We start from the raw sequence: 49390 nt of genomic DNA, 5'->3' as shown, positions 1-49390 counted from the left end.
TGGTTCGCCCAAGTGGCTGGAGGCGCAAAGCCTCCAAGGAACGTTGCTTTATGGCAGGTCTATGCCATTGCATTCTCTGTAAAAATACAGACCAGTTTAGTGCGGCTTGTCTGCTTGCCGATGACGGACTGCATAATGAACTCCCGAAAGGCTCTGCTCTCAATGCTGTCAATACGGAAGGCTACCGCAATGACGAGTTCAAGGCTATACACATCATAGCTGATACGGTCGTTCTTCCTGACATGACGGCGTACACCCTGCTCTTTCAGGATGCCGTCCTTGAATACAGCCTTGACTGCCTTGCGCACATAGCAGCCGAATACATTATACATGTCGGCAATCTCCTGCATGGTCATCCATACAGTATCGGTCGGCATGGATACCGTTCCGCTCTCGCTGATAGTTATAACTCCTCTGTTCATTTTCCAATAGTTTTTTCGTTCGATAATCTGTTCCTTTCTCGCTTGGCAATAAGCTTATCCATGTCATTTGAAATCTTCTGCTCCGTCACCTGCGCATAGACCTGTGTGCTTGTAATGTCTGCGTGTCCCATCATCTTGGCTATGCTGCCGATGGGAATGTCCTCGTTGAGCATCAAGACTCCGAATGTATGGCGGCTGGCGTGGAATCCCAACTTATTACTTATGCCAAGCACCATTCCAAGGGTATGCACATCAAGATAGATGTCTTTCTTCTCACCCAGTGGAAAAACAGGCTTGCTGTCGTCCGTGGTATTGTAGAGCGAAAGAATCTTCTCGGCTATCGGATGGAGTGGCACGAAGAACTCCACGCCTGTCTTCTCTCTTTCCTTGCGGATGAACTTCCTACCCTCGGAGTTCTCACTGATATGGTGAGGGTACAGTTTCTTTACATCTATATAGGATAAGGAGGTGAGCGAGGCAAAAATGAAACATCTGCGTGCAAGCTCCGTTCGCTCGTCAGCCATCGGGGTAGAGAGCATCTTGATGAAGTCTGCCTTGCTGATATGGGTCATCTTCGGGGCTGCCTTCTTCTCATACCCTATCTTGGCTATGGGATTGAAGCGGATAATGCTCCTGTCCACTGCCTTGTACATCAACATGTTCAGCCAGAGAAGGCAATGGTTCACGTAGCTGTCGATACGTCCCTGGTCTCGTTTCAGGAATAGCTTGTATTCCTCCCCGAAATTCTCGTCTATGTCCTCAAAGGCGATGTCGTCCTTATCCAACGAATGGACAAAGGCTCTCAGGTTCTTCTGCCATGTTCGCTTGTGCAGAAAGGTTTGTCTGGCTTTTGAGGTTCGATACCATTCCACGATGGTATCACCAAAGTTCAGCAAGAACCTTCCTGTCGTGTCCTTGTCCTTCAACACTGCCTTCAGCATTTCCACGGTGATGATGCCGTTGGTGGAAAGAAGTGAGTTGTATTTATCCTTGACCTCAGCAAGGAAACTTGCCAATCGTCCGTTGTCCCTTGCGTTCCGTACCTCTCCCTTCTTGGCGTTCCACTCCTGTGGGGTACAGGATATGCCTGTGGAAATGGCTGCACTTTTGCCGTCAACGGTGATGCGGCAAAGTATGTTGGCTGTTCCGTCTGCCTTCACCTTCTGTCTGTTGATGTAAGGCAAAATTGAAAATGTACTTCTGCTCATAGTTGTTGTCCTTATAATATAATAATGTAGTTGAACTGTGAAAAGAAAAGTTGAAAGCCTTGTTCATAATGCGAGAATAAAGTCCTTCTCGGTTGCAGCGATGAACTTGTCCATGTCCTCAAACAGCTTCTTTTGGGTTACTCTCGCATATCGCTGCGTCATCTTCACATCCTTGTGACCGAGCATCTTGCAGATGGTCTCCATCGGCACACCAGCCTCCAGCGTAATGAGGCTGGCGAACGAGTGTCGTCCCGAATGGTAGGAATAGGTCTTGCTCGTTTCCGCCAACTTGCAGATGGTGATGAGATCGATACGAACACGATTCGTGCTCAGCAATGGGAAAAGGGTATCTCTTGCCTCGTCCTCGTATTTCGCCATCAGCTCCAACGCCTCGGGCAGGAGTTTCACCCTGGCAAGTGTTCCTGTCTTCTTGCGGTTATAGATGAGCCATTTGTCGCCATCCTCCAACACCTTGACATTGGCTTTCGTAATGGAAACGGTGTCTATGAAGGCTGTTCCTGCATAGCAGGCGAAAAGAAACATGTCACGGCTAACGGATAGTCTCGGCTTGTCTTCGGGCAGTTCCACATCACGGATTTTTATGAAATCAGACATGCTGAGAGCCTTGGGTGTCGTAACCTTTGGAGTGCCAACCCGATAATGGGCAAACAGCAGGTTCTTGCACAAGCCTCGCTCAAAGGCAATGCGGCACATCTTCTTGAAGAGCGACACATAGATGGTGATGGTTCCTGATGAAAAGCCTTTCTCGTCAAGCAAGTAATGGTGAAAGTCACTGATGAAAGGCTCGGTGAGCTGTCCGAAAGCCAAATCAGTCAACCTATACTTCTCCCCGATGAACTCAGCGAGATTCTTGCGAATCTTTCTGTAAGTCCAGACACTGCTCTTCGACATATCTATGCCCTCATGGGTGCTGAGTTCACTGATATGCTCGTCCACGAAGGAGAGAAGGGTGGTCTGTGTCTTGACGCTGCCCTGCAAGGCCTCCTTGACATCCTTAGCCTCGAAGTCCGTTCTCTTTTCCACAAGCACATCGAAAGCCTTTTGGATGGAAAGCAACAACTGCTCGATGTCCTTGTTGGTCTCCACGGCTTCCTTGCTCTTGCCTTCCAATCGGCTGGCACGAGGATTCCAAAGCGATGGAGTGCAAGACAACTTGCAGGAGAACTGCGCCATAGTCCTGTTCACCGTGATGCGTCCCATGATGGGAGCTTTTCCATTCTTGTCCATTCCGCTCTTTTTTAGGTAGAGCAACACCTTGAATTTTTCGATTTTCATAACGCTTACATTTTGAGTGTGCAAATATAATCATTTTGTAAGCGTTCCTTGATACGCAAAACATTGAGAATCAGCGCAATAAAATCCGTTGATGCACAAAGTCGCCTTTCCGTATTGTTACCTGTTTTGCATAGGTAACTGTGGCTCACGATTTAGTAACTGAACTACTTCAATATTCCTCACTCGCTTGCTTTATGCCGATTTGGCAACTTTGTGCAAATCTGCTCATTCCCAACTGTTTACGTTCCAACCTCTCTTATTCTCCTTTGGCTGCTTTAGAACCTTATGTTAAACATTATAACTCAACGCTATCCAGGCGGAATTTGAGCAAGCCGGCTGGTACCTTAACCATTACCTCGTCACCTGCCTTCTTACCCAGAAGGGCCTTGGCGATAGGCGACTTGATAGAGATTTTTCCACTATGCAAATCAGCCTCATGCGGATTTACGATAACATAACTCATGCTGCACTTGTTGGCGAGATTGGTAATCTTAATCTTGCTCAACAAGCCAACGGTATCGCTCTTCAATCGAGACTTGTCGATGACACGGGCATTCTCCAAAACCTTCTGTTTGAAGCTGATGCGGCTCAACAGTTTGCCCTGCTCACGTTTGGCAGCATGATACTCGAAATTCTCGCTGAGGTCACCCTTGTCGCGAGCCTCAGCAATCGCATCACGAACGGCAGGCAACTCTACGTTTACCATGTGTTGAAGTTCGGCCACGAGCTCATCGTAGCCTTCTTGAGACATATATTCCATTTTTCCTTGTTTTCTAGTTTCTTATTGTTCTTAATGAATGATGATTTTTTATTCGGGGTGCAAAGTTACTAGTAAATCACGAAATCACCAAACTTTTTTAGTGAAAAAGTGAAGAAACTAAAGATTAGAAAAAACAGAGGCATCCTAAATCATTATTTTTGGGTATTGCAGATGTTGATAGATATTCTTACCTTTGCAACCCATTTAGAAGAAAACAACAATATTTAGTAGAAAACAACAATGAGAGAAAAAAAGAAGAAACGTTTTACATGGAAGAAATACCATCGTTGGTTCGGACTTGTACTGTCTGTCTTTATGTTGGTATTCTGCGTATCAGGTATCATTTTAAATCATCGCCAGCTATTCGCCGGTTGTGAAGTAAGCAGAAGTCTGATGCCATCGGCTTATCATATCAAGAATTTCAACAACGGCATCATCAAGGGTTCTATCAAGATCAATCACCGCATCAGCAAAACTCCAAGTGATTCCATCCTGGCGTATGGTTATGGTGGCATCTGGCTTACGGATGCAGAGATGAAAAGCTGGAAAGACTTTAACAAGGGATTACCCAAGAACGTGGATGGCAGGAATATCCGCAACATGGTACAGACGAAAAACGGAGAAATCTGGTGCGCAGCCATGATGGATGTATATCGCTTCGATGGAAAGGAATGGAAGATGTTTCCGCTCGCAGATAATGAAGAGCGTATCGCTGACATTACATTGACCAAAGACAGCACAAGCATCATCGCCATGACCCGTTCTGCCGTTTATGAAATATCCGGAAAGAAGACGGATGCAGCCAACGAAAAGAGGGATGCGATCAGCGAAAAGACGAATGTTACCCGCAAAATCATCGGTCAACCGGAAGGTTTTATTCCGGAAGTTACCCTTTTCAAGACCGTTTGGAACCTGCATAGCGGTGCTTTCTTCGGATTAGCCGGAAGATTGGTGGTGGATGCCATCGCCATCGTACTTATCATCCTTTCGATAACGGGCATCATCCTTTTCATTCTTCCTTACCGTATCCGCCGACAGAAGAGATTACAGGCAAGAGAAAGTATGCTGAAGCTTGGCAAGCAGATGGCTTTCAATGCCAAATGGCATAACAAACTGGGATATGCCACCATCATCCTTACGCTCTGGCTAGCGATAACAGGAATGTGTCTCCGACCACCTTTGATGATACCTCTGGCGATGAACAAAACTACAGAAAAGGTGAAGAATGGAAATGTCTGGCACGATAAACTTCGCGCCATCCGATGGGATGCTGCAGAGGGCAACTGGCTTATTTCTACCTCAGAAGGTTTTCTTCGAGTAGATGAGCATTTCTGCCAGAAGTCGGTTTTATTGGATAAGAAGCAATCACCAAAGATAAGTCCGATGGGCGTGAATGTTTTCGAGAGTGATGGCAAGGGTGGTTGGCTGATAGGATCATTCAGCGGCATGTTCCGTTGGAATCCGGAAAAGAATCTGATTGTGGATTATTTCACAGGGAAAGTCAACCAAGGAAAATCGATGATTCCGATTTCCAGTTCTTTGGTCAGCGGTTATTCCAAGGACTTCTTTGGAGGAAAAGAAGTGATTTTCGATTATAGCAAAGGGGCGAGCTTCGGGAAAACAACCTCTACCCCCGAGTTGCTTTCAGCCACCCCAATGTCACTTTGGAATGTGGCTTTAGAACTCCATGTGGGTAGATGCTATTCTCCATTCTTAGGGCCTCTTTCCGACCTTTTCGTCTTCATCTCCGGCTTGTTGATTACGCTGGTTTTGCTTTCCGGCTACATCATTCTGCATCGGAGAAAGAAGAAGAGCCCCAAACTTCCTCGGAAATCTCTCTAACCAAATCTATCTTTGCCCATTGCTCAGCATCGGTCAGTTTATTGCCGATTTCACAAGAGGCGAAACCGCATTGAGGACTGAGGCTCAGACGATTGAGAGGGATATATTTGGCAGCTTCGTGGATTCTGGCGATGACCGTAGCCTTATCCTCCAACACAGGAGATTTAGAGGTTACCAAACCCAGAACCACCTTCTTGCCATCTGCCACATATTTCAATGGTTCGAAACCGCCCGAACGCTCGTCGTCATACTCCAGATAGAAGGTATCTACATCTTCATGAGCGAAAAGATAAGGAGCCACGGCATCATAGGCACCCTTGGTGGCATAGCAGGAATGATAATTGCCACGGCATACGTGGGTGTTGATAGTCAATCCTTCTGGTTTGCCTTCGATGGCAAGGTTGTTCACCTTCAGATATTGCAGGGCTTCCTGTTCAAGGGTGAAGCCGTTGCCCACCTTTGCTTTCCAGTAATCACTATCCACAATCATTCCCCAGGTGCAATCATCCAGCTGGATGGTGCGGCAACCGGCTGCATAAATCTCTTGGAAGAAGGTGCGATAAGCCTGGGCAATATCCTCTATCAGCTGGGTGGTATTAGGATAGAACTTGCGGGTGTTCTCGGCATTCTTGCCACGAAACAACTCTGCAAGGAACTGAGCCGGAGCAGGAACCGTCTGCTTTGCCTCGAAGATATACTCATCCTTGGCATCCAACTCCTCAAACTGCTTCACAAACAGGAAATCCTTGATAAAAGGATGATCCTCGCCGGTAATCTTGCCGGTCAGTTGGATAGAACCCTTGGTTGTCTCCTCGCCATGAAACTGATAGCCATGCTCCAGTTCGATATGCTCCACGCCATTGAATCCCCACATAAAGTCGAGATGCCAATAGCTGCGGCGGAACTCGCCATCGGTGATATAAGGCAGATGATGCGCCTTCTGCTGCTTGATGACCTCAGTAATCAGACGGTCTTCGATGCTGCGAAGGTCGGTGGCTGAAATCTTGCCATCAGCAAACTTGGCTCTTGCTTCTTTCAACTCTGCAGGACGCAAATAGCTGCCCACTGCCTCAAAATGTATATTTCTTACGTTGCTCATTATTTTATCTCCTATATTTTTTAATGATGAATGACTCTTACTTTGCCATTATCTGATGATGAACGGCTCTTTGCATCCGGAATTGCGAGTGCAAAGGTAAGAAGAAGAATTTTATCTGCCAAATATTCTTCGTAATTCAGAAAAATATGCTATCTTTGCAGCGAATTTGGCAAATTCGTAGAATATTATTCTGTAAGAAACGCTAAAAGGAGAAACAAAGAAACTATAAAACAGAAAGAAAAGGAACAATGGCTACAGAAGAAAATCTCGATGAAATCGATATCAAGATACTCAAGTTGTTGCAGCAGAACTCACGACTCACCGTGAAGGAACTTGCCGCAAGAGTACACCTCTCCCCTTCTCCCACCTTCGAGCGACAGAAGCGACTGGAGCGTGAGGGATACATCCAGCGATATGGAGCGATAGTGGATCATCACAAGATGGGACACAACGTGATTGTGCTCTGTAATATCCGATTGAAGCAGCACACCCACGATTTGATTCAGCAATTCATGGACACCGTGCAAACCATCGACCAGATAACGGAATGCTACAACACCACCGGTGATTACGATTTCCAGATCAAGGTGTATGCCCGGGACATGAAGGATTATCAGGACTTCATGCTCAATACCCTGGGAAATATCGACTGCATCGGAAGTCTCCACAGCATCATCGTGATTGGCGAAATCAAGGATTCGCATTATATCCCTGTGAATCAAAATAAGGAGAAGAGAAATTAAATCAAGAAAGAATGAAAGAGAATAAATATTAAGGAGAAAGAATTATGTTTTGGAAAAAGATCATCATCCTATACTTTGCTCTCCCCATGCTTTGCTGCCTTCCATCCAAGGCGCAGAAGCCGGGAGAAATCGTCAGCGAGCAAACCATCAGAAAACTTGGAGAGAAGCATTTCTTCTCCACATCCCCCATTCCTGATGATATTTTCCACCTGATGCAGGGGAAAACGTATAAGAAAAACTGCACCGTGGCAAGAAGTGAATTGCGATACCTGCGATGCCTGCATGTGGATAAAAAAGGCAGAAACATCGTAGGTGAAATGGTGGTGAACAAGGCGATAGCCGCTGATGTACTCGATATCTTCAGAAAGCTATATAAGGCAAAATATCCGATAGAGCGAATGAGACTTATCGACTACTGGGATGCCGACGACGAGAGGGCGATGAGGGACAACAACTCCTCCAGCTTCAATTTCCGATTCATCTCACATACCAAGACCGTTTCGAAGCATGGCAAGGGACTTGCCGTTGACATCAATACCCTATACAATCCCTATCATAAGCATTTGAAGAATGGCAAGGAAGTGGTAGAGCCAGCTACGGCACGACCTTATCTCGACCGTAGCAAGCACCATGCTTACATGATCAGAAAGGGCGATTTATGCTACCGGCTCTTCAAGGAGAAAGGGTTCCGATGGGGTGGCGACTGGAAACATAGCAAGGATTACCAGCACTTCGAGAAATAAGGACACAAGAAGGCTATGCTGTTGTTGCTTGAGATTCTGCAACAAATAGCATAGCCCTTTATTGTCTAACTGCACTCAATTACCTAACTGTACCAAACAGAATTATAATCTCTGCGGTCATCTTCCTCATTATAGAGGTTCTCATACTCAAGGTTCATTGCCTCGAATTTTTCCTGTGTCTGTTTCATGATAGCCCCTCCTATTACTTTAAGTTAATAAATTCGTTTCTATCTTTTGTATATGCAAAAATAGCAAAAAAATGAATCGATGCTGTCAACTATTCAGAAAACTTTTGTATTTTTGCATCAGAAAGCCATATTTGGCGACATTAAGAACAATTAGAATGAAGAAATAATGAATATGAAGATACTGCATACATTTCGACTCAATCGGGTAAAGTGGCGCCACTGGTTATTGCTGGTACTGCTCCTCCTCGTTACTCTTGCCAAAATGATTCCTCTATGGGGATTCATCTACACCACCCGTATCTATCCGATTATCGGCACACTCCTTTCTCCCATCTCAGGATTTTTTTCTTTTGCCGTAGGCGATATCTTCATCGCTCTCAGCATTGCCTGGGTTATCTTCTATCCCATCTATGAAATAGGATTGAGAAAGAAGCTTGCCAGGCGATACTTCTTCCTGGCAGCAAAGAAAGGCAGCTATCCCAAGAAGAAGATTGTTTTCGGAAGAGTGGCAGAATACCTGCTTTGGGTATATGCCTGGTTCTACATCGCCTGGGGATTGAACTACTCCCAGCCGAATATCTATGATAGAACAGGAATGAAGCCGGTGGAAGTAAGCGAAGCTAAATTCAAGGCATTCGCCTATCAATATGCCGACAGTCTCAACGCTTTAAGCATTTCTTCTGATATTGCTGGGAGTAGCATTTTCTCTGATAGCATCGTAGATGACGGTTTGAAAAATCGGGTGCGGGATGCGGTTCTGAAGGAATATAATAAAATAGGTTATAAGGAGGGTATCAATGCACCTTTCAACCAGCATCCTCATGCCAAGACGATGGTATTCACACCCCTCAGTTCGATGTCGGGCGTTACCGGAAGCATGGGGCCTTTCTTCTGTGAGTTCACGCTTAATGGAGATATTCTTCCCCACGATTATCCTGCCACCTACGCCCACGAGTTTGCTCACTTTCTGGGTGTAGCCAACGAGGGTGAGGCGAATTTCTACAGTTACATCGTGTGCACGGCATCGGCAGATAAGCAGGTGAGATTCAGCGGATATTACCACATTTTCTTCCACGTACTGAACAATGTATTCGATATTCTCGGCGAAAAGGAGGGTGAAAGATTCCTGAAACACATCCGTCCCAAGATTATCCAACTGGCAAAGAGCGACCGCCGCTACTGGCTCAGCAAGCGATGCAAGGCATTGGATGCCGCCCAGGATATCATCTTCGATTTCTACCTCAAGGGCAACCATGTGGCGGAAGGCAGAAAGAGCTATTCGGGCGTTGTCGGCTTGATACTGGCTTGGGAAGAAAAGAAGAAATAATACTTGAATGGTACGATCATATAACCATCCAAAACGGGAAAAGTAAAAAAGCGGGATGCTTTTTTTTTCGATACCAGCTTAATTTTTGCATCATTTTCTTCTTTTAATAGAATGTAGAAGAGAAAAAATGGGCAAAACCTGCCATTTCTTTTGCAAAAAGTATATATTTGCAATCGAATTGCGGATATCAAAAAGATATATCGATATGAAGAAAGAAAAGAATTTTTCAGAAAAGATAGAACCATCGGATAAGAAGGCATTGGAAAGCTTATCGGATGATGAGATTCTGCAGGGCTTCAAGGATGCCAATGCCAGAATAGTGAGGGAGTATTACTACGGCTACTGCCGGGTGGCTTATTGCATCTACGACAAGCGATATGACCTGCAGCACAAGCCAGGCATGGATTTCTTCTCGCTGGCTCACGAGTACTATCTCTATCTCTGCAAACACGACTTCAAGCCTTTGGAAGATAGAAAGCCAAGCATGTCGCTCAAAACATGGATGGTAAACGGCTTCCGGTTCCTGCTGCTGGATAAATTGAAGGAGGTGGTGAAGGAGCATCGTTTCGAGAGTTTCGAAGCACGGCAGGAAAGCCGCAAGATGCAGTTTGACGTGACCGACAACCAGTTTGAGCACGATCTTTACCAGACGATAGAAGATATCGGCAATTTCTATTATGGCAGAGACAGCAAGAACAGCATCATCCTGAAGATGCTCTATATAGAGGGATTCAGGGGCAAGGACGTAGCCGCCCAGTTGGGCATATCCCATTCAGCCGTCACCCAGCGTTGCCAAAAGATGATGCACGATGTGGTGATTCCTTATTTCAAGAGATACTTTGATGCATCGGAATACGGAAGCTATCTGTCGTTCGCAGAGGAAGACACATGTATCGAAAGTGCTCCGAAGATGTCGATGCCGAGAATGAGTTCTATGCCGAGAATGATGGCAGAATGCATGTGCTGCGAGGAAGCGGCAGATAATGGCAATAACATATTTAATAATAAGAATAATATGGAAGATATGAAGAAGGGAAGAATCACTCCTAGCTGGATTGATTCATTAAAAGAGAACGAGATTTTTGTGTTTGGCAGCAATCTGGCTGGCATGCATGGTGGTGGTGCTGCCCGCATTGCCCGCCTGCATTTCGGTGCCGTCATGGGCAAGGGTGTAGGCTTGCAGGGCCAAAGTTATGCCATCCCTACAATGCAGGGCGGCGTGGAAACCATTCGTCCATACGTGGAGGAATTCATTATCTTTGCCCATCAGCATCCCGAGCTACATTTCCTGGTGACCCCAATAGGTTGCGGCATCGCCGGTTTCGAAGCCGAAGACATCGCCCCATTGTTCAAGAGCGCAAAGAAGATGAAGAACATCAGCTTGCCGGAGAGTTTCTGGGAGGTGATAGAGTAATTTTCTGAAGAAAGAGTGAAATATAGGTTTTGAAAGAAAAAGGAAAAGATCATGCAGAACTTGAAAGAAACTTTAGAATCATTTTCCTTGAGTGAGGATACACGGAGAAAAATTCTGAACGAAGACCACCCATTCGGAAATCAGGGCACCCCATTCATCCCTTCTGAATTCAAGGAAATCGCTCAGATAGCTTTAGCCGGTCACTTCCTGGTAAGTACTGGTATCCAACAGGTAACAGTACAACCCACGTGTGTGGAGTTCTACTATCACGAAGAGGCCGAGGGTGGCATCAAAGACCCCATCGTATATCATCGCAACCCCAAGAATGGTTCTCCCAAGAGCATCTTCAAGTTGGGCATCCTGCACAACCATGTTTCAGGAATCGACATCACGTTCGAGAAGGGCACCCATCCCGAAGATGCCATCAGGGCATCCCTGCTGATACGTGAGTTTTCGGTAGATGGAAATCCACCCGACAGTCGTTCCACCTTATTATATGATATGCTTTATTCGCAAGCCTCCATCTTCGATGGCTTCTCCATCAAATGGGTTGATGGAGAAGAAAAGGCAGAGGTAGAAGCTGATGTGCGCAAGAACGTGGCGAAATATGATGAAAACGGACAGAAGATGCAAGCAAAAGAGCATCAGGAACTTCTCGACAAAGGGTTCACCCTGATAAAAGACATGAAGCATATCCAAGACCCACGGCCATGGCAATTTAAAAAGATACAGGTATGATAGCAGATAGAGATACGAATCAGGTATTCGTTTCAGAATGGCTTCCAAAGGTTCATCCCGCATTCTTCAGCCGTTTTTCGGAGTTACTGAAGAATGTCCACATCAATATGGCTCTGTTATCAAACACAGCCGATATCTGGTGTCGTGACTACATGCCGATTCAACTAGCCGAAGAGGATTTCCTGCAATATCGGTATTATCCCGATTATCTCACAAAGAAAGAATCAGACAAGCAATATATCACGGATACAAAGAGCGTGTGCAATGCTTTGAAACTACCCAATATCCAAGCCACCGATTTGATAATAGATGGCGGGAATGTGGTAAAAGCCCATGATTGTATCATCATGACAGAGAAAGTTTTTCATGAAAACGCTCAATATCCGCAAGCAGAAGTATTGAATGAGTTGGAGCATCTATTTCATTGTGAACTCATCATGCTTCCATGGGATAAATATGAGAAATATGGGCATGCTGATGGAATAGTGAAACCAATAGACGAGTCACATCTTCTAATGACCAACTATGCTGATTACGACCAGGAACTTGCAGAAGAATTCGAGCGACGGTTTGCCACCCGTTTTCGGATAGAGAAGCTACATTATCATGTGCAGCGAGCAGATAAGCGAAATTGGGCATACATCAACTTCCTGCAAGTTGGCAACAACATCGTTCTGCCAGCTATCAACATAGAAGAGGATGAGCAAGCTATGGAGCAAATAAAAACATACTATCCATCATGTAATATCTACCAGTTGGATAGTGAAGAGATCATTAAACAAGGCGGAGCCTTGAATTGTATAACTTGGAATATCAAAAAATAATTATCATGGCATTTATACATCACACAGAAGAAGAGCAAAAGCGATTCTGGGAACTCATGAATCGTTTTGAAAACGAGGAAGAGGCTATCAAGAATGGATTCTTTAAAGGATTCACAAGAGAAGAAGTGATATTTATGGGAGAAATGGATGTCGTCGAGTTTGGAAATAAGTATTATCAGCTCTGCTATTACTACATGACTGAATTAGATTTAGATTATTAGCAGCTTATGTTAGGAGATATGATAGGAGATATTGCTGGCTCAAAATATGAGTTCAACAATACGTTTGATTATGATTTCGGGATGTTCGGCGAGGGATGCGACTTCACCGATGATACCATCTGTACGGTAACGGTAGCCGATGCGATACTGAACGGACGAAGCTATCAGGAAAGCCTGCTGGATTGGTGCCGCAGCTATTACGAGGATTTCGATACCCGAGATTATCCGAAAGGCAAGTTCGATGAAACCTGCATGGATGCCGTGCCATTATCTTTCTATCTCCTCTCGCAAGCCTCATTCTTCGAGGATGCCATCCGCCTAGCCATATCACATGGCGGCGATAGCGATACCATCGGTGCCATCGTCGGCTCCATCGCCGAAGCCCGATTCGGTATTCCGCAAGATATGAAAGACAAGGCTATGAACTATCTCCCTAAGAACATGACAAGAATATATCAACAATTTAAAGCCAACAATGAAATAAAGAAAATAGATAAAAAATACAAGAAATAGTTGTTCGCAAGCGAAACTTTCTTACCGACTTTCATCGCCAAAACACATTAAATGCTCTTAAGGAGGTTAAGGAAATGCTAAACCATTCATATACCAGAGAACAAAAATTGGAGCAGATTGAAAAGATTCATGCTCAGAGCCAACGCAATAAATAAAGCCCTCAACATTATAAATAAAAACATAGGTATAAGTGCTCAATGTACTTGTACCTATGCTTTCATTTTCAAAAATCTCTTATTAAGAAATTCAGCTAATCACTCATATTAGCAAATGGCCGTTTTCCCTCATGGCTCAATTTAAACGCTTGAATCATTCGCCACTCAACCATCCTTGAATTTTCCAAAGTCTCTGCCCAGCAAATCACAAAATCATCAACATCTGTCATTTGCCAAATCGCCCTTCCTCCTCCATGCGAAGCTCGCTTTCCTTGACCAAACCTCATGTATGAACGCAAACGACTTCTCATATTCGTTGATTTTCCTATATACAAAATACAGGTTCCGTTAACATATTGTTCTTGTAAATAAGATAGTGAATAACAAGGAGAATCATTTGGAACTTTCACATAACCTCCTAAACTAGAAATACTAAATACCGGTTGTTGGTTATTCCTCCTCAACACTAGGTACACACCATTAGAAGAAGGGACTTCTGAACAACTCTCTTTTAATTCACGAATGGTTTTAAACCCTTTGAATTGCAACGTACAATCCAATTCTTTTGATATTTCAGCAACCATATCTACATTATTTTTATTATAGTGATAACTTTTGCTTGCACTATTTTCTTTTACTGTGTTATTGTTCAAAAAGACATCATCTATAAAAGCACCAAAAGCACCCAAGAGCATTATACTATGTACCCCAAGTAAAAGCAACAATTCAGCCTTTGTTATATCATCATATCTTATACCATAAAATATTACAGATAAAGGCAATATTACAGAATAAGTCCATAATATTTTGTTATACCATTTTCTAGAAAATGCATATTTTCCACCTTCATTTGGATGGAAAATCAAATATAATCCCACAAAAGGGAATAGCATTAATCTTAATAGGCAACCACCCATTACAACAGTTTGAATAAACTTGTTTGAAATATTCCAAGAGTATCCATTAATATTTCCCTTTGAATCTTGGTAAACCTTCATATCTCTACCTCCATTTTTTCTGCAAAAATACAAAAAGTTTTAAAATAATCCTATTTTTCTGCTTATTTTTCTCATTTTGTATAGAAGAAAAGAGAAATAATTTGTTTTTTCGAAAAATAGTCTTAACTTTGCCCCACATTAATAAAGAAAATTATGCAAATGCAAGAATATCAATTGGATTTCGTAACCTATTGCGTTGGCAACTTAGCCGACCGACTGAACATAAGTGCCAGTAAGGTATATAAGATGTTACGGTCAACAGATATCTTAAATGGCTATATGATACCCTGCTATGATGTGCTCCATACTTTCGGCAAGGAGTACATCATGGACGATTTGATAAACTTGTTAAAGAAACGAGGAGCATTGAAATAATCCCAACCTCCTTGTCACGGATATTCCTTTCAAAATTCAAGGCTTCGCAGGAATAGGCAGAGGGCATAATTTCGCATTTCTACTTCACACTACACAGATTCTGTGTAATTAAATGATTTACTGCAACTTTATCCTCTATCCGTGTAGTGTGAAATACAAATGGCTTGCTGTGCTTCTGAGATTTCCGATGAATCATCTTTCTGAATCCAGGCACAAAACGTCAGGACGCCTTTTTGAGAAAGGTTAAATTTATAAAAGCCGATAGATTCACATGTACAAAAAGATGTAACATGCAAAATAATGCCACAAAAATTTGGTGTTATCGAAGAAAAACCGTATTTTTGTGGCAATTAAAACAAGTAATTATGACGAATCATGATTTTTGGATGTCCATCAGCGACATAATCAATGAAGGATTTACATCTGAAGGTCTAGCAAAATTAGATGATTATGCAGAACAATTCAGTACTGGAAAGATCTTATATAAACGATTTTCACCGTCAGAGCAGCTTGGCTGCGTTAAAGGGGGAACAATACATGTTATTGCATCCTTACTCGCGGGAGCAGAAGTTGGCGCAAATCAACTCACTGCGCCAGAACACAGTTTCAAAAGAGAACAGCAACTTGGAAAGATCCAAGAAAAACGCATAGAAAGCTGGGCGAAAAAGGAAGGATGCTGGGTAGATGACACTAGCGTCTACAACCAAACCTTGGGCGAAAAATTAGCGCAAGGTGGTGAAGCTATTGTATATGATAACGGTAATTCTGTACTAAAAGTAATCGGCCTTGACTATTTCATACAGCCAATTTTTGCTTTGGACAGAATTTCGTTACACAATGCTTACTTTGAACAAACCAAGATGTTTGTATTGGGATTCGGTAGAAACTCTATGGGCGACTTTATGATTATTGTTACCCAAACTTTCTTTCAAGGTAACCAAATGCCCGAAGAAGATATTGAAGAATATACGGAACGTATTGGATTTAAACTGGTGAATCCAAGAAATTGGACATACTCCACACCAGGTATATACCTAAGTGATATGCACAACGAGAATGTTTTTCGTGGCATTGATGGAGTGGTTTATGTCATAGATTGCGACATCCGAATAAACACACCAGAACTAAAGGCTGGTGGCACACGAACTTTAACAACAGAAGTTGAAATTATAAAATAATAAAAATATGGCAACAAGAGCTATATTGGCAATGATTGAAGAATTCAAGAAAAGAGGATTGATATAAAAAAATAGCAAAAGCAGCACGATTTATCATGCAGCTTTTGCTATTCCCATTTTATTTAGTTTACTCGCTTGCAGGTAATTCTCTGCTTATACTGAGGTCCATTCTTTATTTCTCCTCAAAGTAACTCCCAGCTTCCATCTTGCAATCCATCGCACGGCACTTGTTGTAGCGCTCTCGGGCTCTGTTTTCTCTTGCAAACATCGCCTTGGTGCCAGCCTCATCTTCCGAGAACTGGAGGTGATTGTCAATGCCCATATTCTGAGCAATACTCTCTACATCAAGATCATCGGTGCCGATGAAGGTAAAGGTCCAGTTCTGTTTCTTCAGCTTCTCAATGAGGTTCTTGATCATCTTCAAATCATACTCCTCGCTGCAGTTCTCCTCACCATCCGTAATGATGGTTACCAATACGCTGTCGTCCTCGGTGGTCAGGGCGTTGATCTTGGCAATACCCATGCCTATGGCATCATAAAGAGGGGTACCGCCACATGGGTTGTAATCCCTTGATTTCAAAGGGTTGGCATGGCGGGCAGACACATTATCATAGAACAGATTCTTGTGGGTGCTGTCGAAGGTGATGAGCGTTACACGCTGCTCCATGTTCTTATGCGTCTTCTGCATTTTCTGAATCGTGGTCAGGGTCTCGTTGATGCCCACCAGTGCCTGGCGCTCGATAATACTCATGCTGCCACTCTCATCCACTACCAAAAGATTGAATACCCGTTTCATAACTTGTTTCTCCTATTAATTTTAATTGTTCAACATAATCTTATCTGTAAGAAGAGGAATCTTCCCTGCTTCTATTTATCCCTTTAAAGAAAGAATAGAGGGAAAAATTAAGAAAAGGTACATAAAAAATTTGCTTGTATCGTTATTTTTTGTAATTTTGCAGAAAATAAGAAACAAGAGTATGGGCAATATGAAATATCCGATAGGCATACAGAGCTTTGAGAAAATCATCACAGAAGGATATCTTTATATAGATAAGACTCAGATGATTTATGATATGGTAGAAAATGGCAAGATTTACTTTCTGAGTCGTCCCAGACGATTTGGAAAGTCACTTCTCGTATCTACACTGGAATGCTATTTTCAAGGCAGAAAAGATTTGTTCAAGGGCTTAGCCATTGATAATCTGGAAACCGACTGGAAGCAATATGCGGTATTCCACCTTGACTTCAACGGCAAGGATTTCACACAAGCAGGTCAGCTGGAGAAGACGCTGATTGATTTCGTTGAATCGCAGGAAGCCATCTACGGCAAGGCCCCCTTTGCTTCCACCCTCGGCGACAGATTCATTGGCGTACTGAGAAATGCCCACGAAAAAACAGGACTTCGCGCCGTTGTCCTTATTGATGAATACGACAAGCCTCTGCTAGACGTATTGGATTCTACACTGAAAACAACCGATGCAGATGGCAACGAGCGGCTGTTGGAAGATAGGCATCGGGAAATTCTGAAAGGTTTCTACAGTGTATTCAAGGCTGCCGATAAAGACCTGCAATTCGTTCTGCTTACGGGAGTTACCAAATTTTCGCAAGTAAGCGTATTCAGCGGTTTCAACCAACCCGAAGATATCAGCCTTTCTGCCCACTTCGATACGCTTCTCGGCATCACTGAAGACGAGTTGCAATCAACCTTTGCGCAGCAAATCACAGAAATGGCCGAGGAATATGATGTTTCAAAGGAAGAAATACAGATAAAACTGAAACGCCAGTTTGATGGTTACCATTTCAGCCGCAGGATGCGAGGCGTATATAATCCTTTCAGTATCTTGCGCGCCTTCAAGGAAATGCTCATCGATGACTATTGGTTCAAAACGGGTTCGCCCACCTATCTGGTTCGCCTGCTAGCTCATAGCGATGAAAACATCAACGAACTGGTGGGGAAATATTATCCCACCAAGGATTTCGACGATTACAAGGCCACCGTAGAGCGTCCTTTGCCAATGATATATCAAAGCGGATATCTGACTATCAAGGGATGGTCAAGGAATACCAATTCCTATCTGTTGGATTTTCCGAACGATGAAGTTAGAAGGGGATTCATCAGTTTGCTGGCAGCAGATTATCTGAAGCCAAAGGTTTCACCAGATTCCTGGGTTCTACAGGTAATCGAAGCATTGGGAAAGGGAGAATGCAAAAAGCTGCATCAGCTGATGGTTTCTTTCTTTGCCAGCATCCCTTATTCCCAACGAAGAAAAGATGATGAACGTGAGAAGGAGCGTTATTTCCAATATACATTCTATCTGGTATTGAGGATGATCAGCTCCTATACCATCTTCATTGAAAAAGAACAGAGCGAAGGAAGAGTAGATTGCATCATAGAAACTCCTCTATACATTTATATATTTGAGTTTAAGAGGGATGGAAGCGCAAGAGAAGCACTCCAGCAAATCGAAGATATGGGATATGCTCGGGAATATTTATCAGATAAGAGAAAGATATTCAAGATAGGATGCAGTTTCTCATCAAAAACAGGAACAATAGATGATTGGGGAGAGAACTGAATCTCTCTCCGATTGCATTTTATAAATCACATATTTATTATATAAGGAGATAAGGAGATGAAAGAAATATTGATAGTAAGCATCGGCAGCTTCTTCGGGGGCGGCATGAGATATTGGATTTCAAAGATGGTGCAATCCTGCACGGTGATTGCCTTTCCTTTCGGAACAATGGCGGTGAATGTGGCAGGATGCCTCATCATCGGGTTTCTCTCGGGATTGAACTGGAGGGAAGGGGGATGGATGTCGCCATCTGCCAAACTGCTGCTCACCACGGGGTTCTGCGGAGGATTCACCACCTTCTCTACCTTCATGAACGAGGGGGCGGGATTGATGAAGGAGGAAAATTACCTCTATATGATGCTCTATCTCTTCGGAAGCCTGGCACTGGGACTCGTCGCCGTGCTCGCCGGGCACTATCTGGCGAAGATTATCGCATAAAACACTTCAGAAAACAGAAAGAAGAAGAACCCGGATTGCCGAGAAAGAAGACCGGAGAACAGAAAGAAGAAGAACCCGGATTATCGCATAAAATACAGAAGATAGGATTCCATCAGATGAAGAAATGATGAAAATTCTATCTTTTTTATTATTTTATATTTTCAAAATGCCTTAATTACGAAATTTATTCGTAAATTTGCAGAAAATAATCTGCACTCGACAATTTGAAAGCAGCTTTCATTGTACTCGTTTGCTTAATTTTTGCACCAATGAATACATTAGATACAAACAATATAAAATGGAGCGAGAATGTGATCATCGCTGATGCCGATTATATCGACAAAGTGGCTTTCGACCTGACTGTCAACTTCGAGCGAATGATCAACCGACGCATCCAGCCAGCTGACATGGCACAATGGGCAGTGTGCATTGCCCTCGACGGAGGTCTCAGAGAGGGTGAGCACGAAACGCAAGTGGTACTTATCCATGATAAGAAATCCATAGCAATGAAGAATTTCCGCCCTTCCAACTATGAGAAGGATCTCAACGCCCAGGCTTTCAAGGATGATAAGCTGGGAGAATTCATATTTGCCTCTTATCCTACCGAGGAGAAGATGGTGGGAAAGGATGAATTCCTCGTAGAAGTGGCACGCACCGTATGCAACACCAAGGAGGTGAAAAGGGTGATGGTGATTCCGAACTCGGAAGATGGAGATGCCTACGACCAGCTGAGAGATATGCTTCGCAAGGTGGAGGATGACGACAAGCGCATCACCCTCTTCGCCATGCAACCCATGCCGGGAGGAAACTTCCGACAGGAGATTCTGGGTTACTCGCTGATGAACGCCCTCGGAATCTCGGCAAAGGAGATAAAATAAACATTAAAATAATAAACATAATAATAAAAAACAAGATTATAAATGAGTAGAGTACTTATGATTGGCGCTGGTGGCGTGGCTACCGTGGCTGCCTTCAAGATTGTCCAGAACCAGGACGTTTTCACCGAGTTTATGATTGCTAGCCGTCGCAAGGAAAAATGCGATAAGCTGGTTAAGGATATCCACGCCAAGGGCTACAAGATGGATATTCAGACGGCTGAGGTGGATGCCGACGACGTTGAGCAGTTGAAGGCTCTCTTTAATAGCTATAAGCCTGAGCTTGTCATCAACCTCGCTTTGCCTTACCAGGACCTCACCATCATGGATGCCTGTCTGGCTTGCGGTTGCAACTATATGGATACCGCCAACTATGAGCCAAAGGACGAGGCTCACTTCGAGTACTCTTGGCAGTGGGCTTACAAGGATAAGTTCGAGCAGGCAGGTCTCTGCGCTATCCTCGGCTGCGGTTTCGACCCAGGTGTATCCGGCATCTTCACCGCTTATGCTGCCAAGCATCACTTCGATGAGATTGAGGTGCTCGATATCGTGGATTGCAACGCCGGAAACCATCACAAGGCTTTCGCAACCAACTTCAACCCAGAAATCAATATCCGCGAGATTACCCAGAAGGGACTCTGGTACAAGGATGGCGAATGGATTGAAACCGACCCTCTGTCTATCCACAAGCCACTCACCTACCCTAACATCGGCCCTCGCGAGAGCTATCTGATGCACCACGAGGAGTTGGAGAGCCTGGTGAAGAACTACCCTACCATCAAGGAGGCACGCTTCTGGATGACCTTCGGTCAGCAGTATCTCACTTACCTTGATTGCATCCAGAACCTCGGCATGAGCCGCATCGACGAAATCGAATACGAGGCTCCATTGGCAGATGGCTCAGGCAAGACAGCCAAGGTGAAGATTGTTCCATTGCAGTTCCTCAAGGCAGTATTGCCTAACCCACAGGATCTCGGCGAGAACTATGATGGCGAGACATCCATCGGTTGCCGCATCCGTGGTAAGAAGGATGGCAAGGAACGTACCTACTACGTATATAACAACTGCAAGCACCAGGAGGCTTACAACGAGACAGGCATGCAGGGCGTAAGCTACACCACTGGTGTGCCAGCCATGATTGGTGCGATGATGTTCCTGAAGGGTATCTGGAAGAAGCCAGGCGTATGGAACGTAGAGGAGTTCGACCCAGATCCATTCATGGAGCAGTTGAACAAGCAGGGATTGCCATGGCACGAGGTGTTTGATGGCGATTTGGAGATTGATTAAACTTTAAACATGAAAAGAATATGGCAAAAGAGATAGAAGAGGGCAAACTGACCCCCAACGAGGGAAAACTGAAAGCCCTCCAGGCAGCCATGGCGAAGATTGAGAAAGACTTCGGCAAGGGCTCTATCATGAAGCTCGGCGATGAGCACGTCGAGAATATCGAGGTAATTCCTACGGGCAGTATCGCTCTCGACAATGCATTGGGCGTAGGCGGTTATCCAAGGGGACGTATCATCGAAATCTATGGTCCTGAATCTTCTGGTAAGACAACATTGGCCATCCATGCCATCGCAGAGGCTCAGAAGGCTGGCGGTATTGCTGCCTTCATCGATGCCGAGCATGCTTTCGACCGCTTCTATGCTGCCAAGCTGGGCGTGGATGTGGATAACCTGTGGATTTCACAGCCTGACAATGGTGAGCAGGCATTGCAGATTGCCGATCAGCTGATCAGCTCTGCTGCCGTAGATATCGTGGTAGTTGACTCTGTAGCTGCCCTGACTCCTAAGAAGGAAATCGAGGGCGACATGGGCGATAACGTGGTAGGTCTTCAGGCACGATTGATGAGCCAGGCACTCCGCAAGCTCACTTCTACCATCAGCAAGACCAACACTACCTGCATCTTCATCAACCAGTTGCGCGAGAAGATCGGTGTGATGTTCGGCAACCCTGAGACAACTACCGGTGGTAACGCCTTGAAGTTCTATGCATCAGTTCGCCTGGACATCCGCAAGGCAACAGCCATCAAGGACGGCGAGGATGTGGTAGGTAATCTGGTTCGCGTGAAGGTAGTGAAGAACAAGGTGGCTCCTCCTTTCCGCAAGGCGGAATTCGACATTATGTTCGGCGAAGGTATCAGCCGTGCCGGCGAGGTATTCGGTTTGGCAGTAGCCAACGGCATCATCGACAAGAGCGGCAGCTGGTACAGCTACGGCGGTTCAAAGCTCGGACAGGGTGCAGATGCCTGCAAGGCATTGCTCAAGGATAATCCTGAGCTTCTCGACGAGCTGGAGGCAAAGGTTCGTGAAGCACTCGCTGCCAAGGATCAGAAGTAAAACTCAGATAAGGTAAGTTACACCTTATTATATATAGGGACATTATCTGGAAGAAAGAGTTCCCTAAAAACGAAATAGGAATCAAGATATGAGGAATGCGACATTTTATCGCTTCTTTTATCTTGATTCCTTTTATTTTGTCAGTACCTGACTGACAGCTTGTCAGCCGAAATCAGGAAAACACAGAAAACAAACAGCCAAATCCAGAAAAAAATCCATTGGCACACGCTTTGTTAGTTAGAAAGCGTGAACGCTGAGTTCAGGAGGTTCCCGATAGATGCATATCTTCGGCAGACTTCCCCGAAGGCAGCGATTCATGAGATAAATAACATATTAATAACGAAAAAATAAAAAAAAGATATAATCATGGGAAAAGTAATTGGAATTGACTTGGGTACCACAAACAGTTGTGTTGCCGTTTTCGAAGGTAGCGAACCAGTTGTAATCGCTAACAGTGAAGGTAAGCGTACTACTCCATCAGTAGTAGGTTTCGTTAAGGATGGTGACCGCAAGGTAGGTGATCCTGCTAAGCGTCAGGCCATCACAAACCCTAAGAACACTGTATATTCTATCAAGCGTTTCATGGGTGAGACATACGCTCAGAGCCAGAAGGAAGCTGAGGCAATGCCTTACACAGTGGTAAACGAGGGTGGTTATCCACGTGTTGAAATCGAGGGTCGCAAATATACTCCACAGGAGATTTCTGCAATGGTTCTCCAGAAGATGAAGAAGACTGCAGAGGATTATCTCGGACAGGAGGTTACAGATGCTGTCATCACAGTTCCTGCTTACTTCTCTGACTCTCAGCGTCAGGCAACTAAGGAGGCTGGTCAGATTGCAGGTTTGAACGTTCAGCGTATCGTAAATGAGCCTACAGCCGCAGCTTTGGCTTACGGTGTTGACAAGGCTAACAAGGATATGAAGATTGCCGTATTCGACTTGGGTGGTGGTACATTCGATATCTCTATCCTGGAGTTCGGTGGCGGCGTATTCGAGGTACTTTCTACCAATGGTGATACTCACCTGGGTGGTGATGACTTCGACCAGGTAATCATCAACTGGTTGGCTGATGGTTTCAAGGCAGAGGAAGGCGTAGATCTCCGCAAGGATCCTATGGCTATGCAGCGCTTGAAGGAGGCAGCTGAGAAGGCTAAGATTGAGTTGTCTAGCTCTACATCTACCGAAATCAACTTGCCATACATCACAGCAGTTGACGGTATGCCAAAGCACTTGGTTAAGACTTTGACCCGTGCACAGTTCGAGCAGTTGGCTCACAACCTGATTCAGGCTTGTCTCGTACCTTGCCAGAATGCCGTTCGTGACGCTAAGCTCTCTACATCAGATATCGACGAGGTTATCCTGGTTGGTGGTTCAAGCCGTATCCCAGCCGTTCAGACACTCGTTAAGAACTACTTCGGCAAGGAGCCTTCTAAGGGCGTAAACCCAGATGAGGTAGTAGCAGTAGGTGCAGCTATCCAGGGTGCCATCCTGAACAAGGAAGAGGGTGTTGGCGACATCGTATTGCTCGACGTTACTCCATTGACTCTCGGTATCGAGACCATGGGTGGTGTAATGACCAAGCTCATCGATGCTAACTCTACCATCCCTTGCAAGAAGAGCGAGGTATTCTCTACAGCAGCTGATAACCAGACAGAGGTTACCATCCACGTATTGCAGGGTGAGCGCCCAATGGCAGCTCAGAACAAGAGCATCGGTCAGTTCAACCTGACAGGTATCGCTCCAGCTCGCCGTGGTGTTCCTCAGATTGAGGTTACCTTCGATATCGATGCCAACGGTATCTTGAACGTATCAGCTAAGGATAAGGCTACCGGTAAGGAGCAGAGCATCCGCATCGAAGCTTCATCTGGCTTGAGCGAGGACGAGATCAACCGCATGAAGGCTGAAGCAGAGCAGAACGCTGCTGCTGATAAGGCTGAGCGCGAGAAGATCGACAAGATGAACCAGGCAGACAGCATGATCTTCACCACCGAGAACTTCCTGAAGGATAACGGTGATAAGATTCCTGCAGACAAGAAGCCAGGCATCGAGCAGGCATTGCAGCAGTTGAAGGATGCTCACAAGGCAGGTGATGTTGCAGCCATCGATTCAGCTATCAACAACTTGAACACCGTAATGCAGGCAGCTTCTCAGCAGATGTACCAGGGCGGCCAGCAGGCAGGTCCTCAGGGTGCACAGGGCGGCCAGCAGGCACAGCAGGGTGCTAACGATGGCGCTCAGGATGTACAAGACGCAGATTTCGAGGAGGTTAAGTAATCTCTCTCATCATAGAGAAGTTATTAGATTAGCATAAAGATCAAAGGCGTGTAAGGCTCTGAAAATGAGTTTTACACGCCTTTTTTCGTGTCTTTATGTTTTTTTATATATCTGCTTATGGATTAATCGCAGAAAAATATGTATATTTGCAGGTTATGAAGGGGCGGAAGTTCCAGCAAGAGAAGAAAAAGACAAGTTCTAGTAAAAGAAGGAAAGGAAACGGGATATGGCAAAGAAAAGACCGCAGGTAGCACTGGTTTATGATTTTGACGGGACATTATCTCCCGGCAATATGCAGGAGTTTGGATTCATCCAGGCAACCGGAAAGACGAAGGAGGAATTCTGGGATAAAAACCGGAAGCTTGCCGTGGGCAAGGATGCCAACGGCATTCTTACCTATATGTATATGATGCTGGATGAAGCGAAGAAGAATCATATCTCACTCACCCGCGAATCCTTCCAGAGCTTCGGCAGGAATGTGGAACTCTTCCGTGGCGTAAGGCAATGGTTCTCGTTCATCAACGAATATGGTGCAAGCATCGGCCTCGATATCAAGCACTATATCAACTCCTCGGGATTGAAGGAGATGATAGAGGGCACACCCATCGCTCAGGAATTCGAGAACATCTATGCCTGCTCGTTTCTCTATAATGAGGATGGCATCGCCTACTGGCCAGCCGTAGCCGTGGATTATACCACGAAGACGCAGTTTCTCTTCAAGATCAACAAGGGCATCCGTCAGGTGAGCGACAACAGCAGGGTGAACCAGTATATTCCTGATAACAAGCGCCCTATCCCTTTTCCGCGAATGATTTATTTCGGGGATGGAGAAACCGATGTGCCCTGCATGAAGATGGTGAAGGAGCACGGCGGCCATGCCATCGCCGTATATAACACGCCCGAGAAGGAGGCGATGGCGTGCCAGCTGGTAAGGGAAGGCCGTGCCAACTTTATGTGTACGGCTAATTACAGCAGGGGCGGCGTGATGAACATCATCGTGAAGCGAATTTTGGATAAGATCAAGGCGGATTTCGAATTCGACAGATTGATAGAGGTGAACCAGAAGAAGGCGTGGAAGTAGAGGCGGAAATATAGCTGAAACGCCGAAACGCAGGAAAGAAAAAGAAAGAAATATAATATTAATAAATAATTAATGGGAAGAAACAAATACTCAGCAGGAGAAATCAAGGAAATCGGAAAGTTGCTGCACCTGAAGAATGCCGGCAACCGTTTGCAACAGAAATTGATACGCCACGACCTTCGCGTGGATTATGAATTCAACATCTCTGACTTCAATGAGCCGGGCAAGGCTTTCGGCGAGGAGGAACTGCAGGATGCCATCAAGCGTGGCGCCATCCAGATTCTCGACGATGCCACCATCGAAGCCATGAAGGCGAAACGTGCAAGAGACAAGGCACGTGATGAGGCTGAGAAGCAGAAGGATGCCATCGCCAGCGGTGAGCAAACCGACTGGCAGGAGGCAATGAAGCAGTGGAACGAATGGGAAAGTTCTAAAGAAAAATAAATGTTAGAATCGAATTCCGAAGGAGATTCCGAGGATTTATTGAATTATAAATAAGATAGAAACAAAAAAAGAAATATGGCTAAAGTATTGATCAAGACTTCAGAGGGCGACATCAAGGTGCGCCTCTACGACGAGACTCCTCAGCATCGTGACAACTTCCTGAAGTTGGCAAAGGAGGGATATTTCGATGGCACTCTCTTCCACCGTGTCATCAAGGATTTCATGATCCAGGGCGGCGACCCTGACAGCAAGGGCGCTCCAAAGGGCAAGATGCTGGGCACGGGCGGACCTGATTACACCATCCCAGCCGAGTTTGTTTATCCACAGCTCTTCCACAAGCGCGGTGCCTTGAGCGCTGCCCGTCTGGGCGACGAGGTGAACCCTGAGCGTGAGAGCAGCGGCAGCCAATTCTATATCGTCTGGGGAAAGACCTACAAGCAGAACGAGCTGAAGCAGATGGAGAAGCAGATGGGCATGCAGATGGAACAGAACATCTTCAACCAGCTTGCCAAGGAGCACCATGATGAAATCATGAACTTCCGCCGCAACCGCGACCGTGAGGGTTTGATGAAGCTCCAGGATGAGCTGGTGGATGAAACCAAGAAGCGCTGCAAGGAGCAGGGTTACCCTAAGTTTACCGAGGAGCAGCAGAAGGCTTACACCGAGGTGGGCGGCACCCCATTCCTCGACAACCAGTACACCGTTTTCGGTGAGGTAGAGGAAGGTCTTGACGTAGTAGAGAAGATTCAGAACTGCGAAACCATGCGTGGTGACCGCCCTAAGGAGGATATCAGCATGGAGATTTCCATTATAGAGGAGTAAAGGCTTTAAGTAGCTTCAACAAGATGACCGTATGGTATAATGGCAGATTCGCATCAAGGATTACCTGGATGCATTGAAGACTCCTCTCCAGGTTGAGGTGAAATAGAAACTTCGAATACAACATTTTTATCTCACTAGGAAATATTAGATTCTTCACTGTGTCAATGTTTGTAATCCACAGAGAAAGTTATGTTCCGCAGTGTTGAACTTAAGTTCAACACTGCGGAATACAAGTTCAGCACTTCTGAACATAGGTTCAAAAGTGCTGAATATAGTTTTAAATTAAGAGTACAAGAAATACTCGTTCTTCTAAAACCTTAAATCTTTTATTGCAATCAATCTTACTTCGTCATCTCGAAGCCAATGCGCACGCCATCGTAGTTATCCACAATGCTGCTCACGGCACTCATCGTAGTGCTACCGGTAAGATTCAGCTTGCTCAGGGTCTTGACCAGGGTGAGCAGCTTCTTCTGCTCGAAGAGCAGGCTGATGCCATTGGCAGTGCGGGTGGCAAAACCCGAAGCACTCAACAGCAAACCCTTCAGCTGGATGGCATGCGTCTTCTCATCGAAGGTATAGATGCCGTTCCATGACTTGCCGTCGATCTTGGCAGCAAAGGTGCCATCGGTCTTGAAGGTAAAGTAGGTATTGCTCTTGCTGAAGCCGAACTTACTGTAGTACTTGCTCAGATCCTCCTCTATCTTGCTGGCAGCAATCTCGCCGCCAGCCTTTGCCAGCAGGTTCTCTGAGGTGAAGGCGCAACCCGGCTTGCTGTACTTCCAGGTATGGGCGCAGAGATCTGCCTGCGAGAAGGTGGCTGAACCTATCACATTGTTCAGAATGCCATTGATGATGCTGCTGCCGGTAGAGCTGCTGCCGGTAGTAGTGCCGCCTCCCAGCAAACCGCCTAATACGCCTGCCACTACGCTTCCTGCAGAATAACCGCTATTGGTGGTAGCCGAAGTAGAAGTAGATGTGGTAGGAGTAGATGCCGCAGCTGAAGATGTTGCAGTAGATGAAGAAGTGGTCTTCTTGGCTGTTGTTTTCTTGGTAGTTGTTTTCTTCTTCGATGTCTTTTTAGTTGTTTTCTTCACAGGCATCAATTCAGAAAGTGAAGCCTCCTGAACAGCTTCATTCATTGCGCATACATTGCTGCCGGAAGTGCTGGCAAGCACCAGGGCAGCCATTAAAAATACCTTTCTCATTTTTTACTTTCTATTTATTATAATTGTAACTTTCGTTTTAAAAATGCATCCTGCATATATGATGCAGCATTTTCCTTTTTCGCTGCAAAGTTCGCACTTTTTCCGCAAATAACAAAGAAAAAACTCACTTTTCATCATTATTTGCTATTTTCTTAGACGAAAGAGATGGCGAAAGGTTCAAATATCGTTCAGAAAAAGGTATAAATGTTTCATTTTTTTGACGTACATCAAAAAAGAACGATTATTAGCATAAATTTATCAAAAAGTGTACCCGAATATGATAAGAAAGCCCTATCTTTGCACCGTTAACAAATCACAATAGGTTATGAATGATTTAATTAAGGTCAACACAATGAGCGAGAATATGGCATTGAACAAGTGCCAGGAGATTCTCAACGATCGCCGTGAGGCTCTTGCTTCTAAGGCGAAGAAGAATGATTAAGGGTAACTTTCGCAAGAGAGTGCTCTTGAGGAAAATTACGTAAGAGAGAAAGGAAATTACGTAAAAAGATTATTTTCAGAATGACTCTTTGATACCACAAAGAGAAAAAAAGGCAAAAAGTCCCGTTGGCGAGTAAAATCGTTCAACGGGACTTTTTGGATTTCTATGCTGATCGGAATGATATCCCAGCGGGGGGATATTATTCCTGGCTCTTCTCAGCCTTCATGATTACCTCGACATGGTTGCCGCTCTTCATGAGTACATTCTTGAGGAAGTCGGAAACCTGCTCGCCACGGAGGTTCTTCACAAACTCCTTGTAGCCGGTATGGTTATCGAAACCGAGACCTGTATAGTTGGCAAGAACGCCGAGCCAGTAGGCATTGTTCTTCTCATCTACACCTGCCTGCTTCAGGAGAATCTCCTTCACCTTCTGCAAGTCGGCAGCATCTACCTGCTTCTCTACCTCTTCTACACCCTTGAAGAAATAGGTGATGGCGGTATCAGCCTTCTCCGGATTCAAGCCGGCATTGGCGGTGATACTGATGGCTGCCTTGTCGTCGAAATCGCGGAGCATGCCGAAGGTGGCTCCTGCATGGTAAGCTGCACTCAACTGCTCACGGATGGTGCGCAGATACTGCATCTCCAGCAAGCGTGAGGTTACATCTGCCAGTACCATATTCTGCATAGAGAATGGCAACTTGGTGCTCCATATCTCTGATGCCTGGGTTTGAGGATTAGACATCGCCTTGGTAAAGTTGTTCTTCACCTCGCCCTTGGCGTATGGAATCTCCTTGTTCTTCAGCTTGAAGCCATTGTTTGGCAAGCTGGCGATATACTGCTCAATGAGTGGAAGGAGGGTCTTCTCATCGTAGTTGCCCACGAAGTAGAAGGTGAAGTCCTTGGCATTGCCGTAATACTCCTTGGCAAGTGCCATCAGGCGATCGTAGCTAATGGCCTTGATCTCATCAGAAGTAGGAATGCGGCCAATCTTGCTGCCCAGGTAAAGGGTGCTCTGCAATGAATCCTGATATACCATGTTAGGATTGTTGCTCTGGTTGGCCAATATGGTAGCATAGGTATTCTGAAGATTCTTGAACGACTTCTCATCCTTGCTCAATGCGGTCATCTTGAGATAGATGAGCTGCATCAGGGTCTCCACGTCCTTAGGAGTAGAATTACCGGAAAGGCCATGGCTGTAAGGATTGATGGAGAAACCTACACCTGCCTGCTTGCCTGCGAGCGCCTTTTCAAGCTCGGTGCTTGAGAAATCTCCCAAACCGCTGGTACCCCAAGCCTCGGTCATCAGCATGATGCTAGGGTAATCGCTCTTCTCGAGAGCAGAATAACCCACCTTGGCATTGGCAGAGAAGAGAATCTCATTATCCTTGAAATCGGTCTTCTTCAATACCACCTTGGCACCGTTGGAAAGGGTAAGCTGCTTGTAACCCAGCTGCTTGTTCTCTACGGTCTTCTTAATCTTGCCTGGCTTAGGCAACTGAGCCATCAGCGGCTCCTGCTTCACGTTGTCCACGTATGCCTCCAGCTTCTCAGAGCGCACCTGCTTCACGATATCGGCAAGCTCCTTCTCGGTAGGATAAACGGCACCCTCTGCCTCGCGCATCAGCACCATCGATACCAGGTTGGTATCGCTCTGGCAAACCAGCTGCTTGGCATAGGCATTGATGGCCTCCAATGGCAGCTGAGGTACTACCATCTTGTAGATCTGACTCTCGTCCTCTACCGATGGGATTGGCTCGTTGGAGATGAAGTTATCCACATACTGGGTGGTAAACTGCTCGTTCTTCATCTTATCCTTGTTGGCAAGTGTCTTATCTACCTGGCTCAGGAACTCCTCCTTGGCACGCTGATACTCAGTGGCGGTGAATCCGAAGTCGTGCATGCGCTTTGCCTCGCGCAATACGGCTGCATAAGCCTCCTTTACCTTACCTGGCTTTGCCACACCGATAAGACTGAAGGCACCCTTGGTAGAAGAGAGCAGGAAGTCGCCGTCGTCGGCACCTGCCTGAAGGAATGGGCAGTCAGCTTCCTGGGCAATCTCGGCATAGCGTGCACCCAGCATAGAGGTAACCACATTGTCCATGTATCCCTTCATGAGATAGCTCATGTCGCCCTTCATCGCATTAGGGATGGCTGGATGCTTCATGAAGATATTGAAGATATCATACTGCTGCTCCTTGTCCTTGTCGATTACGTAGATGGCAGTATCATTATCGGCTACTTCCACCGGCTCTATCTTAGCGGCATTGGCAGGCACCTTGATGCCCGAGAAGAGCTCCTTGATCTTGCTCTCGATATGGTTGACATCTACATCACCCACGATGATGATTGCCTGATTGTCAGGGCGATACCACTTGCGGTAGTAAGCACGCAGGGTTTCCGGCTTGCAACCGTCGATGACGCTCATCAATCCGATAGGGAAACGGTAGCCATACTTGTTGTTCTGATAGAGTTTTGGCAATGAGCGCTCTATCATGCGCTGCTGACCCACGATGCGCATACGGTACTCATTGTGTACCACGTCGCGCTCGTCATTGATGGCTTCCTCGGTAAGAGAGATGCCGTTGCTCCAATCCTTGAGGATGAGCATACATGAATCTACGGCTGTAGGGCGGGTGGTAGGTACATCGGTGAAGTAATATACGGTTTTCTCTACGCTAGTATAGGCATTGAGATTTCTACCATACTCCACACCGATGCTCTGCAGGTAATCCTGGAGGGAATTACCCTTGAAGTGATCGGTACCGTTGAAGGCGAGGTGCTCAAGGAGGTGAGCCAAACCGCGCTGATCATCGTTCTCATTGATAGAACCCACTTTCTGGGCAATGTAGAAGCTGGCTACATGCTCAGGATAACTGTTGTGACGAATGTAGTAAGTCAATCCATTGTCGAGATGACCAATCTTCACATTCTTGTCCACAGGAATGGCTGGCATCTGTGCCATCGCACTTCCCACAGATAAACACAGCAGAAACGCTGCAAAAATCTTTCTTAGTTTCATCTGCTATTGATTTATAAAATTTCTTGTTTCAAATATTCCGCTTGCAAAATTACACAAAATAAAAAAGATTTGCAAGCATTTGGGAGATTATCTTCCCCAATACCTGCAAATCTTAACGTAAAACTAACATTGGAAGCTCTTCATCCACGAACCGCGGTAAAGGCGGATGAGGAAAAGCGTGCCTCTGAGGGTAAGCTCCGTAGCCATCGCAATCCAGACACCCTCCAAGCCATAGCTCTTGGAAAGGGCGTAAGCCAGGGTGAGGCGCACCAGCCACATGGTACCCAGATTGATGGCGGCTGGCTTCCGGGTATCGCCCGCTCCCACGCAGACACAATAGGTTACGATGCTCGCTGCAAAGAAAGGCTCGGCAAAGGCCTCAATGCGAAGGCAGGTAGTACCCAGCTCGCGGATGCTCTCTACCGGCGAGAGCACACCTATCATCTCGGGGGCAAAGACATACATCACCACTCCCATCAATGCCATCACGCACATGCCCAATCCCACCGTCATATAGGCAAAATTGCGGCAAAGATCGGTACGCCCGGCACCATGCGTCTGACCCACCAGGGTGGTGGCAGCATCACCGATACCATAACCCGGCATATAGCAGAGGCTCTCGGCGGTGATGGCAAACGAGTGGGCAGCAATGGCGATATTGCCCAATGGTGCCACAATCATGGTACTCACGATCTGCGCACCGCTCATCAGGACATTCTGTATGGCTATCGGGATGCTGATCTTGCAGGCATGGTGCAGGTATTCCTTCACCCATCGGAAAGGTTCCTTGTCCTGACGCAGATTGAGTATCCGGTTACGGCATGCCGTGAGGTAGAGATTGGGCAGCGAGATGCAGATATAGGCAAGCGCCGTGCCGCAGGCAGCTCCCACTACGCCCATCTTCATGACGTAGATGAAGAGGTAATTGAACACCACATCGCAGATGCATATCAGCACCGCCATCACACTCGGGGTATGCATGTTGCCTGCCGACTTGAGCATCATCTCGGAGACATGATACAGGAATACGAAGGGCAACGCCAAACCGTATATCAGAAAATACCGTGAGGAATTGCCCGCAATATCAGCACCGCCACCCAGCCAATAAGGCAGATGGGAATGCACTCCTACACATGCCAGGGTAACACAAAGGCTGAACGCCAAACCGCATATCAGGGCATGGCGGAATACCTGACGAGCCTTCACGAAATCGTTGGCTCCGATGAAATGAGCCACCTGCACCGAGAAACCGGTAGCTGCCGCACTGAGCAAACTACCAATAAGCCAGTTGGTTGACTCGATAAGTCCGATGCTAGCCGAAGCCTCAGCACCCAGATGTCCCACCATGGATGCATCGATGAAGAACATCATCACGGTGGAAATCTGTGCCAGCATGGAGGGAATACTCAACCCCACGATGAGATTGAGTTTCTCGCTGCGAGCCATCGCCCTACCCTCGCGTATCGACTCCATCAGATAATCTGTCTTATTCTTGAATAACATATTTTTTCTCTTATTAATTGCGTTAACGAAAAAAATGGCGACTCCGAGAAGGAATCGCCACCTTTTATTTAATCTTATAAATTTCGTACCTTTGTTTTTCCCAAAACTTAACTTCCGCAGAGCGGAACAGTACTGTTTTTTGTCGTCACTGAATAAACAATCTTATTCTTACCTTAACTAACACCTGTCGTCCTTGAATAAACAATCTTTTCTAACTACCTTAACTAAAACCAATAAACCAATGAACAACAATCTTAACTTTACCTAACAACTAAACCTAATAAAATCTATTACCTAACTAAAAACCTAAAACTTATTTTTTCTGATGCAAAGGTACAACTATTTTCTGGAACTGCAATACTTTTACCCGAAAAAATGCAGAAAACTAACATTTTTTTAATATCGACAACATTTTGTGCGCGAACACGAACACTTGTTAACACATCAAAAAGGTATGTTAACACAAAGCGTTCCTAAGAATGCCATCAGACGGCAATCCTAGGAACGCTCCTATTCTATCACCTATTATAATAAGGTGTAAATCCTACCTGTAAAAGGAATGAATCTCCCTATATATAATAAGGTGTAAATCCAGAAAAATTCTACTCTGTAATCCATTCTCCCTTGAGTGACTGGACAGCAGCTCTTGAACCCGGTATTACCTGACCCGGACGATAGTAGCTGTCGAGCACTATCTCGAAGCGAAGCATGGAATAGGCAGGGATTACGCTACTCGAACTCTGGGTAGAACCATAAGCCAGCTGATATGGGATATACACCAGCCAATGATCGCCGATGTGCATCTTGAGCACGGCTGTGGTAAAACCATCTATCCAGCCACTCGCCAAATTAGTTGTAACCTGAGCAGTGGCCTTGTCGTAGGTACCCTCGAAGGTCTTATCGAATACATAACCTGCAGGATAAGTATCAGTGCCCAGCAATCTGCCCAAATAGCTCACCTTCACAGAATCGGTGTACATAGGGCATCCGCTGCCCTTGCCTTCCTTCAACACGCGAACCACGATGTGATCAGCATCCTTGTAGGAAAGCGGAACATCCATACCATTCACATCCTTGTTAGGTGTCTGGTTCTGGAGCGACCATTTGCGAATCACCTTCCATTCGGTGCTGCCGTTGGCTATCTGCTGACGGGCATAAGCCAAAGTATCTTCAAAAGCCTGCTCGTTGCGCTCCTGCCAGTTGGCATACTCATCTACGGTGTTATCATCCTCGCTGCATGATGACAGGGCGAACACTGCCATCACGAGCAAGAAGAGATATTTAGAAATTCTTAATTTCATTACCAAGTTTCTTTAATACGCTAGTAATACTTACGCGATCCTCGATGATGCCACGAAGGTCAGAGATAGCTACGCGCTCCTGCTCCATGGTATCACGATAACGCAAAGTTACCTTGTGATCCTTAGGTGTCTCGTGGTCAACGGTGATACAGAATGGAGTACCGATGGCATCCTGGCGACGGTAACGCTTACCGATGGAATCCTTAGGATCGCCATAGTGGGTATTGAAGTGGAACTTCAACTCATCCACAATCTCGTGAGCCAACTCTGGCAGGCCATCCTTCTTATCCAATGGGAATACGGCACACTTCACTGGAGCCAATGCCTCTGGCAGGCGCAATACTACACGTGTCTCACCATTCTCCAACTTCTCCTCGCAGTAAGAGTGGCACATCACGCTGAGGAACATACGGTCAACACCGATAGAGGTCTCCACATCGTAAGGTACATAGCTCTCGTTCTTCTCTGGATCGAAGTATTTGATAGAACGGCCGCTGTACTTCTCGTGCTGAGAAAGGTCGAAGTTGGTACGGCTGTGGATACCCTCCACCTCCTTGAAGCCGAATGGCATCTTGAACTCGATGTCAGTAGCAGCGTTAGCATAGTGAGCCAACTTCTCGTGGTCGTGGTAACGATAGTTCTCGTTGCCCATGCCCAGTGCCTCGTGCCATGCCAAGCGAACCTTCTTCCAATATTCAAACCACTTCATCTCAGTGCCTGGCTGGCAGAAGAACTGCATCTCCATCTGCTCGAACTCACGCATACGGAATACGAACTGACGGGCAACCACCTCGTTGCGGAATGCCTTACCAATCTGGCAGATACCGAATGGCAACTTCATACGACCGGTCTTCTGTACACTCAGGTAATCTACGAAGATACCCTGAGCTGTCTCAGGACGCAGATATACCTTGCTTGTAGCATCGCTGGCAGCACCCATCTGGGTAGAGAACATCAGGTTGAACTGGCGAACGTCTGTCCAGTTCTTGGTACCGCTGATAGGGCAGACGATACCCTCATCCTCGATAATCTGCTTCAGCATCTCGAGGTTAGGTCCCTGCATTGCCTCGGTATAGCGGGCATGGAGATCATCAAACTTCTTCTGGTTCTCCAGTACACGAGGGTTGGTAGCGCGGAACTGAGCCTCATCGAAGCTGTCGCCGAAGCGCTTCTGAGCCTTGGCAATCTCCTTGGCAATCTTCTCCTCATACTTAGCCATGTGATCCTCGATGAGCACATCGGCACGATAACGCTTCTTGGAATCACGGTTATCGATCAATGGGTCGTTGAAGGCATCCACATGTCCTGAAGCCTTCCATACGGTAGGGTGCATGAAGATAGCAGCATCGAGACCTACAATGTTCTCGTGCAACAATACCATACTCTGCCACCAGTACTGCTTGATATTATTCTTGAGCTCAACACCATTCTGACCATAGTCGTAAACGGCAGCCAAGCCATCATAAATTTCACTACTAGGGAACACAAAGCCATATTCCTTGCAATGGCTTACAATTTTCTTAAAAACATCTTCCTGTGCCATGATTAAATCTTATTTTTTTCAAATTTTCGGCAAAGATACTCTTTTTTCTCGAAAAATTGTTGTATTTTTGCCATAAATTAATAAAATAAGTATTAAAAGCTATATATGAGCGACGAAATTAAAGATAAAAACGAAATAAATGAAGAAAATACGCCTCAGGAACACTCCGACTACAAGCCGGTGAACCGTTTTGATGCTTCTGCCGTACATCACCTCAGCGGAATGTATCAGAACTGGTTCCTCGACTACGCATCGTATGTGATCCTGGAGCGAGCCGTGCCCCATATCGAAGACGGATTGAAACCCGTACAGCGACGCATCCTCCACTCCATGAAACGCATGGATGACGGAAGATACAACAAGGTGGCTAACATCGTGGGACATACGATGCAATTCCACCCTCACGGAGACGCATCCATCGGAGATGCACTCGTGCAGATGGGACAGAAAGACCTGCTCATCGACACACAGGGTAACTGGGGTAACATACTCACCGGCGACCGTGCAGCCGCTCCCCGATACATCGAGGCACGACTCTCGAAATTTGCCATGGATGTGGTATTCAACCCTAAAACCACCGACTGGCAACTCTCCTACGATGGCAGAAACAAGGAACCTATCACCCTGCCAGCCAAATTCCCGCTGCTCCTGGCACAAGGTGCCGAGGGTATCGCCGTGGGTTTGAGCAGCAAGGTACTGCCGCATAACTTCAACGACCTCTGCGATGCTGCCATCCACTACCTCAAGGGAGAACCCTTCCAGCTCTATCCGGATTTCCCTACAGGAGGCGCCATCGACGTAAGCAAATACAACGACGGACAGCGAGGAGGCGTACTGAAGGTAAGAGCCAAGATAGACAAGCTCGACAACAAGACACTCGTAATCAGCGAGATACCATTCAGCAAAACCACCGGAAGCCTCATCGACTCCATCACCAAGGCAGTGGAAAAGGGAAAGATCAAGGCAAGAAAGGTGGATGATGTCACATCAGCCAACGTGGAAATCCTCGTGCATCTGGCACCAGGCACTTCTTCGGACAAGACGATGGATGCCCTCTATGCCTTCAGCGACTGCGAAATCAACATATCGCCTAACTGCTGCGTCATCGAGGACAACAAGCCGAAGTTCCTCACCGTGAGCGATGTGCTCAGACATAGCGTTGACCGCACCATGGGATTGCTCCGACGCGAACTGATGATCCGAAAGGGTGAGCTGGAAGAGCAGCTCTTCTTCTCCTCGCTCGAACGCATCTTCATAGAGGAGCGCATCTACAAGGAGCGCAAGTTCGAGCAGAGCAAGAGTCAGGACGAGGTAGTGGCATTCATCTACTCCAAGCTGGAGCCGTTCAAGGATCAGATCTTCACCGCCAATATAGACGGCAAGGGAAACGTGGAATACTCCTTCCACCGAGACATCACACGCGACGACATCCTCAAGCTCCTGGAAATCAAGATGCAGCGAATCCTGAAATATAATAAGGATAAGGCAGATGACCTCCTGCTGAAGATCAAGGCAGAACTGGCAGAAATAGAAAACGACCTCGCTCACATGACCGATGTCACCATCAACTGGTTTGAGTATCTCAAGGGCAAGTACGGAAAGATGCATCCTAGAAAAACCGAAATCAGAAACTTCGATACCATCGAGGTGACCAAGGTGGTGGAAGCCAACCAGAAGCTCTACATCAACCGACAGGAAGGTTTCGTAGGTACTGGTTTGAAGAAGGATGAATTCGTATGCAACTGCTCTGACCTCGACGACATCATCATCTTCTACAAGGATGGAAAATTCAAGGTAACCAAGGTTGCCGACAAGATATTCGTGGGTAAGAACATCCTCCACGTACAGGTGTTCAAAAAGAACGACAAGCGAACCATCTACAACTGCGTATATCGTGACGGCAAGCAGGGTGACTACTTCATCAAGCGATTCAACGTAACCGCCATGACACGCGACAAGCTCTACGATATCACCCAGGGCACCCCGGGAAGCCGCATCATCTACTTCACCGCCAACCCTAACGGCGAGGCAGAAATCATCAAGGTGACGATGGAACCTGATCTGAGCAAGAAACGCCAGAGCATCTTCCTGGAGAAAGATTTCTCTGAAATCCTCATCAAGGGACGTGCTGCCAAGGGCAACCTGCTCACCAAGCGAACCATCCGCCGCATCGGATTGAAGAGCCACGGACACAGTACCCTGGGAGGAAGAAAGGTTTGGTTCGACCCGGATGTAAACCGCATCAACTATGATGAAAACGGCAGATTCCTGGGAGAATTCAATGATGATGACTCTATCCTGGTAGTACTCGACAACGGCGAATTCTACATCACCAACTTCGATGTGAACAACCATTACGAGGACAACATCCTGAGATTGGAGAAATGGGACGAGCACAAGATATGGACAGCCATTCTCTATGATGCCGACAACGAGGGATATCCATACATCAAGCGATTTACGATGGATGCCACCAAGCGCCACCAGAATTGTCTGGGAGAGAATCCAAACAGCAAGCTCATCCTGCTCACCGATACCCCATTCCCTCGCCTCAAGGTTACCTATGGTGGTGTGGATGCCATCCGACCTGCCGAAGAAATCGATGCCGAGCAATTCATCGCTCAGAAGAGTTTCAAGGCAAAGGGTAAGCGCCTGACGACATGGAAACTGGAAAGCATTGAGGAATTAGAGCCGACAAGATTCCCGGAGCCTCCAGCAGAAGATGATCCTGATGCAGAAGATGCAACCGGCGATTCTGAAGGCGCAGGTAAGAATGCGGAAGCTGTAGAGAATCTCGATCCTGATGCAGGAAAAAGCGAGCAGCAGGTAATAGATGAACTGACCGGTCAAACCAATCTCTTCTCTGAAAAAGATTTCGAAGAAGATCAGAAAGACAAAGATTGGTTATCGAAGCAATAAAAGAATTCGAAAAGTTTTCGATATATATTTTTTAGGAGGGTGTACCTGTGACACACCCTCCTTTTTTTCTATAGATGATTATATGCGTCGCATTGCTGTATATTTTTACTTTTTATATCCCTTCAGTTTCTCCAGGCAATAAGCCTTGAAATCATTCCAATGGTAATAAGGCTCCACATCGCTCTTGATAGGAAGCGTAGCCTCATCCTCGCAGAGCAATACCTTCACCAGCACATCATTCGCCTTGTTGCGATAGAATACAAACTGAAGGTTGGTAGCCATCGGAGTAATCTTATAATCAAACCATTGAGAAGAAATTCTCTCAGGATCTCTGATCTCCTCGCCATATCCATTCAGATCCAGGAGGCAAGTAAGCGGAGTAACCATCGTATCATGACCATATCTCAAGGTAGCACCCGGATGCGGAAGAGCTATGCAGCTATCAGCCTTCTCGATGATATCCATCAGAAGATTACGCTGGGAATATGGCTGAACATTGCCCGTATAAGGAGAATTGCCATACGCCATCTGCCACCAGATATTGGTACTTACCCAATTCTGATACAACTCCTCCTCAGTAAAGAGATCATAAAGCGAAACCTTGCCTCTCAACTCAGTACCCTGGACAGAGCTAGCCATCTCATAAAGCTTTCTGTTCAAGTCGCTCTGGTTGATATTCTGCTTCACCCAAGCCGGATCATTGAAAAGTTCCTGCATCACTCGGCTATAGCAGGCATGCTTCTTGGAAAACTCCTCTTGCACCACCTTTCTGCCCACAGAATTCTTCAAGCTATCCAGGTATCTATCTCCCTGATTCATATAGTACATATCATGCTCACTGGCATCGTGGAAGATATGAAGCTTAGGATTCATGCGAAGCATCTGCTGCAAGCCATTCTCCATTGAGAGAATGCAGCGGATCACCACCGTGCTTCGTGCCTCAATATTCGTATTACCGGCAAAGATCTCAGGAAATCTTTCCATCATTCGCTTGGTAATACCCTGATGCTGGAGAGCTCCCAATGGAGTCAACTCGCCATCACGTCCCTTTGCCTCTTCACGAATCAGCTTCACCTTAGCCAGTGTTTCCTCACCCTTGGCAGTCAACTTACCTTCCTGCTTCGCCTTCAACAGGGAGAAATAAGGCACATCATACGCCTGCTTGCCAATCATATAGCGGGAGCCATGACGGCCATAGTGGCTCAGATAGAAAGGCTTATATCCCTTAGGCGCCGGAGTCAATTGTTTCTGTGGCCCGCGATAAGCCACATAGTTACTACCCGAGAGTGTAATGTCTCGCTTGAAATCCTCCAGAGGACTCTGAGCAGACAATGGCATCGCAAAAACAAGAGATGCCAACAATAATAGATTCTTTGTATTCATTGTTACTATAATTTTATTGTATAATTCATTTTTTCATCATGATTATTTTCAGTTTGCCTGCAAAAGTACCATTATTTCTCGTAAAAAACAAACAAACCCGCTTTTTTCTGCTCATTTCTTCTTTTTATTCGAATATTTATTGTATCTTTGCACTCACAAATGCGCTTGTGGCGAAATTGGTAGACGCGCTAGACTTAGGATCTAGTGGTTTAGGCCGTGTAGGTTCGAGTCCTATCAGGCGCACCGAAGAAAATCCTAACTGCTTGATAATAAGCGGTTAGGATTTTTTCTTTCTAAAAATCAGGAAGTTATCATCAACCTACTTACTCATAGATATTGGAAGAAACAGTCGTCACATAACCACGTTTTTTTGATTTAAATCAACAAATTCCCATATTTTACAAGAAAACTAGATAAACTATTCTTGTTTTTCGCATATTTCCTATACCTTTGCCCACGGAATTCCAATAAAAGAAATAAAGTATTAATTTCGGTTTAAAAGATTGATTATGAAGAAGATTATGTTGAGCCTCGCTATGGCTCTCGTTTCTGTTTGCGCAAGCGCACAGGTTTACATCGGTGGTACAGCTGGTATCTCTAGCAACAAGATCGGTGATGGTGACAGCAAGACAGCTTACAAGCTCATCCCAGAAATCGGTTATCAGTTCAACAACAAGTGGGATGCCGGTATCGAGGTAGGTATCCAGAAGGGCGAAGTTTGCAAGATTTCTCCTGTTGGCGATGCAACTACCTTCACTATTGCTCCTTACGTACGCTATGCAGCAGTAGAGAGCAAGGTAGTTGATCTCTTCTTCGAGGGTACTATCGGTTATGGCAGTGTAAGCAAGGCGGTGGCGACTTCTACGAGGTAGGCATCAAGCCAGGTTTGGCTGTTAAGCTTACAAAGCATGTTGAATTCATCTCTAAGATTGGCTTCCTCGGATACAGAGGCTATTCTCCAGAAGAGGGCAAGAGCTCATCAACATTCGGAGTTGACGTAGATGCTAGCAACATTTCTTTTGGTGCTATCTACAAGTTCTAATCTTAGAAAAGCTCATTTACTCATCGTAAATATATCAAGGGCGCAAGCTTTTTCCGCAACAGGAATAGCTTGCGCCCTGTTTTTATGTGAAATCTCAATTTACATGAAACCTCAATAAAGGGCAACTTATATGAAAACCTCAATATAGAGCAACCTTGATAACCCCATCTTTTCTATTCTCAAACACATCGTAAGCTTCCTCTATTCTAGATAACGGAAAACGATGGGTAATGAGAGGAGTGGTATCTATCTTGCCCTGTGCTATCAAGCTCAGGATTTCCTCACAATCACAGCCATCTACTCCACCCGTCTTGAAAATGAGATTCTTGCCATACATATCAGGAAGCGGAAGCATCTGGGGCTTATCATACATAGCAACAATAGTAACGATGGCATTAGGACGGGCACACTTCCATGCCAACTGGAAGGTATCTGAACCACCAGCTACTTCCATCACCACATCGGCTCCACCATGCAAACCCTGCTCCTTGACGAAGGTTTCGCAATCTTCCGGTTCTACCACAAGAACCTGCGGATAATGTTCCTGGATAAATGCTCTCCTGGCTTCTGATTTCTCGCAAACGATGATTTTTCCAGGATTCTTCAGTAAGGTGCAGAGCAAACAGCAAACTCCCGTAGGACCTGCTCCGATAATGAGAACCGTATCTTCTTCCTTAATTTCCGAGATTCGGGTTGCCCAGAATCCTGTGGCAAGAATATCGCCAACAAAGAGTGCCTGCTCATCGCTCACCGTATCAGGAATCTTATTCAATCCGGTAGTGGCATACGGAACTCTGACGTATTCCGTCTGGGCACCATCTATCCTGCACCCCAACGCCCAGCCACCGTGAGGAGAAGTACAGTTGTTTACGTATCCATGCTGGCAGTAGAAGCATTCGCCACAATAAGTCTCCACATTCACCGTTACTCTATCGCCCGGCTTCACATGGGTAACCTGCCCGCCTACTTCTTCTACAACACCCACCATCTCATGCCCCACGGTAATACCAGGTACGGCACGAGGCACAGAACCATGCTTGATATGCAGGTCGCTGGTACAGATACTGCTCATTGTTACTCTCACTATAGCATCCTTGGCATCCTTGATGGTAGGTTTCGCTTTCTCTACAAAAGCAAATTCTCCTTTTTTAATATATGTAAATGCTTTCATCGTCTCTAGTTTATTAATGTTTTATCGAAAATGCAAATATACAAAAAAATATTCATAGCATCATACGTTATACCAACTTTTTATGCTTTGTTAAAATTAGAGTTTTTTTAACGAGAAAATACTGAAAATTCACAGAATATATATATCTTTGCAGTATTATTATAACATCATATCACAAAAAACCATTCTATATGAATAATTACAAGAATATCAAGGCAAAGGTTCTGCGCATTGATGAAGAAGAACATAAGTTCGTCATCGAAGTAGAAAACAGAATTTACAAGGTAGGACAGATTGACTTCCAAAGGAGGCAACCCGCCCCTAAGACACTTGACTGTCTGATGATTACAACCCATCTAGGCAAGGTTTTCATTTCCCAGAACATAGAACACCTCATGAGAAAACATTATAAGGAAAATGATGAGGTGGATTTCAAGATCAAGATGACATTAGGTGATTTCTATCACCTGGAAGATGAATACGGCTTCACGGCCATGCTGAAAAGGGATACCATCATCAATGCAGCGCTCACTCCTAGAGTAAGATGCAGAGTGATGAAGTTCCGCCAAAAATACATGGAGGTACAACTCGTAGAAGTATTGGGCGCCGATAAGTCGGAGTTTTCACTTTCAGATAAAGATTTTCGTGAAATCATAGGTGATGAAAACTGGAATACCCCTGAGTTCAGAAATCTGATGCTCGGAGATACGCCTTCTGACATCTTCGACCTGGAGTGCCACCGATGGATAGCTGGCATCTCCAATCATCTCAGCCAAGATGAATTACAGACATTACTCCTGCAGATTCATTCCCAATGCATCGAAACGCTACAGGGAGAGTATCTCCTGCCCCGATGCAAGGAAGCCGAACGCATGCTGCTCGAACAGCGATTTACCGATATCATCGAACTGATATCTTACTACATTCAAGCCATCAGAATATTAAGAGAGGGAAAGGCCGAGCATACCATCAGCCAGATTCTTTCCACTCTATCCACTTGTGCCTATATCTACCATCCACGCAAGCAGTTCTGCATCATGCAATGCATCTTCATGCTCGACTTTTCGATCATGGAAAAACTCATCACGTCTATCCTGACCACCCTTCGCAGCCAGCAGGTATATCTTTGGAACAGAAAACCCTTTCAGATGCAATGGCTCAAACTGTTACAAAGCTATGTAGAGAATATCTATCACCAGACAGACAGACTCTCCAGCGATGCAACAACCAAGGAAACCATGATTCAGGTTTTGACCATCGAGCTGATACTGGGACGTCATGCATCGCATAAGATTTACGATAACTCATTGAATCAGGCATTGCTCTATCGCTTGGTTTCGCTGATGAATGTAAGCGACCCAAACAAGACTCTCCAGAAAGCATTCCTTTCTCTCTTCACCCCGACAGAATTCAATGCAGCCCTTCCTTTCAACAGCGATGACGCATTCGTCCTCGCCAATATGCTCTGCTCCCAACAGGACAATGAAACCGTGGAGAGTTTTGAACCTGCCAAATATGAGAATGAAACAACTCTTCTCACCGTCAACGAGCAAGCTATCACCATACAGCCAAAGGATTTGGATAAAGAGAATGTATATATGCCTCTCTCTTCACGTATGGGATTATGGCATGGACTTTCCATCCGCCTGGACGAAAAACCACCGGTAAAACTACGTGGAAAAATAGGTACTACCATCGAACACTATAAGGAGCTGTGGGAATACATCACCCATTCTCTATTCTCCCAAAAGCGTAAATCCTCAAAAAAGCAAAACAGAAAACTCTATATAGATGATGAAACGACCATCATCGTAACCAAACAATTGGCAGGACAGCTCTTATTTGAATGCAAAGTAGTAGAAGAAGGTTGTGAGGGAGTGGGAACGTTAGATGTTTTAAACGATGTTGTTCCTTTCTTCCCTGGCGACATCAACACCCAGTCGTTTGAATATCAAGGGATGCCGCTCTTGTTGCATGCTTACGTAAAAGAAGTCAACAATGATGGAAGTTATGTCTTTGCCATGCGTGATATGATCAGCGAATACGCAGACGACGTACGAGTAAACGATCTGTTTTATAACTCTCGCCTCACCTGTCTGCTCTTCACTCAGGTACCCGACGTACCTCGGGTTCCTGCCGTAAGCAGCGAAGGCTTTTCTGTTTCCGTATGTCCTGCCCCTGGCATGACTCTCGATGATTTGAAAAAAGGCATGGTGATAGAAGTTGATAACATCACGGAAGGAACCAATGGTTATCTCAACGGCACCTTCCTGCGGGAATCACCGGAAAGCCGATTCAGTCTTGCCGATGCTTTCCATCAGCTGATGCTGGGGTATGCAGCACATGAGGTTTACAATCCAAAGAATGAAAAGGATGAATTGGCTAATGCGATGCCTATAGAGAAAGTATATGTATCGGAAATGATGAGCATCATAGATGCCAAAGCCACCCTAGAAGAAGACAAGATCAAGGCATACAACTATCTCAATTTCTGCCGACTTCTTGCCATCATGCTCGACAGCAAGGAGAGAACCAGTTATTACGATAGTCGACTTACGCTCCTGGAGGTACTCAACGATTTTGCAACATTAGATAAGGTAGATATCAACAAGATTGAACACATCGCCGAAAAGGAACCGGAATTGTTTGAACGCAATGCCATCCTTCGCCACGACTTTATGCAATTGCGTATCATCGGTTGTCTGGATAGCGAGGAACACTACGAAGACCTGTATCGTTGGAGCTGTCTTACAGAAGATCCTCACCTGCAGCAACTGGCATCGCTCGTGCTCTCTCATAACTTCGTGAAGAAATCGGGACTTCTCACCCAAGCCGGTGATATCCTCGACAAGATTCGCGCTCTTCTGAAACTCCACAAATCATCTTCCAACAAGAAGAACTATGGCAAGGAAGATTTCCATACCGAGTTCAAGACATCCATCATCTATCCGGAAAACTCTATGCGAGTGGATGTGCAGGCACAAACCGTCAAGATTATGCAGGAAATATGTGCCTTCCTCAATGCCGAGGGCGGCCATCTCTATCTGGGCGTATCGGATATTGGCTATGAAATGGGATTGGAAGAGGACTTGAAGAACCCACTCTTCAAGGGATCTAGAGATAAGTATGAGGTATATGTCAACAATCAGATTATCTATTATCTCGGTCAGGAAGGAGCACATTATATACATACTCACTTCGATACGGATATCAGCAATGCGGTACTCATCATCGACATCGAGCCATGCCCTACACCTAAAGCCGTAGGCAATGTATATTATGAACGCATGGGTACATCTGCGCGCAAGGTAAACGAAACCTATAAGGACAAGTTCCTTGCCATCAGAAAACAATGGGCAGAAGAGCACATTCCGCATGCTGTGGTTACACAGGAAGAAATGCCGACTGCGTTAGAAAACACTCTAGCCACCAAGGAGTCAAAAAACTCCACTAAGCATGTAGAATCTGCTCCTATCACCGACCACATCCAAACCTCACGTCTGCGCAACAATGCATTGCACGATTACGAGGAAGGCTACCGCCCTATCACGGCAGTCATCTGTCTGATGGACACGGACGAATACAAGATACTGGATGAAGACGACTGGCAGGATTATCGCCTGAAACTGGCTGTTCATGAAGACGAAGAAGAAGGGTGGCTCATTCTTGTCTATGAAAGCGGAAAGGTATGCAAGGTTTCGATGGCAGAGCTCTTGCAGAGAGAACGTGGCAGAGCATTCAAGCGTTACGCTGGCGAAAAACTCATATTTGCGTCCGTTGCCTCAGACAAGGACTCTGTATGTGTTGGATTCATTGACGGCAAGACCAACCATTACGTCAGATTTGATGATGTTGACAGATTCGAACACGGCAAGATGCAGGCAGAAGGTACCCTTCCTATGGATGTACCGAATGCCGGCGTTCATTATGTAGAAATAATTGCGCAGGATCAAGTCCCTGTCAATAGAAACATCGGTAGAAAGACCATCGGATGCATCCTGAAAACCGTAGAAGGAAGAAGATGCATGGCAGTTCTTCCCGACTGTAATTTGAAATAAACAGGTTACACCATCATTTTTTCCAGTTGCTCCTGTGCCTTTCTCATATCCTGCTCAAAACTTACATGGTCGAGAAGAAAACCATCTCTTCCATCAGCAAGCAGCTGATAAAGCTGTGGATTCATGCCATCCACATACTGGCTGATAGCATATTCGATATCATCACGCTGCGTGAGACTGGTAGAAAACTCATAGACACGAAGCTTCTGATGAATAAAGCAATAAGCCGACTCTATACAGTCTTGAGAAATACTGGATAGAGAGCAACTGTCTTGATTGGTACTGTCTCCAAAATGGGTGAAACCCTCTTTACCGAGGGTTTCACCTTTTTTTATATTTTCACCTTTGTTTATATATTGATTCATATCCATTATTTCACTCCCTTCATTGACAAGGCAATGCGCTTGCGCTTCAAATCTACTTCTGTCACTCTCACCATCACATGCTCATGGAGCTTCACCACTTCACTAGGGTCACTGATGTAGCGGTTTGACATCTGTGAAACGTGAACCAATCCATCATTGTGAACACCTATATCTACAAAGGCACCAAATTTGGTGATATTAGTTACGATGCCAGGCACTACCATACCCTCCTGAAGATCCTCAATGGTCTTGATGCTCGCATCAAACTCAAATTTTTCAACCTCTCCACGAGGATCCAAACCAGGTTTGTCAAGCTCAGCCATAATATCCATCAAAGTAGGCATACCCACCTCGGCAGTGACATATTTCTTAATATCTATTTTCTTCTGCAAATCCTTATCTTCCACCAGCTGCTTCACGGTGACTCCCTGATCTTTCGCCATCTGCTCTACCAGGGCATAACGCTCTGGGTGAACAGCACTGTTATCCAAAGGATTTCTGGCGCCAGGAATGCGGAGGAAACCGGCACACTGCTCGAAGGCAGAAGGCCCCAGACGTGGCACTTTCTTCAACTGCGCACGCGAAGCGAAGGCTCCATTCTCCTTACGGTATTCCACAATATTCTTGGCAAGAGTAGGACCGAGACCACTCACGTAGGTAAGAAGATGCTGCGATGCGGTATTCAGGTTGACACCCACCGAGTTCACGCAACTCATCACCACGGTATCCAAGCTCTTCTTAAGCTGTGTTTGATCCACATCATGCTGATACTGTCCTACACCGATGCTCTTAGGATCAATCTTTACCAGTTCGGCAAGCGGATCCATCAGTCGGCGACCAATACTTACAGCACCACGCACGGTTACATCCTCATCCGGGAATTCATCTCTGGCAATCTTGGAAGCAGAATAGATAGAAGCACCATCCTCACTTACTACATAGATATCCACAGGGTGTGGATAACTTATTTCGTGCAGCCAGTCACTCGTCTCGCGACTTGCCGTACCATTACCCACAGCCATCGCCTCTACCTGATACATCTTCACCATACGCAGGATAGCAGAAGTAGCCTCATTTTTCTTATTACGAGGAGGATGAGGATAAACGATTTCATGATGAATCAGATTACCTTGTGCATCCAGGCAACAAGTCTTGCAACCGTTGGCAAAACCAGGATCCACCGCCATCACACGCTTCTGACCTAAAGGAGCAGCGAGCAAGAGCTGGCGCAGGTTCTCAGCAAAAACAACAATAGCCTCTTCATCCGCCTTCTGCTTACTGAGAGCAGCAAATTCGGTTTCAATACTAGGTTTCAAAAGACGCTTAAAGGCATCATCCACCGCCTCACCCACCAGTGTCTGGCACTCACCATAACCATGCACATAGTGGCGTTTCAGCTTATCCTGGCACTGCTCGTCATCGGCAGAGATACTGATACGGAGGAATCCGGCAGCCTCACCACGGCGCATAGCCAACAGTCGATGAGAAGAACACCTTTTCAATGGTTCTGAGAAATCGAAGTAATCAGAAAAGCGCTGTGCTTCCTCCTCATCCTTTTTCTTAGCCACCACCTTAGAGGTGATGATAGCACCACGACGGAACTCGCCACGAATCTGGTTTCTGCTTTCCTCGCTCTCGCTCACCATTTCGGCAATGATATCCTTAGCACCCTGCAGGGCAGCATCAGCATCCTTCACCTTGTCGTCTACAAACTTCTTAGCAGCCTGCAGCGGGTTGCGTTCACGCTGGAAAAGCAGAACTTGAGCCAAAGGTTCCAAGCCAGCCTCACGTGCAATCTGTGCACGGGTTCTGCGCTTAGGTTTGAAAGGAAGATAGATATCTTCCAGTTCTGTGGCATCCCAACAGTTTTCGATACGCTCTTTAAGAGCATCTGTCAGTTTACCTTGCTCATCAATAGTCTTCAGGATGGTTTCTTTTCGTTTCGCCATTTCCTTCAACTTCTCGTTAGCCTGAGCGATGGCCTCGATATTCACCTCATCCATATTTCCCGTTTTCTCCTTACGGTAACGGGAAATAAAAGGAATGGTGCATCCTTCTTCAAGAAGCTCCAATGTATTCTCGACAGCCTGCTCACGTAATTTGAGTTGGGCTGCAATAATCTTTGTAAATTGATTCATAATTAATTTCTATTTTTGTAAATGCAAAGATACAAAAAATCTGCGAAATCTGCGTGACCTCTCAAAAATAAATCTGTGTGAAAACAAAAAAGCCTCAGAAATCTTTCGAAATCTGAGGCTCTCGATAAAAGAAGGCGGCTACCTACTCTCCCGCATTGCATTGCAGTACCATCGGCGCAAGTGAGCTTAACTTCTCTGTTCGGAATGGGAAGAGGTGGGACCTCACCGCAATAACCACCTGATAATGGGGTATGACGTATTTGCACACAAGCAAACTGTTTATCAAGTAAAGAACCACCGTCCCTCTCGATTCAATCGAGAGTCAACAGCTGAAACTATGAACTTTCTTAAAGAAAGTGTTCGGGCAATTAGTAATGCTCGGCTTTGACATCGCTGTCTTTACACCTA

At 45.7% G+C, this 49390-nt stretch carries 40 protein-coding genes, 1 tRNA gene and 1 rRNA gene; 25 read left to right on the top strand and 17 right to left on the bottom strand.

What is annotated here, in order from left to right:
• Positions 1 to 59: 59 nt before the first annotated feature.
• The 4 genes from CFT61_RS13655 to greA all read right to left on the bottom strand — a co-directional run bounded on the left by CFT61_RS13655 (position 60) and on the right by greA (position 3686).
• A complete protein-coding gene (locus tag CFT61_RS13655) occupies positions 60 to 422 on the bottom strand; it encodes a hypothetical protein (RefSeq protein WP_077154748.1) in 363 nt (120 codons plus the stop codon).
• Entirely contained in the window at positions 419 to 1630 is a 1212-nt protein-coding gene (locus CFT61_RS13650; RefSeq protein ID WP_089544957.1) for a site-specific integrase, read from the bottom strand. Before CFT61_RS13650 ends, CFT61_RS13655 begins: the two co-directional genes overlap by 4 nt.
• Positions 1631 to 1693: 63 nt before the next feature.
• Positions 1694 to 2926 (bottom strand): site-specific integrase, encoded by a 1233-nt coding sequence (locus CFT61_RS13645; protein WP_089544956.1) that lies wholly within the window; start codon positions 2924 to 2926, stop codon positions 1694 to 1696.
• Positions 2927 to 3221: 295 nt separating this feature from the next.
• Positions 3222 to 3686 carry a transcription elongation factor GreA gene (greA, locus tag CFT61_RS13640; protein WP_089544955.1) on the bottom strand — a complete coding sequence of 155 codons (465 nt, stop codon included), beginning with the start codon at positions 3684 to 3686 and terminating at the stop codon, positions 3222 to 3224.
• Positions 3687 to 3926: 240 nt separating this feature from the next.
• Between greA and CFT61_RS13635 the strand changes: the two genes are divergently transcribed.
• Positions 3927 to 5528 (top strand): PepSY domain-containing protein, encoded by a 1602-nt coding sequence (locus CFT61_RS13635; RefSeq protein WP_089544954.1) that lies wholly within the window; start codon positions 3927 to 3929, stop codon positions 5526 to 5528.
• On the opposite strand, the gene CFT61_RS13630 is transcribed toward CFT61_RS13635, so the two are convergent.
• Positions 5473 to 6627: a 5-methyltetrahydropteroyltriglutamate--homocysteine S-methyltransferase gene (locus CFT61_RS13630; RefSeq protein ID WP_089544953.1), complete on the bottom strand. Its 1155-nt coding sequence runs from the start codon at positions 6625 to 6627 to the stop codon at positions 5473 to 5475. The two genes, CFT61_RS13635 and CFT61_RS13630, sit on opposite strands and share 56 nt — an antisense overlap.
• A gap of 248 nt (positions 6628 to 6875) precedes the next feature.
• On the opposite strand from CFT61_RS13630, the gene CFT61_RS13625 reads away from it, so the two are divergent.
• The 8 genes from CFT61_RS13625 to CFT61_RS13595 all read left to right on the top strand — a co-directional run bounded on the left by CFT61_RS13625 (position 6876) and on the right by CFT61_RS13595 (position 13338).
• Positions 6876 to 7370 (top strand): Lrp/AsnC family transcriptional regulator, encoded by a 495-nt coding sequence (locus CFT61_RS13625; RefSeq protein ID WP_089544952.1) that lies wholly within the window; start codon positions 6876 to 6878, stop codon positions 7368 to 7370.
• Between the two features lie 44 nt (positions 7371 to 7414).
• On the top strand, positions 7415 to 8113 hold the full coding sequence (locus tag CFT61_RS13620; protein WP_089544951.1) for a M15 family metallopeptidase: 699 nt from the start codon (positions 7415 to 7417) through the stop codon (positions 8111 to 8113).
• 354 nt (positions 8114 to 8467) lie between these two features.
• Positions 8468 to 9628, top strand: coding sequence for a DUF3810 domain-containing protein (locus tag CFT61_RS13615; protein WP_254918985.1), 1161 nt, complete (start codon positions 8468 to 8470; stop codon positions 9626 to 9628).
• 1024 nt (positions 9629 to 10652) lie between these two features.
• Positions 10653 to 11042, top strand: a complete 390-nt coding sequence (locus tag CFT61_RS17045) for an A1S_2505 family phage non-structural protein (protein ID WP_119249637.1) — start codon at positions 10653 to 10655, stop codon at positions 11040 to 11042.
• 51 nt (positions 11043 to 11093) lie between these two features.
• A complete protein-coding gene (locus CFT61_RS17350) occupies positions 11094 to 11780 on the top strand; it encodes a hypothetical protein (protein ID WP_089544949.1) in 687 nt (228 codons plus the stop codon).
• On the top strand, positions 11777 to 12604 hold the full coding sequence (locus CFT61_RS17345; protein WP_254918984.1) for an agmatine deiminase family protein: 828 nt from the start codon (positions 11777 to 11779) through the stop codon (positions 12602 to 12604). Before CFT61_RS17350 ends, CFT61_RS17345 begins: the two co-directional genes overlap by 4 nt.
• 5 nt (positions 12605 to 12609) lie before the next feature.
• Entirely contained in the window at positions 12610 to 12825 is a 216-nt protein-coding gene (locus tag CFT61_RS16650; RefSeq protein WP_142990642.1) for a hypothetical protein, read from the top strand.
• Positions 12826 to 12831: 6 nt separating this feature from the next.
• Positions 12832 to 13338, top strand: a complete 507-nt coding sequence (locus CFT61_RS13595) for an ADP-ribosylglycohydrolase family protein (RefSeq protein ID WP_089544948.1) — start codon at positions 12832 to 12834, stop codon at positions 13336 to 13338.
• A gap of 250 nt (positions 13339 to 13588) precedes the next feature.
• Here the strand turns inward: CFT61_RS13595 and CFT61_RS13590 are convergent, their stop codons facing one another.
• Entirely contained in the window at positions 13589 to 14491 is a 903-nt protein-coding gene (locus CFT61_RS13590; RefSeq protein ID WP_089544947.1) for a hypothetical protein, read from the bottom strand.
• Positions 14492 to 14650: 159 nt separating this feature from the next.
• On the opposite strand from CFT61_RS13590, the gene CFT61_RS13585 reads away from it, so the two are divergent.
• Entirely contained in the window at positions 14651 to 14866 is a 216-nt protein-coding gene (locus CFT61_RS13585) for a DUF3791 domain-containing protein (RefSeq protein WP_089544961.1), read from the top strand.
• Positions 14867 to 15231: 365 nt separating this feature from the next.
• Positions 15232 to 16044 (top strand): hypothetical protein, encoded by an 813-nt coding sequence (locus CFT61_RS13580; protein WP_089544960.1) that lies wholly within the window; start codon positions 15232 to 15234, stop codon positions 16042 to 16044.
• Between the two features lie 172 nt (positions 16045 to 16216).
• Here the strand turns inward: CFT61_RS13580 and CFT61_RS13575 are convergent, their stop codons facing one another.
• The gene (locus tag CFT61_RS13575) at positions 16217 to 16840 is read right to left on the bottom strand and encodes a vWA domain-containing protein (protein WP_089544946.1); all 624 of its coding nucleotides are present in this window, start codon (positions 16838 to 16840) and stop codon (positions 16217 to 16219) included.
• 190 nt (positions 16841 to 17030) lie between these two features.
• On the opposite strand from CFT61_RS13575, the gene CFT61_RS13570 reads away from it, so the two are divergent.
• The 9 genes from CFT61_RS13570 to CFT61_RS13530 all read left to right on the top strand — a co-directional run bounded on the left by CFT61_RS13570 (position 17031) and on the right by CFT61_RS13530 (position 26893).
• A complete protein-coding gene (locus CFT61_RS13570) occupies positions 17031 to 18620 on the top strand; it encodes an ATP-binding protein (RefSeq protein WP_089544959.1) in 1590 nt (529 codons plus the stop codon).
• Positions 18621 to 18677: 57 nt separating this feature from the next.
• Positions 18678 to 19058, top strand: a complete 381-nt coding sequence (crcB, locus tag CFT61_RS13565) for a fluoride efflux transporter CrcB (RefSeq protein WP_089544945.1) — start codon at positions 18678 to 18680, stop codon at positions 19056 to 19058.
• Positions 19059 to 19327: 269 nt separating this feature from the next.
• Positions 19328 to 19936 (top strand): DUF6621 family protein, encoded by a 609-nt coding sequence (locus CFT61_RS13560; RefSeq protein ID WP_089544944.1) that lies wholly within the window; start codon positions 19328 to 19330, stop codon positions 19934 to 19936.
• Positions 19937 to 19978: 42 nt separating this feature from the next.
• On the top strand, positions 19979 to 21220 hold the full coding sequence (locus CFT61_RS13555) for a saccharopine dehydrogenase family protein (RefSeq protein ID WP_006848470.1): 1242 nt from the start codon (positions 19979 to 19981) through the stop codon (positions 21218 to 21220).
• A gap of 20 nt (positions 21221 to 21240) precedes the next feature.
• The gene (recA, locus tag CFT61_RS13550) at positions 21241 to 22272 is read left to right on the top strand and encodes a recombinase RecA (protein WP_089544943.1); all 1032 of its coding nucleotides are present in this window, start codon (positions 21241 to 21243) and stop codon (positions 22270 to 22272) included.
• Between the two features lie 366 nt (positions 22273 to 22638).
• Complete coding sequence (gene dnaK / locus CFT61_RS13545; RefSeq protein WP_089544942.1) at positions 22639 to 24546, top strand: molecular chaperone DnaK; 1908 nt, start codon at positions 22639 to 22641, stop codon at positions 24544 to 24546.
• Between the two features lie 226 nt (positions 24547 to 24772).
• Positions 24773 to 25627 (top strand): HAD family hydrolase, encoded by an 855-nt coding sequence (locus CFT61_RS13540; protein WP_089544941.1) that lies wholly within the window; start codon positions 24773 to 24775, stop codon positions 25625 to 25627.
• A gap of 72 nt (positions 25628 to 25699) precedes the next feature.
• On the top strand, positions 25700 to 26071 hold the full coding sequence (locus CFT61_RS13535) for a hypothetical protein (protein ID WP_089544940.1): 372 nt from the start codon (positions 25700 to 25702) through the stop codon (positions 26069 to 26071).
• A 75-nt stretch (positions 26072 to 26146) separates the two neighbouring features.
• Positions 26147 to 26893 carry a peptidylprolyl isomerase gene (locus CFT61_RS13530; protein WP_089544939.1) on the top strand — a complete coding sequence of 249 codons (747 nt, stop codon included), beginning with the start codon at positions 26147 to 26149 and terminating at the stop codon, positions 26891 to 26893.
• Between the two features lie 341 nt (positions 26894 to 27234).
• On the opposite strand, the gene CFT61_RS13525 is transcribed toward CFT61_RS13530, so the two are convergent.
• The 5 genes from CFT61_RS13525 to CFT61_RS13505 form a co-directional block, all read right to left on the bottom strand.
• A complete protein-coding gene (locus CFT61_RS13525; RefSeq protein WP_089544938.1) occupies positions 27235 to 28098 on the bottom strand; it encodes a DUF4923 family protein in 864 nt (287 codons plus the stop codon).
• Between the two features lie 641 nt (positions 28099 to 28739).
• The gene (locus tag CFT61_RS13520) at positions 28740 to 31559 is read right to left on the bottom strand and encodes a M16 family metallopeptidase (protein ID WP_089544937.1); all 2820 of its coding nucleotides are present in this window, start codon (positions 31557 to 31559) and stop codon (positions 28740 to 28742) included.
• 123 nt (positions 31560 to 31682) lie between these two features.
• Positions 31683 to 33062, bottom strand: a complete 1380-nt coding sequence (locus tag CFT61_RS13515; RefSeq protein WP_089544936.1) for an MATE family efflux transporter — start codon at positions 33060 to 33062, stop codon at positions 31683 to 31685.
• A gap of 602 nt (positions 33063 to 33664) precedes the next feature.
• A complete protein-coding gene (locus CFT61_RS13510; RefSeq protein ID WP_089544935.1) occupies positions 33665 to 34363 on the bottom strand; it encodes an FKBP-type peptidyl-prolyl cis-trans isomerase in 699 nt (232 codons plus the stop codon).
• On the bottom strand, positions 34344 to 35906 hold the full coding sequence (locus CFT61_RS13505; RefSeq protein WP_089544934.1) for a glycine--tRNA ligase: 1563 nt from the start codon (positions 35904 to 35906) through the stop codon (positions 34344 to 34346). Before CFT61_RS13505 ends, CFT61_RS13510 begins: the two co-directional genes overlap by 20 nt.
• Positions 35907 to 36011: 105 nt before the next feature.
• Between CFT61_RS13505 and CFT61_RS13500 the strand changes: the two genes are divergently transcribed.
• A complete protein-coding gene (locus CFT61_RS13500; protein WP_089544933.1) occupies positions 36012 to 38825 on the top strand; it encodes a DNA gyrase/topoisomerase IV subunit A in 2814 nt (937 codons plus the stop codon).
• 105 nt (positions 38826 to 38930) lie between these two features.
• Here the strand turns inward: CFT61_RS13500 and CFT61_RS13495 are convergent, their stop codons facing one another.
• Positions 38931 to 40208: a histidine-type phosphatase gene (locus CFT61_RS13495; RefSeq protein ID WP_089544932.1), complete on the bottom strand. Its 1278-nt coding sequence runs from the start codon at positions 40206 to 40208 to the stop codon at positions 38931 to 38933.
• A gap of 161 nt (positions 40209 to 40369) precedes the next feature.
• Between CFT61_RS13495 and CFT61_RS13490 the strand changes: the two genes are divergently transcribed.
• The 3 genes from CFT61_RS13490 (at position 40370) to CFT61_RS17340 (ending at position 41250) form a co-directional block, all read left to right on the top strand.
• Positions 40370 to 40451 (top strand) — tRNA-Leu (locus tag CFT61_RS13490).
• 266 nt (positions 40452 to 40717) lie between these two features.
• Positions 40718 to 41080 carry a porin family protein gene (locus CFT61_RS13485; RefSeq protein WP_254918983.1) on the top strand — a complete coding sequence of 121 codons (363 nt, stop codon included), beginning with the start codon at positions 40718 to 40720 and terminating at the stop codon, positions 41078 to 41080.
• Between the two features lie 14 nt (positions 41081 to 41094).
• Positions 41095 to 41250, top strand: coding sequence for a hypothetical protein (locus CFT61_RS17340; protein WP_254918982.1), 156 nt, complete (start codon positions 41095 to 41097; stop codon positions 41248 to 41250).
• Between the two features lie 139 nt (positions 41251 to 41389).
• Here the strand turns inward: CFT61_RS17340 and CFT61_RS13480 are convergent, their stop codons facing one another.
• On the bottom strand, positions 41390 to 42421 hold the full coding sequence (locus CFT61_RS13480; RefSeq protein WP_089544931.1) for an alcohol dehydrogenase: 1032 nt from the start codon (positions 42419 to 42421) through the stop codon (positions 41390 to 41392).
• A 191-nt stretch (positions 42422 to 42612) separates the two neighbouring features.
• Here CFT61_RS13480 and CFT61_RS13475 point away from each other — a divergent pair, with 191 nt between their 5' ends.
• On the top strand, positions 42613 to 46479 hold the full coding sequence (locus CFT61_RS13475) for an AlbA family DNA-binding domain-containing protein (RefSeq protein ID WP_089544930.1): 3867 nt from the start codon (positions 42613 to 42615) through the stop codon (positions 46477 to 46479).
• 5 nt (positions 46480 to 46484) lie between these two features.
• Here CFT61_RS13475 and CFT61_RS13470 read toward each other — a convergent pair whose 3' ends face one another.
• The 3 genes from CFT61_RS13470 to rrf all read right to left on the bottom strand — a co-directional run bounded on the left by CFT61_RS13470 (position 46485) and on the right by rrf (position 49224).
• Positions 46485 to 46844, bottom strand: a complete 360-nt coding sequence (locus CFT61_RS13470) for a hypothetical protein (RefSeq protein ID WP_437176830.1) — start codon at positions 46842 to 46844, stop codon at positions 46485 to 46487.
• 5 nt (positions 46845 to 46849) lie between these two features.
• Complete coding sequence (locus CFT61_RS13465; RefSeq protein ID WP_089544929.1) at positions 46850 to 48982, bottom strand: Tex family protein; 2133 nt, start codon at positions 48980 to 48982, stop codon at positions 46850 to 46852.
• A 129-nt stretch (positions 48983 to 49111) separates the two neighbouring features.
• Positions 49112 to 49224 (bottom strand): 5S ribosomal RNA (gene rrf, locus CFT61_RS13460).
• Positions 49225 to 49390 lie beyond the last annotated feature (166 nt).

Source organism: Segatella copri, assembly GCF_002224675.1.
GTDB classification, from domain to species: domain Bacteria; phylum Bacteroidota; class Bacteroidia; order Bacteroidales; family Bacteroidaceae; genus Prevotella; species Prevotella copri_U.
This window is presented reverse-complemented; position numbering and strand designations above follow the sequence as displayed.

Bases quoted from the DNA above. Each gene is read 5' to 3' on its own strand.
- CFT61_RS13465 (WP_089544929.1), bottom strand. From the start codon at position 48,982: ATGAATCAATTTACAAAGATTATTGCAGCCCAACTCAAATTACGTGAG.
- dnaK (WP_089544942.1), top strand. From the start codon at position 22,639: ATGGGAAAAGTAATTGGAATTGACTTGGGTACCACAAACAGTTGTGTT.
- CFT61_RS13585 (WP_089544961.1), top strand. From the start codon at position 14,651: ATGCAAGAATATCAATTGGATTTCGTAACCTATTGCGTTGGCAACTTA.
- CFT61_RS13500 (WP_089544933.1), top strand. From the start codon at position 36,012: ATGAGCGACGAAATTAAAGATAAAAACGAAATAAATGAAGAAAATACG.
- CFT61_RS13510 (WP_089544935.1), bottom strand. From the start codon at position 34,363: ATGAAATTAAGAATTTCTAAATATCTCTTCTTGCTCGTGATGGCAGTG.
- CFT61_RS13555 (WP_006848470.1), top strand. From the start codon at position 19,979: ATGAGTAGAGTACTTATGATTGGCGCTGGTGGCGTGGCTACCGTGGCT.
- CFT61_RS13525 (WP_089544938.1), bottom strand. From the start codon at position 28,098: ATGAGAAAGGTATTTTTAATGGCTGCCCTGGTGCTTGCCAGCACTTCC.
- CFT61_RS13580 (WP_089544960.1), top strand. From the start codon at position 15,232: ATGACGAATCATGATTTTTGGATGTCCATCAGCGACATAATCAATGAA.
- CFT61_RS13595 (WP_089544948.1), top strand. From the start codon at position 12,832: ATGTTAGGAGATATGATAGGAGATATTGCTGGCTCAAAATATGAGTTC.
- CFT61_RS13650 (WP_089544957.1), bottom strand. From the start codon at position 1,630: ATGAGCAGAAGTACATTTTCAATTTTGCCTTACATCAACAGACAGAAG.
- CFT61_RS13635 (WP_089544954.1), top strand. From the start codon at position 3,927: ATGAGAGAAAAAAAGAAGAAACGTTTTACATGGAAGAAATACCATCGT.
- CFT61_RS17045 (WP_119249637.1), top strand. From the start codon at position 10,653: ATGAAGAAGGGAAGAATCACTCCTAGCTGGATTGATTCATTAAAAGAG.
- recA (WP_089544943.1), top strand. From the start codon at position 21,241: ATGGCAAAAGAGATAGAAGAGGGCAAACTGACCCCCAACGAGGGAAAA.
- CFT61_RS13515 (WP_089544936.1), bottom strand. From the start codon at position 33,062: ATGTTATTCAAGAATAAGACAGATTATCTGATGGAGTCGATACGCGAG.
- CFT61_RS13590 (WP_089544947.1), bottom strand. From the start codon at position 14,491: ATGAAGGTTTACCAAGATTCAAAGGGAAATATTAATGGATACTCTTGG.
- CFT61_RS13530 (WP_089544939.1), top strand. From the start codon at position 26,147: ATGGCTAAAGTATTGATCAAGACTTCAGAGGGCGACATCAAGGTGCGC.
- CFT61_RS13570 (WP_089544959.1), top strand. From the start codon at position 17,031: ATGAAATATCCGATAGGCATACAGAGCTTTGAGAAAATCATCACAGAA.
- CFT61_RS13575 (WP_089544946.1), bottom strand. From the start codon at position 16,840: ATGAAACGGGTATTCAATCTTTTGGTAGTGGATGAGAGTGGCAGCATG.
- CFT61_RS17345 (WP_254918984.1), top strand. From the start codon at position 11,777: ATGATAGCAGATAGAGATACGAATCAGGTATTCGTTTCAGAATGGCTT.
- greA (WP_089544955.1), bottom strand. From the start codon at position 3,686: ATGGAATATATGTCTCAAGAAGGCTACGATGAGCTCGTGGCCGAACTT.
- CFT61_RS16650 (WP_142990642.1), top strand. From the start codon at position 12,610: ATGGCATTTATACATCACACAGAAGAAGAGCAAAAGCGATTCTGGGAA.
- CFT61_RS13495 (WP_089544932.1), bottom strand. From the start codon at position 40,208: ATGAATACAAAGAATCTATTATTGTTGGCATCTCTTGTTTTTGCGATG.
- CFT61_RS13475 (WP_089544930.1), top strand. From the start codon at position 42,613: ATGAATAATTACAAGAATATCAAGGCAAAGGTTCTGCGCATTGATGAA.
- CFT61_RS13625 (WP_089544952.1), top strand. From the start codon at position 6,876: ATGGCTACAGAAGAAAATCTCGATGAAATCGATATCAAGATACTCAAG.
- CFT61_RS13540 (WP_089544941.1), top strand. From the start codon at position 24,773: ATGGCAAAGAAAAGACCGCAGGTAGCACTGGTTTATGATTTTGACGGG.
- CFT61_RS17350 (WP_089544949.1), top strand. From the start codon at position 11,094: ATGCAGAACTTGAAAGAAACTTTAGAATCATTTTCCTTGAGTGAGGAT.
- CFT61_RS13615 (WP_254918985.1), top strand. From the start codon at position 8,468: ATGAATATGAAGATACTGCATACATTTCGACTCAATCGGGTAAAGTGG.
- crcB (WP_089544945.1), top strand. From the start codon at position 18,678: ATGAAAGAAATATTGATAGTAAGCATCGGCAGCTTCTTCGGGGGCGGC.
- CFT61_RS13520 (WP_089544937.1), bottom strand. From the start codon at position 31,559: ATGAAACTAAGAAAGATTTTTGCAGCGTTTCTGCTGTGTTTATCTGTG.
- CFT61_RS13645 (WP_089544956.1), bottom strand. From the start codon at position 2,926: ATGAAAATCGAAAAATTCAAGGTGTTGCTCTACCTAAAAAAGAGCGGA.
- CFT61_RS13620 (WP_089544951.1), top strand. From the start codon at position 7,415: ATGTTTTGGAAAAAGATCATCATCCTATACTTTGCTCTCCCCATGCTT.
- CFT61_RS13535 (WP_089544940.1), top strand. From the start codon at position 25,700: ATGGGAAGAAACAAATACTCAGCAGGAGAAATCAAGGAAATCGGAAAG.
- CFT61_RS13560 (WP_089544944.1), top strand. From the start codon at position 19,328: ATGAATACATTAGATACAAACAATATAAAATGGAGCGAGAATGTGATC.
- CFT61_RS13470 (WP_437176830.1), bottom strand. From the start codon at position 46,844: ATGAATCAATATATAAACAAAGGTGAAAATATAAAAAAAGGTGAAACC.
- CFT61_RS13480 (WP_089544931.1), bottom strand. From the start codon at position 42,421: ATGAAAGCATTTACATATATTAAAAAAGGAGAATTTGCTTTTGTAGAG.
- CFT61_RS13655 (WP_077154748.1), bottom strand. From the start codon at position 422: ATGAACAGAGGAGTTATAACTATCAGCGAGAGCGGAACGGTATCCATG.
- CFT61_RS13485 (WP_254918983.1), top strand. From the start codon at position 40,718: ATGAAGAAGATTATGTTGAGCCTCGCTATGGCTCTCGTTTCTGTTTGC.
- CFT61_RS13505 (WP_089544934.1), bottom strand. From the start codon at position 35,906: ATGGCACAGGAAGATGTTTTTAAGAAAATTGTAAGCCATTGCAAGGAA.
- CFT61_RS13630 (WP_089544953.1), bottom strand. From the start codon at position 6,627: ATGAGCAACGTAAGAAATATACATTTTGAGGCAGTGGGCAGCTATTTG.